At 68.2% G+C, this 48,430-nt stretch carries 49 protein-coding genes, 1 tRNA gene and 1 pseudogene; 23 read left to right on the forward strand and 28 right to left on the reverse strand.

The genetic code is table 11. From position 1 onward, the window contains the following. Window positions 1-128 precede the first annotated feature (128 nt). The 6 genes and pseudogenes from E1261_RS10085 to E1261_RS10110 all read right to left on the reverse strand — a co-directional run. A pseudogene (locus E1261_RS10085) lies at window positions 129-272 on the reverse strand (ATP-binding cassette domain-containing protein); the annotation flags it as partial. A gap of 57 nt (window positions 273-329) precedes the next feature. Next, window positions 330-992, reverse strand: a complete 663-nt coding sequence (locus E1261_RS10090; protein WP_132405131.1) for an SGNH/GDSL hydrolase family protein — start codon at window positions 990-992, stop codon at window positions 330-332. Further along, window positions 989-2,464, reverse strand: a complete 1,476-nt coding sequence (locus E1261_RS10095; protein ID WP_132405133.1) for an FAD-dependent monooxygenase — start codon at window positions 2,462-2,464, stop codon at window positions 989-991. The genes E1261_RS10090 and E1261_RS10095 overlap by 4 nt, the downstream gene beginning before the upstream one ends. A gap of 81 nt (window positions 2,465-2,545) precedes the next feature. Next, entirely contained in the window at window positions 2,546-3,655 is a 1,110-nt protein-coding gene (locus tag E1261_RS10100; protein ID WP_132405135.1) for a serine hydrolase domain-containing protein, read from the reverse strand. A gap of 91 nt (window positions 3,656-3,746) precedes the next feature. Continuing rightward, window positions 3,747-4,100: a DUF2200 domain-containing protein gene (locus E1261_RS10105; protein WP_132405137.1), complete on the reverse strand. Its 354-nt coding sequence runs from the start codon at window positions 4,098-4,100 to the stop codon at window positions 3,747-3,749. A gap of 25 nt (window positions 4,101-4,125) precedes the next feature. After that, a complete protein-coding gene (locus E1261_RS10110) occupies window positions 4,126-4,494 on the reverse strand; it encodes a YciI family protein (protein WP_132405139.1) in 369 nt (122 codons plus the stop codon). Window positions 4,495-4,873: 379 nt separating this feature from the next. On the opposite strand from E1261_RS10110, the gene E1261_RS10115 reads away from it, so the two are divergent. Next, the gene (locus E1261_RS10115) at window positions 4,874-5,611 is read left to right on the forward strand and encodes a phosphotransferase family protein (RefSeq protein ID WP_238176107.1); all 738 of its coding nucleotides are present in this window, start codon (window positions 4,874-4,876) and stop codon (window positions 5,609-5,611) included. Between the two features lie 92 nt (window positions 5,612-5,703). Continuing rightward, the gene (locus E1261_RS10120; protein WP_132405143.1) at window positions 5,704-6,489 is read left to right on the forward strand and encodes a hypothetical protein; all 786 of its coding nucleotides are present in this window, start codon (window positions 5,704-5,706) and stop codon (window positions 6,487-6,489) included. Between the two features lie 69 nt (window positions 6,490-6,558). On the opposite strand, the gene E1261_RS10125 is transcribed toward E1261_RS10120, so the two are convergent. Both E1261_RS10125 and E1261_RS10130 read right to left on the reverse strand, forming a co-directional pair. Further along, a complete protein-coding gene (locus E1261_RS10125; protein WP_132405145.1) occupies window positions 6,559-7,104 on the reverse strand; it encodes a P-loop nucleotide/nucleoside kinase family protein in 546 nt (181 codons plus the stop codon). A 4-nt stretch (window positions 7,105-7,108) separates the two neighbouring features. Next, window positions 7,109-7,753, reverse strand: a complete 645-nt coding sequence (locus E1261_RS10130) for a TetR/AcrR family transcriptional regulator (RefSeq protein WP_132405147.1) — start codon at window positions 7,751-7,753, stop codon at window positions 7,109-7,111. 75 nt (window positions 7,754-7,828) lie between these two features. Between E1261_RS10130 and E1261_RS10135 the strand changes: the two genes are divergently transcribed. Then, window positions 7,829-8,725, forward strand: coding sequence for an alpha/beta hydrolase (locus E1261_RS10135; RefSeq protein ID WP_132405149.1), 897 nt, complete (start codon window positions 7,829-7,831; stop codon window positions 8,723-8,725). Here E1261_RS10135 and E1261_RS10140 read toward each other — a convergent pair. From E1261_RS10140 to E1261_RS10150, 3 genes are all read right to left on the reverse strand, one after another. Beyond that, the gene (locus E1261_RS10140) at window positions 8,716-9,171 is read right to left on the reverse strand and encodes a hypothetical protein (RefSeq protein WP_238176108.1); all 456 of its coding nucleotides are present in this window, start codon (window positions 9,169-9,171) and stop codon (window positions 8,716-8,718) included. The two genes, E1261_RS10135 and E1261_RS10140, sit on opposite strands and share 10 nt — an antisense overlap. 116 nt (window positions 9,172-9,287) lie before the next feature. Next, entirely contained in the window at window positions 9,288-9,887 is a 600-nt protein-coding gene (locus E1261_RS10145) for a GNAT family N-acetyltransferase (protein ID WP_132405153.1), read from the reverse strand. A 94-nt stretch (window positions 9,888-9,981) separates the two neighbouring features. After that, window positions 9,982-11,475: a cellulase family glycosylhydrolase gene (locus E1261_RS10150; RefSeq protein ID WP_132405155.1), complete on the reverse strand. Its 1,494-nt coding sequence runs from the start codon at window positions 11,473-11,475 to the stop codon at window positions 9,982-9,984. A gap of 11 nt (window positions 11,476-11,486) precedes the next feature. Here E1261_RS10150 and E1261_RS10155 point away from each other — a divergent pair, with 11 nt between their 5' ends. Then, complete coding sequence (locus E1261_RS10155; protein ID WP_132405157.1) at window positions 11,487-11,930, forward strand: hypothetical protein; 444 nt, start codon at window positions 11,487-11,489, stop codon at window positions 11,928-11,930. Here the strand turns inward: E1261_RS10155 and E1261_RS10160 are convergent. The 6 genes from E1261_RS10160 to E1261_RS46825 form a co-directional block, all read right to left on the reverse strand. After that, window positions 11,904-11,976: transfer RNA gene (locus tag E1261_RS10160), tRNA-Ala, on the reverse strand. The genes E1261_RS10155 and E1261_RS10160 overlap by 27 nt on opposite strands. 1,031 nt (window positions 11,977-13,007) lie before the next feature. Then, a complete protein-coding gene (locus tag E1261_RS10165) occupies window positions 13,008-13,655 on the reverse strand; it encodes a histidine phosphatase family protein (protein WP_132405159.1) in 648 nt (215 codons plus the stop codon). Further along, the gene (rsfS, locus tag E1261_RS10170; protein WP_132405161.1) at window positions 13,652-14,086 is read right to left on the reverse strand and encodes a ribosome silencing factor; all 435 of its coding nucleotides are present in this window, start codon (window positions 14,084-14,086) and stop codon (window positions 13,652-13,654) included. Before rsfS ends, E1261_RS10165 begins: the two co-directional genes overlap by 4 nt. A 28-nt stretch (window positions 14,087-14,114) precedes the next feature. Continuing rightward, on the reverse strand, window positions 14,115-14,690 hold the full coding sequence (gene nadD / locus E1261_RS10175) for a nicotinate-nucleotide adenylyltransferase (RefSeq protein WP_238176112.1): 576 nt from the start codon (window positions 14,688-14,690) through the stop codon (window positions 14,115-14,117). Between the two features lie 37 nt (window positions 14,691-14,727). Continuing rightward, window positions 14,728-14,883 (reverse strand): hypothetical protein, encoded by a 156-nt coding sequence (locus tag E1261_RS45205; RefSeq protein WP_165952440.1) that lies wholly within the window; start codon window positions 14,881-14,883, stop codon window positions 14,728-14,730. A 79-nt stretch (window positions 14,884-14,962) separates the two neighbouring features. Continuing rightward, a complete protein-coding gene (locus E1261_RS46825; protein ID WP_272948569.1) occupies window positions 14,963-15,091 on the reverse strand; it encodes a hypothetical protein in 129 nt (42 codons plus the stop codon). Window positions 15,092-15,238: 147 nt separating this feature from the next. Here E1261_RS46825 and E1261_RS10180 point away from each other — a divergent pair, with 147 nt between their 5' ends. Then, window positions 15,239-15,691 (forward strand): Lrp/AsnC family transcriptional regulator, encoded by a 453-nt coding sequence (locus E1261_RS10180; RefSeq protein ID WP_132405165.1) that lies wholly within the window; start codon window positions 15,239-15,241, stop codon window positions 15,689-15,691. On the opposite strand, the gene E1261_RS10185 is transcribed toward E1261_RS10180, so the two are convergent. Next, window positions 15,621-16,811 carry an MFS transporter gene (locus tag E1261_RS10185; RefSeq protein WP_132405167.1) on the reverse strand — a complete coding sequence of 397 codons (1,191 nt, stop codon included), beginning with the start codon at window positions 16,809-16,811 and terminating at the stop codon, window positions 15,621-15,623. The two genes, E1261_RS10180 and E1261_RS10185, sit on opposite strands and share 71 nt — an antisense overlap. 83 nt (window positions 16,812-16,894) lie before the next feature. Here E1261_RS10185 and E1261_RS10190 point away from each other — a divergent pair, with 83 nt between their 5' ends. Both E1261_RS10190 and E1261_RS10195 read left to right on the forward strand, forming a co-directional pair. Beyond that, window positions 16,895-17,758 (forward strand): winged helix-turn-helix transcriptional regulator, encoded by an 864-nt coding sequence (locus E1261_RS10190; RefSeq protein WP_132405169.1) that lies wholly within the window; start codon window positions 16,895-16,897, stop codon window positions 17,756-17,758. Next, the gene (locus E1261_RS10195; protein ID WP_238176109.1) at window positions 17,755-18,423 is read left to right on the forward strand and encodes a 4'-phosphopantetheinyl transferase family protein; all 669 of its coding nucleotides are present in this window, start codon (window positions 17,755-17,757) and stop codon (window positions 18,421-18,423) included. The genes E1261_RS10190 and E1261_RS10195 overlap by 4 nt, the downstream gene beginning before the upstream one ends. On the opposite strand, the gene E1261_RS10200 is transcribed toward E1261_RS10195, so the two are convergent. Further along, a complete protein-coding gene (locus E1261_RS10200; protein WP_132405173.1) occupies window positions 18,408-19,652 on the reverse strand; it encodes a glutamate-5-semialdehyde dehydrogenase in 1,245 nt (414 codons plus the stop codon). The two genes, E1261_RS10195 and E1261_RS10200, sit on opposite strands and share 16 nt — an antisense overlap. A 90-nt stretch (window positions 19,653-19,742) precedes the next feature. Here E1261_RS10200 and E1261_RS10205 point away from each other — a divergent pair, with 90 nt between their 5' ends. Both E1261_RS10205 and E1261_RS10210 read left to right on the forward strand, forming a co-directional pair. After that, a complete protein-coding gene (locus E1261_RS10205; RefSeq protein ID WP_202874571.1) occupies window positions 19,743-21,374 on the forward strand; it encodes an alpha/beta hydrolase in 1,632 nt (543 codons plus the stop codon). 43 nt (window positions 21,375-21,417) lie between these two features. Next, the gene (locus E1261_RS10210) at window positions 21,418-22,146 is read left to right on the forward strand and encodes a helix-turn-helix domain-containing protein (RefSeq protein ID WP_132405175.1); all 729 of its coding nucleotides are present in this window, start codon (window positions 21,418-21,420) and stop codon (window positions 22,144-22,146) included. A 12-nt stretch (window positions 22,147-22,158) separates the two neighbouring features. Here the strand turns inward: E1261_RS10210 and proB are convergent, their stop codons facing one another. From proB to E1261_RS10250, 8 genes are all read right to left on the reverse strand, one after another. Further along, window positions 22,159-23,271: a glutamate 5-kinase gene (gene proB / locus E1261_RS10215; RefSeq protein WP_132405177.1), complete on the reverse strand. Its 1,113-nt coding sequence runs from the start codon at window positions 23,269-23,271 to the stop codon at window positions 22,159-22,161. A 6-nt stretch (window positions 23,272-23,277) separates the two neighbouring features. Then, on the reverse strand, window positions 23,278-24,861 hold the full coding sequence (gene obgE, locus E1261_RS10220) for a GTPase ObgE (protein ID WP_132405179.1): 1,584 nt from the start codon (window positions 24,859-24,861) through the stop codon (window positions 23,278-23,280). A gap of 143 nt (window positions 24,862-25,004) precedes the next feature. Then, entirely contained in the window at window positions 25,005-25,265 is a 261-nt protein-coding gene (rpmA, locus tag E1261_RS10225; RefSeq protein ID WP_132405181.1) for a 50S ribosomal protein L27, read from the reverse strand. Window positions 25,266-25,277: 12 nt separating this feature from the next. Then, entirely contained in the window at window positions 25,278-25,592 is a 315-nt protein-coding gene (gene rplU, locus E1261_RS10230) for a 50S ribosomal protein L21 (protein ID WP_132405183.1), read from the reverse strand. A gap of 169 nt (window positions 25,593-25,761) precedes the next feature. Then, window positions 25,762-29,214, reverse strand: coding sequence for an Rne/Rng family ribonuclease (locus tag E1261_RS10235; protein WP_132405185.1), 3,453 nt, complete (start codon window positions 29,212-29,214; stop codon window positions 25,762-25,764). 142 nt (window positions 29,215-29,356) lie between these two features. Continuing rightward, a complete protein-coding gene (locus E1261_RS10240) occupies window positions 29,357-30,184 on the reverse strand; it encodes a TIGR03936 family radical SAM-associated protein (RefSeq protein WP_132405187.1) in 828 nt (275 codons plus the stop codon). Between the two features lie 143 nt (window positions 30,185-30,327). Then, window positions 30,328-30,831 carry an anthrone oxygenase family protein gene (locus tag E1261_RS10245; RefSeq protein ID WP_132405189.1) on the reverse strand — a complete coding sequence of 168 codons (504 nt, stop codon included), beginning with the start codon at window positions 30,829-30,831 and terminating at the stop codon, window positions 30,328-30,330. Window positions 30,832-30,937: 106 nt separating this feature from the next. Beyond that, window positions 30,938-33,199, reverse strand: a complete 2,262-nt coding sequence (locus E1261_RS10250; protein WP_202874573.1) for a M64 family metallopeptidase — start codon at window positions 33,197-33,199, stop codon at window positions 30,938-30,940. Window positions 33,200-33,348: 149 nt separating this feature from the next. Here E1261_RS10250 and E1261_RS10255 point away from each other — a divergent pair, with 149 nt between their 5' ends. From E1261_RS10255 to E1261_RS10280, 7 genes are all read left to right on the forward strand, one after another. Further along, the gene (locus E1261_RS10255; protein WP_132405191.1) at window positions 33,349-34,152 is read left to right on the forward strand and encodes a lysophospholipid acyltransferase family protein; all 804 of its coding nucleotides are present in this window, start codon (window positions 33,349-33,351) and stop codon (window positions 34,150-34,152) included. Window positions 34,153-34,190: 38 nt separating this feature from the next. After that, window positions 34,191-35,069 (forward strand): prephenate dehydratase, encoded by an 879-nt coding sequence (locus E1261_RS10260; protein WP_132405193.1) that lies wholly within the window; start codon window positions 34,191-34,193, stop codon window positions 35,067-35,069. Between the two features lie 43 nt (window positions 35,070-35,112). Beyond that, window positions 35,113-36,030 carry an aminoglycoside phosphotransferase family protein gene (locus E1261_RS10265; protein ID WP_132405195.1) on the forward strand — a complete coding sequence of 306 codons (918 nt, stop codon included), beginning with the start codon at window positions 35,113-35,115 and terminating at the stop codon, window positions 36,028-36,030. Beyond that, complete coding sequence (locus E1261_RS10270; RefSeq protein ID WP_165952441.1) at window positions 36,030-37,007, forward strand: GNAT family N-acetyltransferase; 978 nt, start codon at window positions 36,030-36,032, stop codon at window positions 37,005-37,007. Before E1261_RS10265 ends, E1261_RS10270 begins: the two co-directional genes overlap by 1 nt. A gap of 181 nt (window positions 37,008-37,188) precedes the next feature. Beyond that, window positions 37,189-39,330, forward strand: a complete 2,142-nt coding sequence (locus E1261_RS10275; RefSeq protein WP_238176110.1) for a DUF8189 domain-containing protein — start codon at window positions 37,189-37,191, stop codon at window positions 39,328-39,330. A 110-nt stretch (window positions 39,331-39,440) separates the two neighbouring features. Then, window positions 39,441-39,602 (forward strand): hypothetical protein, encoded by a 162-nt coding sequence (locus E1261_RS45210; protein ID WP_165952442.1) that lies wholly within the window; start codon window positions 39,441-39,443, stop codon window positions 39,600-39,602. 2 nt (window positions 39,603-39,604) lie between these two features. Continuing rightward, window positions 39,605-40,834: a M28 family metallopeptidase gene (locus E1261_RS10280; protein WP_202874575.1), complete on the forward strand. Its 1,230-nt coding sequence runs from the start codon at window positions 39,605-39,607 to the stop codon at window positions 40,832-40,834. Here the strand turns inward: E1261_RS10280 and E1261_RS10285 are convergent. Continuing rightward, the gene (locus E1261_RS10285) at window positions 40,827-41,369 is read right to left on the reverse strand and encodes a hypothetical protein (protein WP_132405197.1); all 543 of its coding nucleotides are present in this window, start codon (window positions 41,367-41,369) and stop codon (window positions 40,827-40,829) included. The genes E1261_RS10280 and E1261_RS10285 overlap by 8 nt on opposite strands. Before the next feature lie 22 nt (window positions 41,370-41,391). Between E1261_RS10285 and E1261_RS10290 the strand changes: the two genes are divergently transcribed. From E1261_RS10290 to E1261_RS10320, 7 genes are all read left to right on the forward strand, one after another. Beyond that, the gene (locus E1261_RS10290; RefSeq protein WP_238176111.1) at window positions 41,392-41,841 is read left to right on the forward strand and encodes an HAD family hydrolase; all 450 of its coding nucleotides are present in this window, start codon (window positions 41,392-41,394) and stop codon (window positions 41,839-41,841) included. A 144-nt stretch (window positions 41,842-41,985) separates the two neighbouring features. Further along, window positions 41,986-42,357: a hypothetical protein gene (locus E1261_RS10295; protein ID WP_132405199.1), complete on the forward strand. Its 372-nt coding sequence runs from the start codon at window positions 41,986-41,988 to the stop codon at window positions 42,355-42,357. A 95-nt stretch (window positions 42,358-42,452) separates the two neighbouring features. Beyond that, window positions 42,453-43,574, forward strand: coding sequence for a hypothetical protein (locus E1261_RS10300; RefSeq protein WP_132405201.1), 1,122 nt, complete (start codon window positions 42,453-42,455; stop codon window positions 43,572-43,574). Continuing rightward, on the forward strand, window positions 43,571-44,596 hold the full coding sequence (locus E1261_RS10305; RefSeq protein WP_202874577.1) for a serine/threonine-protein kinase: 1,026 nt from the start codon (window positions 43,571-43,573) through the stop codon (window positions 44,594-44,596). The genes E1261_RS10300 and E1261_RS10305 overlap by 4 nt, the downstream gene beginning before the upstream one ends. Beyond that, entirely contained in the window at window positions 44,593-45,108 is a 516-nt protein-coding gene (locus E1261_RS10310; RefSeq protein WP_132405203.1) for a hypothetical protein, read from the forward strand. Before E1261_RS10305 ends, E1261_RS10310 begins: the two co-directional genes overlap by 4 nt. After that, window positions 45,101-47,584 carry an Hsp70 family protein gene (locus tag E1261_RS10315; protein ID WP_132405205.1) on the forward strand — a complete coding sequence of 828 codons (2,484 nt, stop codon included), beginning with the start codon at window positions 45,101-45,103 and terminating at the stop codon, window positions 47,582-47,584. Before E1261_RS10310 ends, E1261_RS10315 begins: the two co-directional genes overlap by 8 nt. After that, window positions 47,581-48,430 (forward strand): hypothetical protein (locus tag E1261_RS10320; RefSeq protein ID WP_202874579.1); only part of this gene is annotated, 850 nt, incomplete at its 3' end. The genes E1261_RS10315 and E1261_RS10320, both read left to right, overlap by 4 nt.

Here is a 48,430-nt window from a genome sequence, read left to right on the forward strand (position 1 = left end):
CCGAGCATCAAAGAAACCTTGTCGTCCCACGGCGAAAAACCCAAAACGAGACGAGTGCTCTTAGCCTTACCCATAACAACCTCCCCAGAGACTCAACGATGTCACGTAGGGAGTCTGTTCGGCTAGCGGACCGTCGTCGTCTTGCCGGCGCCGTTCGGGCCGAGCAGCGAGAAGACCGTGCCCGCGGGAACGTCCAGGTCGATGCCGTCCAGGACGATCTTGTCCTTGAATGCCTTGCGCAGTCCCGAGACTGCAATCGCCGTTTCTCTCATGCATTGAGCATCGACGGGTGGTCAGACACCGCCCTGACACGGCGCTGACACTGCTCTTCAGTCCACCAATTGGAGCCAGGCTTCAGCCAGGGCAGCGTGACCTGCCGGAGTGGGATGGACGCCGTCCTCGGCCCAGTGCTCGGGCTCGGCGACTGCGCAGAGCTCGGTGAAGATCCGATCGGCGGGCAGCAGCTCAGCGCCGTACTGGCGGGCCAGGTCGTTGACGACCTCGATCTTCGGATCCAGGTCTGCACGCCACTGCTTGCGGAGCGTCTCGTCGATCCGCAGGTCCCCGTGCTCGAGCGTGCCGCGGACCGGCAGCATGAACGATTCGATCAGGATCAACTGCGTGCCGGCCTCGGCGAGTGGGGTCAGCAGTCGCTCATAGCCCGCGCGGTACTCCGCGGCCGGGATCACTCGACCGTTCTCGGGATCGAACGACCACCAGGCGGCGTCATTGCCTCCGATCATGATCGATACGACATCGGGCTCAGCGGCCAGTACGTCGTCCTGCCAGCGAGCCTCGAGGTCCATCACCTTGTCGCCGCGCCAGCCGGTGTTCAGCCAGGTCACCGGGCGGTCCGGGTGCCGCAGTCCCCACTCCCCCGCGACGCGCAGCGGATAGCCCGTGCCGAGGCCGTCCGGATCTTCGAGACGGTTGGAGTCGGTGACCGAGTCGCCGGTGAACATCACGGTGCTGCCCGGCTTGAGCGTGATCATGCGAACCACCGCTTCGCGGCCTGCTCGAACGCGTCCCGATCGGCATCCCCGGCGCACGCGACCACGCCATCCGGCCGGACCAGTGCGGCGGCCAGTCCGAGATCGTCGGTCGCCCGGCCGGCGGCGTACCGGAAGTTGCTGTTCAGCTCGAGGCCTGCGAGTTCGCCGGTGAAGTCGAGAAGTACGCCGTGTCCGTCCTGCATCAGGTCGGCGAGGCGGGTGCCGTCTTCGAGGCGGAACTCGGGTGCGATCCGGCCGACCAAGGGGTGGTCGCTGCCTTCGCTGCCGAGGTCATAGCGGTTCACCATGCCGGAGATCTTGCTGTAGATGTACTTGGCGCCGTCGGGGGTGTCGAGCAGATCGCGCATCACCCCTTGCATGGCCTGGCCATGCGGACCGGGCTTCAGGACCGTCACCTGCGCGCGGGTCCAGTCGAGGACCCACTCGCCGATCGGGTGGCGCTCGGTGGTGTAGGTGTCGAGCAGACCGTCTGCGGCGTCGCCCTGGATGGTCGCGGCAAGCTTCCAGCCCAGGTTCATCGCGTCACCGAGCCCGCTGTTGAGCCCTTGCCCGCCCAACGGTGAGTGGATGTGGGCGGCATCGCCGGCCAGCAGAACACGACCCTTCCGGTACGTCGTCGTCTGCATCGCGCGGTCCGTGTACGTCGACGCCATCCGGACCTCGGTGAGCGTCACATCGGTCCCCGACACCCGGCGCAGTACCTCCTGCAGGTGGTCCTTCGTCAGCTCCTGCGTTCGGTCGTAGGCACCGCCGTCGAAATCCATCATCCCGATGTGGCCGGGTTTCTGCGACATCATCACGTACAGGCCGTTCGGAGTGGGGTTGAAGCCGGGATTGAGCTTCCCTGGATCGTCGAAGTCGGCCTGGAAGGTGTAGCCGGTGAAGAGCGGTTCGGTTCCGACGAACTCGAACCCGGCCAGCTTCCGGACCGTGCTGCGGCCGCCATCGGCACCGACGACCCAGCGCGCGGCGTAGTCGTCATTGCCGGTCCGGACGGTGACATGGTCGTCGTACTGGGTGAGGTCGGTGACGGCCTGGCCGCGACGGACCTCCACGCCGTACTTGATCGCGCGGTCCTCGAGGACCTGCTCGACGTGGGCTAGGTCCGTCATCATGGCTTCGGGTGCCGGGGTCGGGAGCCGGTACGGCATTGTCGTGACGTCGATCTTGGCCGGGTCGATCATGATGCCTGCGAAGTGGCCAACGCCTTGCAGGGTTGCGGGCTGGTCTACGAGTTCGTCGACGCCGAGCAGCTCCCCCAGCATCCCGCGTCGGTAGAAGCCGGCCAGCGACGCCGCCATCAATCCGCGCATGCCCAGCGGCGCCGCGCGCCAGACCGACCCTGCCTCGGGCTCGCGCTCGAGTACCACCACTGACATTCCGCGGAGGCCGAGTTCACACGCCAGGTACAGCCCGACCGGTCCGGCACCGGCTATCGCTACGTCGTACATGAGATCTCCCTGTCCTTGAGTCACAGGGAGACCTTCACATCGGCGGCTTGTAGGGCCCTGGCGTGCTGCTGGCTCCCGATCTCAGCTGCTGGCATCGCAGAGCGCGTTGCCGATCAGCTGGTCGGCGAGGTGCTGCTGGCGGAGGGCGTCGGCCCACTCGCGGCCGAGGACGCTCGACATCGAGACGACCGCGCTGCGGCGTCCGTCAGTCGTGACACCGGTCTCCGTGATGAAGCCACCGTCGCCACCACCGTGCCCCCAGTACTCACCGCCACACGGCAGCGGTCGCTTGAAGATGCCGAGACCGTACTGGCTGTCGGGCATGAGCTCTGCGATCTGAGGATCCAGGTCGCGGAGGTTGGTGGTCATCTCGGTCAGCTGAGCGGGCTTGAGGAGCCGGCCGTCGAACAGGGCCCGGAAGAACGTGTTGAGGTCCGCGGTCGTCGACACGAGCGAGCCATCTTGGTCGTTGAGGACTTGTTCGGTGACGTCGACCAGTCTCTCGAATGGCTGATACGACCGGGCGTGCGGATGCGGCAGCGTCGGGCTGTGGTCTGGTCGCGTGTGGTGCAGGCCGAGCGGGCGGATCACGCGCTGCTGGAGTTCGTCGTACCAGCTGTGGCCGGTCGCCTTTTTGATGATCATGCCGAGCAGGACGTAGCCGATGTTGGAGTAACGCCATTCCGTGCCGGGCCATGGTTTGTGTTGCAAGGTGCGGGCGACCAGGTCGGCCGAGGTGTAGCGGTCGAAGCGGTGGCGGTAGAAGTCCGCCTCGGTGGCGAAGTCGGGGAAGTCGTCGCGGAGGCCGTGCGTGTGCTGGAGGAGCTGGCGGATGGTGATCCGGCGGCCGTCGTTGCCGTTGGCCCGGATCAGCCCGGGCAACCATCGGTCGACCGTGTCGTCCAGCGACAGGCGTCCGTCCCCGACCAGCTGCAGGACGACGACTGCCTTGAATGTCTTGCCAGTGCTCGCGATTCGGAAGTATCCGTTGGACGGGACCGGACGGCTGGTTTGGAGGCTCGCCACTCCGGCGGTCGCGACTTCGGTTTTTACGCCGACCGCTCGGGCCTGCACTCCGGTGACACCGGCTGCATGGATCGCGGCGGTGTTCTTTGTCAGTTGGGGTGCGGGGGCTGCGATCGCGGTTCCCGCCGTACCGATTGTTGCCATCACTGCCGCAAGGATTCTCATAGTTCGAACGCTAGATCTGCGGGCGGACGGCTCCCAGGGTCTTATCCCCCGGAAGAAATCGCGCGGAAGGTATTGACGCGGCAGAACTTAACTAGGCAGTGCGGAGGATCTTGGCCATCGCCTTGCCGCGGGCGAGCTCGTCGACGAGCTTGTCGAGGTACCGGATCTCTCGCATCGTCGGCTCCTCGATCTCCTCCACCCGGACCCCGCAGACCACGCCCTTGACCAGGGCGCGGTCGGGGTTGGGCCGCGGCGCCTCCGCGATGAAGGTCTCGAAGTCGACCTCCTTCTGCAGCTGCGCCGCCAGCTCGTCCGAGCTGTACCCCGTCAGCCAGCAGATGACCTCGTCCACCTCCGCCTTGGTCCGCCCCTTGCGCTCCGCCTTGGCGACGTACAAGGGGTAGACACTCGCAAAGCTCGTCGCGTAGATCCGAGGTTTCGCCATACCGACAGGGTGCCAGGTCGGTACGTCAGACCGCCTCAGGGTCGTCCATGAACATGCGGACGTCCTGCGCGCAACGGCAGGCCGCCGCGACCTTGGCGGCCCACTGCAGGGCCTCCTCGCGAGTCGGTACGTCAACCACGAAGACGCCGCCGATGAGTTCCTTGCTCTCCGGATAAGGGCCGTCGGTGATCAGCCCGTCGGTCCCCACCACCGCGGGATTCGCGGCGAGCAGCGGGTCCTCGGTGTCGTAGCTGATCCCTCCGGTGAAGATCAGCACCCCGGCATCCTTGGCCTCCCGGCACACCGCATGCGCATCCTTCCCCACCTGCGGAAAGTCCTCCGCGGGGATGTGGTCCATCGCGCCCTTCTCGAACGAGATCAAGTACTTCGGCATCTCAGCACTCCCATTCCGGCAGCCGCCCGGCCACCACTCACCCCTGCAACGAACCACAACCACCCAATCCGACACCCTAGTGACCTGTCTCGCTCATCCGCTGTCGGTCGGAACTTCGCCCCGAGCGTCGGTAAGGACACGTAGTGGTGTCTGCGCCGGCCCCATCGGTGGAGCTCCTGAGCCTGCGCATGGAAGCCGTCGCCGACTACTACGTGTCCTTCCCGACGCCAGGCCCTCCTACGGACAGGACGTATATGGGTGCTGCACGCGGAACGCACGCTCGGCACCGCTCTCGCGGGAGCGCAGTGGAGGTATACGTCCTGTCGGTCGGAGGAAAATGCGCTGCGCTGGGGTAGTCGTTCCCGCGATACTCGCTGGTGTGGATGAGGTGCAGATCGTCGTTGCGCACAGCGAGCGCGCGACCCTCCGAGTCGGTGACATTTTCCTGAAGGTCGACTCCAACCAGGCCAACCTGGAGGTCGAGGTTGAAGCGATGGCCTTGGCTCCGGTCCCGACTCCGAGGATCCTCTGGCACAACCCACCCGCGCTCGCCCTGGCCGCCGTCCCCGGTACCGCGCTCGGTGTCCTCGGCAAACCCTCCCCCGCCTCGCCGGCCGCCTGGGCTGCCGCGGGCGCCGCGATCCGCCAGCTCCACGAGGCCCCGCTTCCGCCGTGGCCCGGCCGCCGTGTTGACGACGTCAGAACCCGCCTCGATACCGAATGCGAGTGGCTGATCACGAACGCCGTACTGCCCGAAGCCCTGGTCATCCGCAATCGCGAGATCGCCGAAACCGCCCTCCGCCCGTACACCCCGGCCTTCACCCACGGCGACCTGCAGATCACCCACGTCTTCACCGAGAACGAGGCCCTCACCGCCATCATCGACTGGTCCGAAGCCGGCCAGGACGACCCGCTCTGGGACCTGGCCACCCTCACCCTCGGCCACGAAGACCGCCTCCCCCACCTCCTCGCCGGGTACGGCCAAGACGTGGACCACGAAGTTATCCGCGCCTGGTGGTCCCTCCGCAGTCTCTCCGCCGCCCGCTGGCTCCTCGAACACGGCTTCGACCCCAACACCCCCGGCTGCGAGTTCGACGTACTGAGAGCCCGGATGTAGCGCAACGTAACAATCTGCCCCGGACACCCCCCAGATCTGGACGGCAAGCGGCACCGAGGATCACTCTCCGGACAAGGGGAGAGGTGGGGGCCATGGGGTTTTCGCTGGTGGTTGCCGTCGTACTGGTCGTGCTGCCGCTGCAGGCGTGCGTCAAGCCCAACGCAGCCGAGGTGACCGTCGTGAAGGGCTGGATCGGCAAGGCCGGCCAACTGGACGATCCGCTCAAAGGCACCTTCAAGGGCGGCGACGACGTCTTCCGGAACCAGAACAAGTCACTGACCCAGACGATCAACGAGCTGCCGACACCCGAGCAGATCAAAAAGGTGCCGCCAGAGCTCCAAACCGAGATCAACGCCGCCGCAGCCCGGCTCCGGAAGCAGATCACGTTCTACGACAAGATCACCCCGGTCGCGACTTCCATGGCAGCGAAACGCACGGCTGCCGCCCAGGAGATCGCAGCCCTCATCAACTACACCCGACGCGAAGTGCTGTCCGAAGACGCCAGGAACGATCTTTGGGACTTCGGCAAGGACGTCCTCCAGGAAACAGCCTGCGAACTCGCCTGGCGGTACTACATGCCAGAGAACGAGCGAAAGGTCGTCGAAGCCAAACTCGACACCGGCGCGGTCGCACTCTCCTACACCGATCAGATCCACAACCCCGCCGACATGACCACAGGCATCCTCCTCAACGCGATCACCTCCACCGCCAAAGGCCGCTCCTCCGCCGCCATGGCCTGGCAGGACTACGCCACCGGCCTCAGAGACAAGGCCTACGCCCTCACCCGCGACGGCGCCAGCGTCATCAAGCACCCCGACGGCGGCGACATCACCTTCGCGCTCATCTACTTCATCGGAGGCTGCCTCAAAACCCCCTGAGCTGATCGAACACCCAGCTCCCCCTCGAGCCACGGAAGGGCGGCGCGCCACAGACGACGTACAGGATCCTCATCGGCGCGCGAGGTAGGCCAGTGCTGTGGGCAGATACTCCGAGACTGGAGTGGCGGTGTCCACGACAAGGTAGTCAGAGTCTGGCCGCTGCATGCCGTCCGCCCACCGCGCGAACCTCTCAGCCTCGCCCGGCGTCGACTGGTGATCAACCGGCGGGGTGTCGATACTCAGCCGCTGACTGCGTAGACGCTTCCTCGTACGGAGCCTGGAGTCGACGAGCGACAAGTCAGCCGTCTTGCATTCGATGTACTTGTACGCCGCCCCGTGTTCCTTCGCCATCGCCTGACCCTCCGCAAGAATTCTGGGCCAGAAGCAAGGACTGTCGATGATCACGCAACTGCCACCACCAAGAGCATCCCGAGCCAACGCATAAAGCACCTCGTACGACGCCCGCCCGCTCTGCTCCACGGTGATCCCGGCCTCCAGCAGCCCGCTCTTCACCACATCATGATCAAGCCGAACCGCACCAACCACCCGAGCAAGCTCCTTCGCCAACGTCGTCTTCCCCGCCCCCGGAACCCCCGACATCTGCAACAGAAACACCTGATCAACCAACCTTGGGTGTGGAGTGAAGTCCGGTGAGGATGATGCTCAGACCGGCGCGGAACTCGGTCTCAGGATCGCTGCCGGTGGCGGCTTCAGCGATCGCGATCAGGCGTGGGAACCGATCGGCGGGCAGGGATCGGATGTGATCGGTCGCCGTCGACGAGTCGTCGCCGTGATCAGGCGCGAGCGGGCTGGCCAGCTCCGATTGGCTGAAACCGGAGACGAAACCGGTGACCACCCGGAAGGCGATCAGCAAGTCGGCGCCTGATCTGCCACCGCGGGCAAGTGCGTCCAGGAGGGCTTCGGCGGCGAGGAGGGTCGCCGGGTCCAGACTCCGGCGGGTGAGGATCAGCGGGATTGCCTGGGGATGGGCGCGGACAGCCCGCCACATACCGACGGCGACGGCGGCCACTGCCTCGGTCCAGTCTCCGGCCGGGTCGTCCCAGCGTGCCTCGGCCATGACCGCTTCGGTGACCAACTGTTCGAGTCCTTCGCGGCCGTCGACGTAGTTGTAGATCGTCATCGCGCCGGTGCCGAGTGCGGACGCGAGACTGCGCATGGTCAGCGCTGCGAGGCCTTCCTCGTCGACCATCGCCAGGGCGACCGTTCGCAGCTGCTCGCGGGTGAACTTTCTGGGAGCAGGCATGCCTCTCCTTGATTAAGTACAAGGTACGTGATCAACTGGCAATCGTTCACATACAACGTACCTAATCGAGGCGTCATGACCATCCAGACCACCTTCCCCTCCGGCCGCGACCACTGCGCCGCCTGGGTGACCCTGCCCGTCGGCGCCGGCCCGCACCCGGCCGTCGTCCTCGTTCACGGCGGCGGCGCCACCCACGAGATGATGCTCGCCCAGTACGAGCGGTGGTTCTCCGAGGCCGGGATCGCCGTGGTGGCGTTCGACTTCCGCCACCTCGGCGAGTCCGGCGGCCAGCCCCGTCAGCTCGTGAGCCAGCGCCGCTACGCCGCCGACGTGGACGCCGCCCTCGCCTTCGCCCGCTCGCGGCCCGACATCGACCCCGCCCGCATCGCGATCTGGGGCACGTCGTTCGGTGCCAGCCACGCACTCACCGCGGCCGCCCGCCATCCCGACCTGGCTGCCGCGGTGATCCAGTGCCCTGTGTTGAGCGGCCGGGGCGTTGTCTCCCGCGCGGGCGTCAGACATCTGGCGCGCATGACCCCGCCGATCCTCTCCGACATGGTCCGGGCCCTTCTCGGCCTGCCACGCCTTTACGTCCCGCTGGTCGCCCGCCCCGGCGAGCAAGCCTTCGTCAATCAGCCCGGTGCACTCGAAGGCTGGCTGTCGGTCACCCCACCCGGGGCTGTCTTCGACAACCGCATCACTGCCGCCTCCGGACTCGACATGCTCTTCTACAACGCCGCCGCCAAAGCATCCAAAGTGCAGTGCCCGCTACTGATCTGCGCCTGCGACCGAGAGAACCTCATCGCACCCACCATCGTCGAACGCGTCGCCGCCAAGGCACCCCGGGCCGAACTCAAGCACTACGACGCCGACCACTTCACCGTCTACCACCCACCCGCCGTCGACCAGATAGTCGCCGACCAGATCCGCTTCCTCACCACCCACCTAAACCAAGACTCAGGTCATGAATAGAGATTCGAATCCCTGGGCTGTGTTTGCCGCTGGTGACGTCTGACCATGCGGATCAGCAACACCGGCATCGTCAGGCCGGCCAGCACCAGGAAAAGCACGCCGCCGACGAGCGACGTTCCCCAGCTGTGGTCTTTGGTGTAGGCAACGGATCCGCCGGCGTCGTCACGCAGGCCCACATCGGCGATCTCGGCGGGCATCGGCTCAGTGCGGGAGACGTCCACCCCATCGAGCAACTTGGTGCCTGTGCGGGTGATTGTGCCGTCGTGGCTCACGAAATCACCGATCCAGGTGCAGTCGTACTTGCCGCAGCCGCGGTCGGTTGGGGCGAACGTGCCGAACGGACCATTCGCCAGGGCAGACCGGCCATCCAGGCCGGCATTGATCGCGAAGCCGCCGACGAGAAGGCCCACGAGGGCAAGGAATACGATCATGAACCAGATGAGCACCCTCCCAACCGGTGTCAACGGCTTCGATCGCCTCGATGCAGTCATGGCGCACAGCCTGCCACGAGCCCACGGTCAGGACTCCCGTGCCGTCATCCGCGCCACGCCGTACTGCGCCATCAACGCGTCCTCACTTCGCGCCTGCCTGGGGCGACCTCGCGGACCATCACGCAGTTGCCCAGGCCCTTGGGGCGGTCGTAGGTGAAGCCCTCGCGCTCGTACATCGTGCGGGTTCCGTTGTAGAGGAACGAGGAGTTCTTCTTCCGCACCCCGCCAGTGTCGTGCGGGTAGCCCTCGACCAGGCCGCCGCCGGCCTGCGCGATCAACTCGACCGCTCCGCGCAGCGCCACCGCCGCGAGACCGCGACCGCGAAGGCCGCGCTCGACCAGGATGCAGGTGACCCGGTAGTCGGGCAGTCGCTCGGCAGTGGCGACGTATTCCTTGCGGTGCTGGATGTTGGGCAGCTCCTCGGGTGATCCGAACTCCGCCCAGGCGACAGCCCGGTCGCCGTCGTAGACCAGCGCCGCGTGCGCGATCCCGTCGGCCACCAGCCGTTGCTTGAGCGCCCGGTTCCCCTCAGCGGTCTGACCCTTCTCCGCACAGTCAGGATGGAAATGCGTACACCAGCAACTGGCGAACATCCCCTTGTTCCGCTCAACAAGCGCAGCGAAGTCCGCGAACGTCTCCGGCGTGAGCGCCTTGATCGTGAAGTCACTCATGCCGCCAACGTACGCCCGATTCCGGACGATCGGCGTCCGTAGCCCAAAGCCACGGCGGGCCCGTCATCCCTCCTACCTTGGCGCTCGGGAGCAATCATCGGACACTGTCGTAGGGTTCTTGGCTGAGCAGATGGGCCTTGAAGCCCTCGCCGACGCCGGGCTCGGGTGTGCCGTTCCAGTCCTTGATCAGCACGGCACCCGTGCTGCACCCCCACGGGTTCCAGGTCCACGCGAGGTAACCCATGTCGTGCGCGTCGGCCCAGTCCACCAACCGCTGCATGTAGTCGAAGCCGCAGTTGTCCTGGCCGAACTCACCGATGACGACCGGGACCTGCTGTGCGAGTGGAGCGATCTGGCTGTCCCAGCAGGATTCGGTGGCGCAGGCGTTGAAGCTGTAGGCGTGCCAGGACGCCGCAATGTTGTTCAGCGGGTCGACCGGCTTGTGGGCCAGCCACTCCCGCATGTCGTTGGCCCACTCCAGACCGCCGAGCATGAGCATGTTGGTCGCTCCGGTGGCTCGCACCGCGTCGACCAGGTCCTGCATGCCGGCGGTTTCGTACGACAGACCAGTGCAGGTGCCCCCATCCCGCCAGCACTGCCAGCCGAGGGTCTTGTTCCAGTCGCTGGCGATCTCCGGGTACGGCTCGTTGAACAGGTCGAAGACGGCGGCGTTGTTGCCCTTGAACGCGGTGGCGACGCCGGTCCAGAACTGCGGGGCATATCGGGCGTCCGGCATCGGTTTCTGGCACACCGCATGCTCGTCCTTGCAGTGCCACTCCGGCCCGTTCGCGTAGGCGCCCCACGTCCAGTGCAGGTCGAGGATCACGTTGATGCCGTTCTTCACCAGCAGGTCCACGTAGTCCTTGACGGCCTGCTGGTAGGTAGCGCCGCCGGGTGAGCCGTTGACGCCCAGCCAGCACTCCTCGTTCAACGGGACCCGCACCGCATGGATGTTCCAGGTCTTCATCGCGTCCACCGACGCCTGGTCCACCGGACCGCCGTCCCACATGCCCTTGCCTTGTACGCAGGCGAACTCTCCACTGGAGCGACTCACCCCGAGCAGCCGGTACGGCGTTTCGTTCGCGGTGACGATCTTGTTGCCGGACACGCGCAGCGCCGGTGCGGGACCGTCGACCGGCGGAACGGTGCCGGTACACGCGGCGCCGTTGACGGCGAAGTCCGTTGGCTTGAGATTGCTGCCGCTGTAGGAGAAGTTCGCCCCCGCCTTGACAAGGCCACCCGCCGGGATGGTTCCGTTCCAGCTGGCGTTGGTGACGGTGACCTTGTTGCCCGACTGGGACCAGTTGCCGTTCCAGCCGTGTTGAAGGGTCTGATTGCCGGTGTAGGTATAGGTCAGCGTCCAACCCTTGACCGCCGACGAACCGAGGTTGGTGACTGCCACCTCGGCGCCGAACCCACTGCCCCAGTCGTTGGTCGTGTAGTCGACCCGACATGCGAACGCGGCCGCCGCACTCGCGTCACCCGCCCACGCCGTCCCCACCGATGCCGTCAGGACAGGGCACGCGACAAGCCCCACGGCAGCCAGTACGGCGAGCGTGGTGCGGCGCTTTGCGACTCTTCTCGACATAGCACTCCTCGATGCAGGTGACGGTAGGCCCGCCGCCGTGTCTTTCGGGAGCGTTCACAGGCAGACAGGGCCGCTGGGCGGAGAAGGGACGCTCCACAGCTGGATCGATTGCCTGGGAGCGCTCCCAAATTCACGGTAGCGAAGATGTCGCGAAACGTGAAGACCTCGGCCCGGAAAGCCCCTCGGCGTTTATCAGCTGCGTCGTACAGGCCCACATCAGCGATCTCGGCAAGCATCGGGTCAGTGCGGGAGACGTGTACCTCGTCGTCGAGCAGCTCGATTCCCGTGCGGGTGATTGTGCCGTCGCGGCTAGCGAATTCACCGATCGCTGCTCCCCAGGCCCTCATGCCCGGGAGCCACTGAGGGATCTGCCGCAGAACAAGCAAATGGCCGGTCACCCTGAGATGACCAGCCATTCATTTTCCTTGTGGAGCTTAGGGGATTCGAACCCCTGACCTCTTCCATGCCATGGAAGCGCGCTACCAACTGCGCCAAAGCCCCGCGGTGTAGTTCCTTGCGACTCCGGAAGTTTAGCGGATGGGGGGCGGAGAAGAAAAATCGGATACCGGAGCAGTGGCGGTGAGGTAGATGACACGCTCTCCAAGGGTGTCGAGCTTGCGTTGCCGGCACGAGAGTTGATGCCGTACGGCGGTCCCCGGCGAGCCAGCTGTTCGCGGAGGCGGCAGGAGTTGGATCACGCGGCGTGAGGCGGTGATCAACGGAGTGCTGCTACGGAAGCGGTCACCCTCGCCCATTCCACCGCGAAGCCTGGAATGTGGGGCGCATGTTGAGCCAGTCCGGGCAGTCAGGTGCCCCAACCTCCCGCCACGGGCCACACCTCTCCGAGAGCAACCGAAGCCGCCTGTCGGTGACTCATCGCGATCACCTTGAGCACCATCCAGTCGAGCCCACAGGCGAGGCACGACTGATGGGCGCTCAAGGTGGTTCGGGGCCGCACGGGCTGAACCTCGTACACCTACTGGGGACCCCGGACACCCGACCAGATGTCCCAGGTCCCCACTACCTGACCGCAGTACACCCGGCTCACCTGCACGCGAGCCAGCAAAGCGCCGTACCCACAACCTCCGAAGGAACCGCACGCCTGGTCTCCGGATCGTCGGACGTTGTGGCGGGCGTGATGGCGAATCACCCGCACATCGGGCAGGAGAACCGGATATCCGTTCAATGTGCTGGTTCTCCGCTCAAATAACGAGGGGAGAACCAGCAATCTGAGCGGAGATCCCCTCATTTTCCGCGTGACCGCCACAGCGCGGAGGGCCAGCCGAGGGGATATCCATCGAGTTGGGGGGGAAGCGTCGCGCACCGTCGCCGGGAGGGTTGGGGAGTCCTACCCGGTGCTTTAGGTGGGGTAACGCTCCCCAACTCCGCCGTACACGACAGCTCTTGGCGCCACCCCAAACTGAACTAACCGACCTCCGCGCCGGACTGGCTCGGGGGGCCGGGCCGGCACTCCCCAAGCCGGTCGGGGCCGTCGCCGGAGGCGACCAGGCTGTCGCCGCGGGGGCGGGTCTTCAGCGTTGGGGGTCGTCGGACATTACTGGTTCGGGGAGGGAGCCGGCGTTCCACTCTTCGATGCGCCAGCCGGAGGTGCGGTTGGGGAGGAGGGAGACCCAGTTGCAGTTGGAGAGGCCGCCGAAGGCTGGGAAGTGGGCGGTGGGGATGCCTAGGAAGTGGCAGATGCCTACGCGGGCGGCCATGCCGTGGGTGGCGATGACGATGGTGTCTTCGGCGGTGCCTTGGGTGGAGATGCGGTGCAGGGCGGCGGCGAAGCGGGTGGCTACCTCGTCGACGGTTTCGCCGGCGGTGCCGCGGCGTTGGGGCTCGTTGGCCTTGATGCGGGCGGCGGCTTCGGGGAACTGGGCGCGGAACTCGGCCTGGGTGAGGCCGGCCCAGTCGTCGACGTTGATTTCGCGGAGGGCCTCGTCGTACTCGATCTTCAGGCCGGTCAGGAGGGCGAGCTCGCCGGCGGTGGCGGCGGCGCGCTGGAGGTCGCTGGAGAACAGGCGGGTGGGGGCCAGGGCGGCCAGCCGGGCGGCGGCGGCGCGGGCCTGGCCGATGCCCACCTCGTCGAGGGGGATGTCGGCCTGGCCCTGCATCTTGTCCTGCAGGTTCCACTCGGTCCGGCCGTGCCGCCAGACGATCAGTCGTCCAGCCGTCATTCGGCCGAGCCCGAAGCCGAGCCCGAAGCCGAGCCCGAGGCCGAGTCTGAGGCCGGATCCGAGCCCGGTACGGCGGACGGGAGCTTGATCACGGGGCAGTCGCGCCACAGCCGCTCGAGGGAGTAGAAGCTGCGCTCCTCGTCGTGCTGGACGTGGATCACGATCTCCAGGTAGTCGAGCAGCACCCAGCGGCCTTCGCGGGCGCCCTCGCGGCGTACCGGCTTGGCGTCGAAGTCGGCTCGGAGCTTCTCCTCGACGGCGTCGACGATGGCTCGCACCTGCCGGTCGTTGGAGGCGGAGGCGACCAGGAAGGCGTCGGTGATGGCGAGCTGCTCGGAGACGTCGAAGGCGAGGACGTTCTCGGCCTTCTTGTCGTGGGCCGCTTCGGCGGCCGCGGTGAGCAGCTCGATGGCGCGTTCGCTGGCTGGCATCTCAATGTCCTTTGAAAAATTGCAGAGTCTAACGGTTGATGTAGAGCTCGCGCTTGGCGATGTACTGGACGATGCCGTCCGGGACGAGGTACCAGGTCGGGTTGCCCTTGGCGACCCGGGCCCGGCATTCGGTGGACGAGATCGCCAGCGCCGGGACTTCCAGCAAGGTGATCCGGTCCATCGGCAGCTTGTCCAGCGGCAGCTCGAGACTCTCGGTCCCCGGCCGCGTACAGCCGACGAACTGCGCGAGTTTGAACATCTCGTCGACGTCGCGCCAGGTGAGGATCTGGGCCAGCGCGTCGGCACCGGTGATGAAGAACAGTTCGGCGTCCGGGTAGAGCGCCGACAGGTCGCGCAGGGTGTCGATCGTGTACGTCGGTCCCGGCCGGTCGATGTCGACCCGGCTGACCGAGAACCGTGGGTTCGACGCGGTGGCGATCACCGTCATCAGATACCGGTCCTCGGCGGCGGAGACGTCGCGGTCGAGCTTCTGCCAGGGCTGGCCGGTCGGGACGAAGATGACCTCGTCCAGATCGAAGTACGCCTGGACCTCGCTGGCGGCGACCAGGTGGCCGTGATGGATCGGGTCGAACGTCCCACCCATCACACCCAGCCGGCGGACCCGCTCGACGGCAGTCATATCAGCTGTGCGGCCGGCCCTTGCCCATGATCACCGTGACGAGCAGCAACAGGACCAGGACGAAAAGCGCGAACCCGCCGTACCACCACGGCGAGATGTGGGCGGCCTCAGCGGCCTCCTCGAGGGCCGCGAGCTGCGGCACGACAAGCTTGAGCATGGACAGAGCCTATCTCGTGGCCGGACACACGAGCGCGACCGGTGGCACTGGTTGGCCATCCGGTCGCGCGAGGGGTCGATCAGCTGTGGCGGATGTGACGGGTCAGCAGCCGGCGCCAGAGCGACGGCACGGCGGCTGCGCGCTGGTACTGCGCGGCGACACGGTGCATCTCGTCGATGTGGGCACGGGCGACGTCGGGGGTGATCATGTTTCCTTCACTGGTTGTCAGGCAAAGATCGGGCGGACCGGCCCGACACCTCAAATTGTACGACAATCTGACGGACGACACAAACGAATTGAAGGCAGATCAGGTCACATGCCTACGAATCTGCGGCAAACAGGAGGTTCACCCCATATGGACGTGATCGATCGGCAACTGATCGAGGCCCTGCGGCTGAACGGCCGCTCCAGCTGGGCCGAGCTCGGCCGGGTGGTCGGGCTGTCCGGTCCGAGCGTCCAGGAGCGGGTACGGCGCCTCGAGGAGCGCGGCGTACTGCTCGGCTACCGCGCGATCGTGGCGCCGAGCGAGGTCGGGCTCGGCACCAGCGCCCTGATCGGCCTGTTCCAGCGTGACGACGTGGAGACCGACGACATCGTCGACCAGGTCCGCGAGATCGCCGCGGTCGAGGACTGCTGGTTCGTGGCGGGTGACCAGGAGCTGGTGGTGAAGATCCGCGTCGCGGACGTCAGCCAACTGGAGGCCGTGGTCGGCTCCCTGCGCCGTGTGAACGGCGTGGTCAGGACCCGGACGACCGTTGTGCTGTCGACGCGCTGGGAAGGGCGTCCCGCGCCGCTGCCTGACGAGTAAGCGCCAGTACGACGCCCGCCGCGACTGCGAGCCCGCCCGCGATCGGGAACAGCAGCCGCGGCACGTGCTCATACGCGACGCCACCCAGAGCCGGGGCGAGGAACATCCCGCTGACCGAGGCAGCGGCGTACAGACTGGAGTAGCGCCCGACCATGCCCTCGGGCGCGAGGTCCGCGACATGCGCGGTCGCGGTCGGCTTGTAGAGCATCTCCCCCGCGGTGATGACGACGATCGCGACCACCGCGCCCATCAGCGCCGGCCAGATGCCGAGGACCGCGAGACCCACGCCGACGAGCGCGCTCCCGGCCGCGATCACGCGGAGGGCCTGATGACTGCGCAGCCGAATCGCGAGCGGTGCCTCGAGGCAGACGATCAGGACCGAGTTCACCGCGATCAGTACGCCGTACGCGACCGGAGGCGAACCGGCGTCGCGGAGCAGCAGCGGCATGGTCACGTAGATCTGCCGGCAGGCGGTGTCGAGCACGACGATCATCGCGAGCAGGATCAGCAAAGACCGGTCCACCGAACCGCGCAGCCGCACGACCTGGCGCACCCGCCGCGCCGGCGGCGCCCAGCGCCAGATGACGAACGCGAGCACCAGGCTGGTCACGGCATCGAACACGAAGACCAACGAGAAGTCGTACGCCGCGACCAGTCCACCCAACGGCGGTCCGATCATGAACCCGGCATTGCTCGCGGTCCGGGACAGCGCGATTCCCTCCCGCCGACGTTCGGCGGGCAGCGAGATCGCGACCAGCGCGGACAGGTTCGGCCGGGTCGCTCCCCCGCACAGACCGGCCAGCGCACCGAGCGCAGCCAGCCATCCATTCGGGGCCAGCGGCATCGCGGCGCAGGTGATCGCCCAGGTCAGCTGGCTGGCCACGGCTGCGGTCCGCAGCCCGAAGCGGTCGCCGATCCACCCGCCACCGAGATTGCCGCCGACCAGACCAACGCCGTACGCCGCGGCTGCGAAGCCTGCCTGCTGCGCGGACATCCCGCGGTCCTGGACGAGGTAGAGGGTCAGGTACAGCCAGGCGAGCGCTCCCGCGGCGCTGACCAGCTGGCCGAGCATCACGGCACGCATCCAGCTGGGCAGTTCGGCGATCCGGCGCCAGTACATGCTTCCCCCGCGAGCTAGAGTGAGTTCCTCAGAGGAACTTACGGTGCCCGCTAGCGTGGTGGCAACCGGATTGGGGGTGGACGATGCGACGGAGCACCTTCTCGCCCGAGGCGGACTGTGCGATCGCGCAGTCCCTCGGCGTGATCGGCGACGGCTGGGAGCTGCTGATCGTTCGCGACCTCGCGCGCGGGCTCGATCGGTTCGACCAACTGGCGGAGTCGCTGCGGATCTCCCGGAAGGTGCTGACCGAGCGGCTCGGTGGGCTGCTCGACTCGGGCGTGATCGAGCGAACGGCGTACCAGGAGCGGCCGACGCGGTACGCGTATGGACTCACTCCGCGCGGGCGCGCGCTGCTGCCGGTGCTGGTCGCGCTACAGGACTGGGGCGACCGCTGGGTGCTCGGCGACGGTGAGCTGACCGGGACGAACACAGCCGATCAGGCACCGGCCCAACGCGTGCACGAGCTTGTTGGCCGACGGGTCCCTCGGGTTGCCTTGCCGTCAACAGCCGGTACGACGCTCGACGTGGTAGACGCGGATGCGCGGTCGACCGTGCTGTTCGGCTACCCGGCGACCGGCCGGCCGACGCCGTTGCCGGAGGGGTGGCTGGATATCGCGGGGACCGCGGGCTGCACGCTGGAGAACCGGTTGTTCGCGGCGAAGTACGACGAGTTCACAGCGCAGCGGATCGCGGTCCGTGGCGTCAGTACGCAGCGCACCGACGAGCAGCAGGCGTTTGCTGCAGCCGAGGAGATCCCGCAGGTCCTGCTGTCGGATGTGGAGCTGGAGCTGGCGGCGGCGCTGCGGTTGCCGACGTTCCGCGCGGGTGGGTATGAGCGGCTCAAGCGCGTCGTCCTGGTGGTCGGCGCAGATCGGGTGGTCAACGCGGTGAAGTACCCGGTGACGGATATTGCGGAGGCAGTCGAGTGGGCGCTGGCGACCGCGTGAACGAGGTCGAGGTGTGGTGGGCGGGGATCGGGCAGGCGCGGCCGGAGTTCGTGGCTGATCTGAACGCGGTCGAGCAGGAGCGGTACGCGCGGTACCTGCGGGATGCGGACAAGGCGCGGTTCCTGCTCGGGGTGACGATGGTACGACGGTTGCTCGGGGCCCGGATGTCGTTGCCTCCGGCAAACGTCGTACTGGATCGGGCCTGCCGGGACTGCGGGAAGCCGCACGGGAAGGTGCAGGCCGAGGGGGTCGAGCTGTCGGTGTCGCATTCGGGCGACTGGGTCGGGCTGGCGATCGGTACGGCGCCGGTCGGACTCGATGTGGAGCAGATCGGCTCGCTGGTGGACGTGGACGGAGTCGCGGGCATGAGTCTCGCGCCGGAAGAACTGCAGGAGCTCAAGCGGTACGACGGGATCGAGAAGGCGCGGGCGTTCACGCGGTACTGGACGCGCAAGGAGGCGCTGCTCAAGGCGACCGGCGACGGGATCGGGGCCGGCCTGTCGACGGTGGTGGTGAGCCCGCCCGATCAGCCGGCCGCCGTAGTTCGCTGGAACAGCGGGCCGGCGCAACTGAGCGATCTGGAGATCGACACCAACCACCTGGCGGCTCTGGCGGTGTTGAGTGCCGAGCCGCCCGTCGTACGGGTGGATCAGTTCCGGGTTTGACCTTCGCCGGTGACGACGTACTTGGTGGACGTCATCTCCGGCAGGCCCATCGGGCCGCGGGCGTGCAGCTTCTGGGTCGAGATGCCGATCTCGGCGCCGAAGCCGAACTCGCCACCGTCGGTGAACCGCGTGCTCGCGTTGACCACGACCGCCGCCGAGTCGACCGCCTGGACGAAGCGGCGCGCGGCCGCCTGCGAGCGGGTGATGATCGCGTCAGTGTGCCCCGAGCTGTAGCGACGAATGTGCTGTACGGCGCTCTCCAGCGACTCGACCACCGCGGCCGACAGGTCGAGTGAGTTGTACTCGGTCTCGTAGTCCTCGTCCGTCGCCGCGACAATGTCCTTGCCCGCAGCAACCACCGTCGGGTCGCCGTGCACCGTCACACCGGCATCCGCCAACGCCGGCAGGGCCAGCGCGAGAAAGTCGTCAGCCACCGATGCGTGCACCAGCAGGGATTCGGCCGCATTGCACACGCTCGGCCGCTGGGTCTTCGAGTTCAGCAGGATCTCCAGCGCGAGGCCGAGATCCGCGTCGGCATCGACGTACACATGGCAGTTGCCGACGCCCGTCTCGATCACCGGCACGGTCGATTCGCTGACCACGGTCTGGATCAGCCCGGCACCACCGCGCGGAATCAGTACGTCGACCAGCCCGCGCGCCTGCATGAGCTCCTTGACCGCAGCCCGATCCGTCGGCACCCCCTGCACCACATCAGCCGGCAGCCCCACCGATGCCGCGGCATCCCGCAGTACATCGATGATCGCGACGTTCGACGCAGCCGCAGACGAGGAACCGCGCAGCAGCACCGCGTTACCCGACTTGAGGCAGATGCCGGCCGCATCGGCCGTGACGTTCGGACGGGCCTCGTAGATGATCCCGACAACCCCGAAGGGGACACGGACCTGGCGCAGCTCCAGACCGTTCGGGAGCGTGTACCCGCGCACCACCTCACCGACCGGATCGGTCAGACCGGCCAACTGTTCCAGCCCCGCCGCCATCCCGTCGACCCGGCCCGCGTCCAGCGCAAGCCGGTCGACCGTGGACTCCGGCGTACCGGCCTCTCGTGCTGCCGCCACATCCGTGGCATTGGCTGCAACGATCGCGTCCGTGTTGGCCCGCAGCGCCGCCGCCATCGCGTGCAACGCCGCGTCCTTGGTCGCCCGCGAGGCTTCCGCCAACGCATACGACGCCTCGCGCGCCCGCCGGGCCAGTTCGATGATCTCGCTCACGTGGTCATTCTAGGCGGCCGCCGGCCATTTGACTGTGCCCCAAGGGCACGGTCTGGAGTGGGTCCCAGGACACGACAGAGAGGACCAAGGATGCAGCATCGACGAATCGCACGCAGTGGTCTGGCCCTGGTGGTGACGGCTGGTCTCGCCGGGACGTTGCTGGCCGCCGCGCCGGCCACCGCTGAAGAGGTCAAGACCGCTCCTGCCGCGACCAAGCCGGTCTGGGGTAAATGTCCGACGGGGGTGGCACCTGGATCACCGCAATTGCAGTGCGCGAAAATCCCGGTGCCGCTGGACTACGCCAAGCCCGACGGCCGGAAGATCGAGATCATGATCTCCCGGCTCGCCAGCGCGAAGCCGGCCAAGCGGCGAGGTGTTCTGCTGCTCAACCCGGGCGGCCCGGGCGGATCAGGTTTGTCACAGCCCGCTGACCTGGTCGCGTTGGGACTACCGGCGACCGTCTCCGCGGCGTACGACCTGATCGGTATGGATCCGCGCGGCGTCGGCCACTCGTCACCCGTGAGCTGCGGTTTCCTGGCCGACGACATGTATCAGGCCAACATCCCGCCGTACGCCAAGAACTCGGCCGATGTCGCCAAGCAGGCCAAGATCGTCCAGCGGGTGGCCGCTCAGTGCGCGGCCAACGACAAGGCCGGGCTGCTCCCGCACATCTCGACAGCCAACACCGCCCGCGACATGGACCAGATCCGGATCGCACTCGGCGAGCAGAAGATCAACTTCTTCGGAGCCTCCTACGGTTCGGCGCTGGGCGCGGCCTATGCCTCGATGTTCCGCGAGCGGACCGACCGGATCGTGCTGGACAGCAACCCCGGCACCACGTCCTTGGATCGTGCCGCCGTCCGGCGGTTCGGGCTGGGCCTGGAGCTACGGTTCCCGGACTTCGCCAAGTTCGCCGCCGAGCGCCACGCCGCCTATGGGCTCGGCCGGACCCCGGCCGAGGTGCGAAGGAACTTCTTCGCCCTGGCCGACCAGTTGGATCGCAAGCCCGTCGACGGAATCGACGGCAAAACCTTCCGGTTCGGCATGTTCGCCTCGGCGTACAAAGAATCGCAGTTCCCGGTGATGGCCCAGATGTGGCAGTCGCTGGCCGGCTCCGATGACGCCGCCGTCCGCCGCCAGCGGACGGACAGCCGGATGCCAGAGGTCCGCGCCCTGCCCGGGTTGAGCGCCGGCTCGGTCGCTCGAGGCGCGGCACCGTCGCCGCATGACAATGCCTTCTCCGCGTTTCTCGCGGTCACCTGCAACGACACGGCCTGGCCGACGGACGTCGCGACGTACCAGCGGGATGTCGCCGAGGCTCGCAAGCGCTTCCCGATGTTCGGTGCCGCCGGCGCGAACATCGCTCCCTGCGCGTACTGGCCGCGGCCGGCCGAACCGCCCGTGCAGATCACGAAGGACGGACCGGCCAACATCCTGATCCTGCAGAACCTGCGTGACCCCGCCACCCCGCATGTCGGCGGAGTGCTGCTGCGCAAGACTTTCGGGGACCGGGCCCGGCTGGTGAGCGTCGACGCGGGTCGACACGGCGTCTACGTGTACGACGACAACCCGTGCGCACTCAACCTCACCACCACCTACCTGGTCGACGGGACACTGCCCGGGCGGGATCAGTTCTGCTCGGCGTCGACGCAGTCCGGGTTGAAGCTCGACGCCGCTGCCCAGCGGAACCGGGCCGCCGTACTCGATCGCCTGGGTCGGTGACCCAGTAGCGTCGAGGACGAACGACGTACGGAAGGGGTGAGCCGTGGCGTGGAGTACGCGTCAGGTCGCGGAGCTGGCCGGGACGACCGTGAAGGCCGTGCGGCACTACCACAAGGTCGGCCTGCTCGATGAGCCCGAGCGCGACACCAACGGGTACAAGCGCTACGGCGTCCCCCACCTCGTGCGGCTGCTGCGGATCCGGCGCCTGTCCGACCTCGGAGTCTCCTTGCCGCAGATCGCGGCGATGGGCGATGCCGACGAACACCCACAGGAAGCGTTGCGCCTACTGGACGCCGAACTCGCCGCCGCGGTCGACCGAATCCAGCGCGTCCGGGCCGAACTGGCCCTGATCCTGCGCGAGAGCCTGCCGACCGACCTGCCGGCTGACCTCGCAGCCACCGTGGGCAACTTCTCCGAGGCCGACCGCCAGATGATGGTGGTGTACAGCCGGGTGGCCGGCCCGGCCGGACTCGATGCCTACCGGCGGATGCTGACCGAGTACGAACACACTCGCGCCGACATCGAGTTCGACCAGTTGCCCGCCGACGCAGACGAAGACACCCGGCGCGAGCTGACGGCACGGCTTCTCCCCCACGCCATCGACATCCTCGGCAAGCATCCCGACCTACGCAGCGCCCAGGACCAAGCGCCCGGAGGGACGCGGCGCATCGCCCACACCCTCGGCACCGCCATGACCGAGATCTACAACGAGGCGCAAGTGGACATCCTCACCCGGATCGGGAAGGAGCTACGTCAACGAGACCAGAAGTAACCGGGTGGGTGTTTACAGCAGGACCAGGTCGTCTCGGTGGACGACCTCTCGTTCGTAGGCCGGGCCTAGTTCGCGGGCCAGGTCGCGGGTGGAGCGACCGAGCAGCCCGGGGAGCTCGAGGGCGTCGTAGTTGACCAGGCCGCGGGCGACGACGACACCGGACGGCGAGACCAGGTCTACGGGGTCGCCGGCCACGAAGGTGCCTTCGACGGCGGTGATGCCGGCGGGGAGTAGCGACGTACGGCGCTCTGTCACGGCCCGGACTGCGCCTTCGTCGAGCCGGAGGATGCCGACACCGGAGGTTGCGTGCGCGAGCCAGAGCATGCGCGTCTTCTGCCGGCGGCCGGTCGGATGGAAGAGCGTGCCAACTCGCTTGCCCTGCAAGGCGTCCGCCACCAGCGCTGCCGAGGTGAGGACGACCGGGATCCCGGCCTCGGTGGCGATCGCGGCGGCCTCGACCTTGGTCTGCATGCCGCCGGTACCGACGCCGGACGAACCGGTCTTGCCGATCGCGAGCGGCTCCAGGTCGGCGGCGCCACGCACCTCGGTGACCATCGTCGTGCCCGGTTTGCGCGGATCGCCGTCGTACAGGCCGTCGACGTCGGACAGCAGCAGCAACAGATCGGCGTGCACGAGGTGGCTGGTCAGCGCGGCCAGGCGATCGTTGTCGCCGAAGCGGATCTCGGTGGTCGCGACCGTGTCGTTCTCGTTCACGATCGGTACGACGCCCAGCTCCAGCAGGCGGGCAAACGTCCGGAACGCGTTGCGGTAGTGGCTGCGCCGGGTCACGTCGTCGACGGTCAGCAGCACCTGGCCGACCCGCAGGTTGTGCGCAGCGAACGCATCGCTGTAGCGAGCCATCAGCTCGCCTTGCCCGACCGAGGCCGCCGCCTGCTGCGTCGCCAGGTCACGCGGTCGCGAACGCAGTCCCATCGGCGCCAGCCCGGCCGCGATCGCCCCGGACGAGACGAGCACGATCTCGGTCCCGGTCGCCCGGCGCGCCGCAATGGCGTCGACGAGCGGCCGGAGCCGGTCCAGGTCGATCCGGCCGCGCTGGGTCAGCGACGACGAACCGACCTTGACGACAATTCGCGTGGCCGCAACAGCCTCCGCGCGTTGGTCCATCAGGTATCAACCGTTCTGGTCGAGTTCCTTTTGCAGAGCGAGCTCGCGTGCTTCCTTGCGCGCCAGCTTCTCTGCCTTCTCCGCAGCTCGCTTGGCCTCGGCCGGGGACAGGTCGACCTCGTCCTCGACCCAGCCCTGCCCGTACTCCGACAGGTCGGTCTTGGCCTCCCCGGACCGGAGCGCGTGGTACTCCTCGTCCTTGCGCCGGCGCCGCTGCAGCGCGGGCCGGTCCTCCTCCAGCCGCTGGTCCTCGCCACGCCGCGACAGCAGCTCGGCGCCGGCCTGGACCTCGGGCGCGAAGTCGAACATGACCGCGTTCGGGCCGTCGCCGATGACGACCCCGTCGCCCTCCATCGCGCCGAGCTCCAGCAGCTTCTTCTCGACACCGAGCCGGTTCAGCCGGTCGGCCAGGTAGCCGACGGCCTCCGCGTTCGTGAAGTCGGTCTGCTTGACCCAGCGCTCGGGCTTCTCGCCCTGCACCAGCCAGCCGCCGTCCTCCGGCAGCTTCTTGACCTTGAACTCGGGCCCGCCCTGGACCTGCGGCCGGATGATAATCCGCGTGTTGTCGGGCTTCTCCTGCTCCGCACGACGCTTGACCACGATCTCGGCCATCGCGAACTTGAGCGCGTCCAGGCCCTCGTGGCTCGCGGTCGAGATCGGGAAGACGCGCAACCCGCGGCCCTCCAGCTCGGCCTGCACCATCTCCGCGATCTCGCGCGCGTCCGGTACGTCGATCTTGTTCAGGGCAACGAGTCGCGGCCGGTCCTCGAGCCCGCCGTGGGCCGTCAGCTCGGCCTCGATCGTGTCGAGGTCGCTGAGCGGGTCACGGCCTGGCTCGTACGTCGCGCAGTCGATGACGTGCACGAGTGCCGCACACCGCTCCACGTGGCGCAGGAAGTCGTGCCCGAGCCCGCGGCCCAGGCTGGCGCCCTCGATCAGACCCGGTACGTCGGCCACCGTGAAGGTGGTCTCGCCCGCGACCACGACCCCGAGGTTCGGAATCAGGGTGGTGAAGGGGTAGTCGGCGATCTTCGGCCGGGCGCGGCTGATCGACGCGATCAGCGACGACTTGCCCGCACTCGGGAAGCCGACCAGACCGATGTCCGCGACAACCTTCAGCTCGAGGACGAGCGTGCGCTCCTCCCCGTCCTCACCGAGCAGCGCGAAACCAGGCGCCTTGCGGGCGCTGCTGGCCAGCGCCGCGTTGCCGAGACCGCCCTTGCCGCCTTGTGCAGCAACGAATTCGGCACCGGGGCCAACGAGGTCGGCGAGCACTTCGCCGTCCGAGGTGCTGATGACCGTGCCGTCCGGGACGGGCAGTACGACGCTGTCGCCGTTGCTGCCGGCCTGGTTGTCACCCTTGCCCTGGGCACCGTTCGTCGCGGTGCGGTGGCTGGAGCGGTGGTAGTCGACGAGCGTGGTGGTGTCCGGGTCGACGCGCAGGATCACACTGCCGCCGTCACCACCGTTGCCGCCGTCGGGACCGCCGAGGGGCCGGAACTTCTCCCGGTGCACCGAGGCACATCCGTGTCCGCCGCGGCCCGCGGTGACGTGCACCGTCACGCGGTCGACAAAACTGGGGATTGCCATCGGTGCTTCTCAACTTCCTGTAGGTAGTGCAACTTGCTTGGTGCTTAAGACAGCAGCTGTGCTTTACACAGCAAAAGGGCGGGTCCGCGGTATTCCGCGACCCGCCCTCCTGGAAGAGCTGTGACAAAACCCGGGTGGCGGTACTACTCCGCCGGGGCCGGGACGATGTTGACGACGCGGCGACCGCGCCGGGTGCCGAACTCCACCTTGCCCTCGGCGAGCGCGAACAGCGTGTCGTCGCCGCCACGGCCCACCAGGTTGCCCGGGTGGAAGTGGGTGCCGCGCTGGCGAACGATGATCTCGCCGGCGTTGACCAGCTGGCCGCCGTACCGCTTCACGCCGAGCCGCTGCGCGTTGGAGTCACGACCGTTGCGGGTCGAGGCCGCTCCCTTTTTGTGTGCCATGAGTTAATCAGCTCACTTCTTCGCGTCGATCGCGGTGACCTTGACCTGGGTGTAGTGCTGACGGTGCCCCTGGCGCTTCCGGTAACCGGTCTTGTTCTTGTACTTCAGGATGTGGATCTTGGGGCCCTTGGTGCGGCCGAGAACCTCAGCCGACACGGCAACCTTGGCCAGCGCCGCCGCATCGGTCGTCACGGTGTCGCCATCGACAACCAGGACTGCCGGCAGGACGACGGTGTCGCCCGCCTTGTCCGTGAGGCTGTCGATCTCGATGACATCGCCGACGGCGACCTTCTGCTGGGTGCCGCCACTGCGCACGATCGCGTACACCGTGGATCTCACTCTCTGCTGGAATGGAAAACTTACTGGGGGCCTGCACAGACCATGCGGCCCACACAAACATGGCACGCGGAACGCGCGCCGAAGCTCAAGTTTACGGGTCCCCTCACAGACGGGTCAAACTGGCTCACCCGGCCCCGAGGGGACGCCGCTCACATTGTCAGCTGCTGGTGCTCACGAGCTCCGGGGCATCGCTGGCTGCGGTGGACCCGTTACTGCTCGATTCGGCCTCAGCGGCCGCCTTACCGCGGCCCCGGCTGCTGCGCCGACGTCGCGTGCTCTTGGTGCCGTTCTGCGCCGATTCCGGCTCGTCCGCCGGTACGTCGGCCGTCGGGAACCCGGTGGCTTCCGGGCTCACGGACTCGTCCGCCTGGGCGGAAACGGGGTAGCCGGTCGGCTCCGGTGCGTCGTTGGCGGCCGACTCCTCGGCGTCCTTCTTCGCGGAAGCTGCGGCGATCTGGGCCAGTCGCTGGGCGGCGTCCGCGTGCTGCTGAGCGGTCTCCGCCTCGGCGCCCTCCTCGTCGGAGCGGCCCTTGCCGCGGCGACGACGTGAGCTCTTCCGGCCGGTCTCCTCGGCCTGGGCAGCCGGCTTGCTCTGCTCCGGGCCGTTGTTGCCACCGTTGCCGTTAGCGCCGTTGCCGCCGCCAGTGTTGCCACCCGCGTTGCCCCGGCCACCGTCCCGGCGACGGGACTCCTTCGGCTCGTCGTGCAGGATCAGGCCGCGGCCACCGCAGTGGTCGCAGTTCTCACTGAAGGCCTCGAGCAGACCGGTACCGATCCGCTTCCGGGTCATCTGGACCAGGCCGAGCGAGGTGACCTCCGCTACCTGGTGCTTGGTCCGGTCGCGGCCCAGGCACTCGACCAGGCGACGCAGGACGAGATCCCGGTTCGACTCCAGGACCATGTCGATGAAGTCGATCACGATGATGCCGCCGATGTCGCGCACCCGGAGCTGGCGGACGATCTCCTCCGCCGCTTCCAGGTTGTTCTTGGTGACGGTCTCCTCGAGGTTTCCGCCGGACCCGGTGAACTTGCCGGTGTTGACGTCGACGACCGTCATCGCCTCGGTGCGGTCGATGATCAGCGAACCACCCGACGGCAGCCAGACCTTGCGGTCCAGCGCCTTCTTGATCTGCTCGTCGATCCGGAAGTTGGCGAAGACATCGCTGTCCCCGGTCCACTTCTCGACCCGGTCGGCCAGGTGCGGTGCCACGCCGGCGACGTACTCGCGCACCTCGTCGACTGCATCGCTGCCGGAGATGACCAGCTTGGTGAAGTCCTCGGTGAACAGGTCGCGGACGACGCGGATCAGCAGGTCGGGCTCGGCCGACAGCATCTGCGGGGCCTGGCCGTTCTTCGACTTCTTGTCGATCTCGGCCCAGACCTCCTGCAGGCGGCTGACATCCGCGGTCAGCTCCTCCTCGGACGCACCCTCGGCCGCGGTCCGGACGATCACGCCGGCCTCGTCGGGGACGATGTCCTTCAGGATCGTCTTGAGCCGGTTCCGCTCGGTGTCGGGGAGCTTGCGGCTGATGCCGCCGTTCCCGCCGCGCGGGACGTAGACGACGTACCGGCCCGGGAGGCTGATCTGGTTGGTGAGCCGGGCGCCCTTGTGACCGATCGGGTCCTTGGTCACCTGGACCAGGACCGCCTGACCGGACTTCAGCACCTGCTCGATCTTGCGCGGGCCGTTGGCCCCGCCGAGCGTGGCCCAGTCGACCTCACCGGCGTACAGGACCGCGTTGCGGCCCTTGCCGATGTCGATGAAGGCCGCCTCCATGCTGGGCAGCACGTTCTGCACGCGACCGAGGTAGACGTTGCCGATCAGCGAGGTGTGCTCGGCCTGGGCGACGTAGTGCTCGACCAGGACGTTGTCCTCGGAGACCGCGATCTGGGTCAGGTCCTCACGGGACCGGATCACCATCGTCCGCTCGACCGACTCACGCCGGGCCAGGAACTCGGCCTCGGACACGATCGGCGCCCGGCGGCGACCGGCGGCGCGACCCTCGCGGCGACGCTGCTTCTTCGCCTCCAGCCGGGTCGAGCCCTCGATCGCGGTGACCTCGTTGGACGTGTTCTTGCTGCGCGGCTCACGCACCCGGACGACGATCTCGTCGGGGTCGTCGGCGGCGCTGGTGCCCTCTTCGCCCTTGCGGCGACGGCGACGCCGGCGGCGACGCGACGAGCTGCCACCGTCCTCACCGTCGTCGGCAGAGTCCTGCTCGTCGTCGGCCGAGGCTTCGGCGTCGTCGGAATCCTCGCCGTTCTCGTCCTGCTCGTCGGCGCTGTCCTCGGCGTCACCGGTCTTGCGGCGGCGACGGCCGCCACGACGGCGACGGCGGCGACGGGTGCCCTCGGCGGACTCGTCCTCGTCGCCGTCCTCAGCCTGTACGTCGTCGGTCTGCTCGTCGGTGTCCTCGTCGGCCTCGTCGGTCTCTTCCTCGTCCTCAAGCTCCTCGACGGGCTCGACGACCTCTTCGCGCGCCTGGCCGCGACGGCTCCGGCGGCGACGCGAGGTCGTCGGCTGCTCGTCGTCGCCGGACTCTGCGATCGGCTCAGCCTCGACCGCAACCTCTGCGGCCTGGTCGGTCTGGGTGTTCTTGGCGCCGCGACGGCTCCGCGAACGGCTCGTCGGGGCCGGGTCGGTCGCCTCGACCGGGCTGGTCGCCGCGGCCTGCGCCGGAGTCTCGGTCTGTGCCTGCCCCGCCGGAGCGGTGCTCGGCACGGTGGGCGCCTGGAACAGCACGGCAGCTGCGGCCGGAGCCCGCCGACGCGTGCGTCGGGTGGTGGTCTCGTCAGCAGCCGGTACGTCGGCAGCGGCCGTCGTCTCGTCTGCCGTCGGGAAGAGCGGGGTGGCCTCGGATGCGGCGGGCGCGTCGGCGGCGGACTGGCCGCCGCGGCGCCGCGAAGTGCGCTTGCCGGCGGTGCGGCCGGAGCCGGCTCCCGCTGCGGTGTCGGCGGCAGCGCTGGAGTCGGCTCCAGTAGCGCTGGCCGGGGCGGCGGGGCTGCCCACGACGTGGGAGCTGCCGGTGAACGTGGTCGGACGGGTGGCGACGGCGCCAGTGGACGCGGTCGCGTCGGTGGCTTCGCTCGCGGTGTCAGCGGCCGCGCCACGGCGGGAGCGCGTACGGCGGGCAGGCGCGGAGTCCGGCGTACCGGTCTGCTCGGCGTCGGCTACCGGGCCGTCGGTGACGGGGGTGTCGGTCGCGACCAGGGTGGCGGCGGCCTTCTTGGTGGTGGTGCGCTTGCGCGCGGTCGTCTTCTTGGCCGGGGCCGGGGTCTCCTCGACGACCGGCTCGGCGGTCGTCTTGGCGGCGCGCTTGGTGGCGGCGCGCTTGACCGGGGTCTCGGCGGCGGCCTTCTTGGCCGGTGCCTTCTTCGCGGCGGCCTTCTTGGCCACGGCCTTCTTCGCCGTCCGCGGCGCCGGGTCGGCGGCCACGTCGTCCGACTGGGTCGGGACGTCGGCGGACTTGGCGACCCGCTTGCGGGCGGTCGTGGTGGCCTTCTTCGCCGCGGTCTTCTTCACCGTCGTCTTGGCGGTGACTGTCTTCTTCGCGCTGGAAGCGGCGGAGACAGCCTTGGCTGCCTCGGTGGTCGGCTCGTTGTCGAGCATGTGGTGCGGTCTCCTCAAGCCCGGCGGCGCTGCCTGCGACCCCTGTCACGGGTCCGGCGCTGCCACCTGGCGGTCACGGTTCGCCGCTCCTGGCCGTTGAGCCCGGGCGACGGAAGCCTGCTGGATCCGCTCCGCCCGCACTTCAGGGCACAGAGGGAGCGGCGGCGTCGCCCTCCGCTGTATGCGTCTGGTGGGGACCTGCCTGGCCGGTCGCGGTCGCCTGGTTGGCGTCGCGGTCACGAGCGAGCGGGTCGTCCACTGTGCCGGTTGCCGCGATCAGCGGGCCCTGGGCGAGCCTGGTCAGAAGAGCCGGGCCCGTCACCGGGAGCGTCGCTACTTCGAGCAAGCCGGCGAGAACGTCGTCGGGTCTCACGGCCGGGGTTCCGTGCCGTAACACCACTTGCAGTATCGCACATGTCTCAACCGACCCCGGTTCACTGCCGACGGTGAGTCGGAGAACGGCGTCCCGACAGTCGAACGAGCGAATGCCCCGTTTGGTCATGCGCTCGACCGTGATTTCGGTCCGGGCCAGGAACGCCTCGACCGCCGCGGCGGCCGGCTCGGGATCCACCCCCGGTAACGCGATCCGCCACTCACTGACCTCCAGCCGCTCGGCCAGCGCACCCGGCCCGGCGACGACCACCTCGAGCACATCCAGCCCGGGCGGCAGCGCCTCGTCCAGCGCGGCCCGGACCTGCTCGGCGTCCCGCTCATGTGTGAGCGAGATCTCCAAGTACTCCGCCTCGGAGGCAGCCCCGGTGGGCGCGGCCCCGGCGTACGAGATCTTCGGGTGCGGACTGAAACCGTGCGAGAAGGCCACCGGGAGCTCGGCGCGCCGGACGGCACGCTCGAACGCCCGCTGGAAGTCGCGGTGTGAGGTGAATCGCAGCCGCCCACGCTTGGCGAACCGGATCCGCAGTTTCTGGACCGCGGGGAGCTGCTGCGACGGCGGAGCTTGAACAGGTGCCACCCCCACATTGTGTCAGCCATCCTCCGAAGGACAGGACGTATAGCCCCACTGGGCGCCGGCGCCGCGCTCGGCGCGGCCGGTTTCGGCGCCGGATCGGCATATACGTCCTGTCCGTCGGGCGATCCCACCACCTCGGGAAGCGCTTACCCGGGTTGGGTGGCGGATTTGCCGGTGAGGTAGAGGGCCCAGGCGAGGAGGGCGAAGGCGGTCAGGTCGAGGACGGTGCGGATGTTGTTGAAGGTGCGCCAGCGGGCCTCGTCGAAGGCGGCGCGGGCGGCGGTGACGTCGATCGTGTTCGGATCGCCGGCCGCCTTGAGCGCATCGTTCAGGGGGACGTTGACCGCGATCGTCAGGATCATCGTGATCAGGTAGAGGACGAAGGCCGCCGCAATCCACGGCAGCGCCTTCTCCTTGAGGCTGAGCACCCCGGCCAGCGCCGTGAGCAGCAGGCTGCCGAGGAAGCCGAGCCCGAGGAACGCCGGGTTCATGATCGCCCGGTCGGCCGCCTGGAAGGCCCCGACGAAGGTTTTGTCGTCGACCTTCGCGAGCCCGGGCATGAAGGCCATCCCGTACGCCCAGTAGACCCCGGCCATCAGCCCGGTCGTGATCGTGGCCGCCATCAGCGCCGCCACCCGCAGTCCGTTCATGTCGCTCCTCCCAGTACGGCGGGCGTCGTCCCGCCGTACTGAGAAAGTTAGGGCAGCGGACCTGTCACCGACATGTCGCGAAAACTCACGTTGATGTCTGGGCAGCTCAGAGCTTGGCGCACTGCCCCGATCGGGGTCCGGCCACCTGGTTCGGGGCTTCCAGGTTGGTCGGGGCGGCGGTGTTGCCGGAGCAGGACAGCGGCCCGCTGATCGTGTTGCCGGCCAGCGCGACCGGATCGCTGGTGGTCGCCGTACCGACCCAGACGGGGCCGCTGATCGTGCTGCCGATGAGGGCCGCGCTGCGGGTGGTTCCGGACAGCGAGACCGGTCCGCGGATCGACGTACGGAGCAGGTGTACGTCGGCCGCCTTGGACGCGTTGACCGGGCCGGAGATCCGGGCATCCGTGGCGACCAGCGAGGCGCCGGCAGCGATCTGGATCGGGCCGTTGACCGTTGCTCCGGTCAAGCAGGTAACGCCGGATCGCAAGGCCAGCGGGCCGTTGTGGGTCCCGGTGATCGTCGTCGTGCAGGTCGGGGCCGGGCGCAACAACGTGACCGCGAACCGCTCCGCCGTACCGATGTTGCCGGAGGCATCGATGGCCCGGTACTCGACCTGGTGCCGGCCGTAGCCCGGCGGAACGTCGTCCCACGGGACCACCCGCGGTACGCCGAGTTTGCCGTAGACGAGCTGGTCGATCGCGGTCCCCTCCGCGGTGAACTTGAACGGTGCGGAGGCATCCGTCGGCCAGCCGAAGTAGTTGAACCAGCCGTCCTTGTCGACGCGGAACTCCGGTACGACGTACCCGGTGCTGTCGTCGGTCGCAGCCAGCTTCATCGTGAAGGCGTCGTTGTAGATGTACTCCGGTCCGGTCGGCTTCTGAACCATGACGAGCGGCTTGGACATCGTCGAGGTGACCTTCGGTTCGACGCCGTCGACCTCCCAGGTCAGGGTCTCGCTACCGGCGGTCGCGGTGAGGGTATGGCGGCCGGTCAGCTTGAGCGCGCCGAGGTCGAAGTCGCGGTCGTTGCCGGGGTTCTCGACCGGCTGACCGTCCAGTTTCCAGGCGATCGCGGGCTGGTCGGTGTCCGATTGCGTGGTCTCGGCATACACGACCTCCGCCGCGTTGACCGGGTGGTCGGTGGCGGTGGATCCGGTGAAAGCGACCGGGGTGGCGCTGGGCTGGGCCGTCAGGGTGGTGTTGACCGTCCAGGTCCGGGACGCGGTCGGCCGTACGGCGGGATCGCGGATGAAGCCGGTGGGGTCGACGATCTTGGCGGTGAGCGTGTGCAGACCGGGCGCGAGGTCGAGCGTGGCGAGGTCGATCGCGCGCTGGTTGCCGGTCGGGAGGGTCCGGCCGTCGAGGGTCCAGGTGACGTCGAGTTCGTGGCTGCTCGGGTGCAGGGTCTGCAGCCAGACGACCTGGTCCGGGGCCACCTGACCGGTCGGCGTACTCGCCTGGAACAGGTTGGCGCGGGACGAGATCCGCTGCGTCATCCGCTCCCGCGAGATCTGGTCGAAGTAGTAGCCGAGGGTCTTCATCATCGAGTGCCGGCTCGGCCGCCAGACGCCGGAGCCGGCGTACATGCCGCCCTCGTGACGCCCGATCGTGCCGCCGGACTCGGACGGCTCCCCCAGCCAGCGGAACCATTTCTGCTGCTGGTCCCGCATCTGCTGCTCGGTCAGCAGCGAATGGTGGATCGACGACGGCTCCGAACCCTGGTACGGCGCTCCGCGGTCGCCGCGAGCGTAATAGTCGTACTCGTCCTGGAGGCCGCCGAGCGAATGACCGAGCTCGTGCGGGGTGATCAGGGCGGACAGGGCGTTCCCGCCGGAGGCCGTGGCGTAGGTGCCGCCGGCCCCGCCGTACGTGTCGCTGTTGCCGATAGCAAGGATCTGCCGGTTGGCCGCGGCGGTGCCCGGGACGAGGTCGGCGTACGAGATCGCGGCCGTGGAACTGACGGTCAGCAGGCGCTGGACGCTGTTCGGGTTGCAGCCGCCCCAGAAGCCCATGTTGAGCGGGGTGTCGACCTTGGGCGAGGTGAGGTTCGGGTCACAGTCGACGCCACTTTGGGGTGAGGCGATCTCGACGGCGTACACGTTGATGTAGTTCCGGTACGACTTGAACGGCTCGATGCTCCAGAGGACGTTCAGGTGTTTGTCGAGCTGCTCGCGGAATTTCGGCAGATCGGTGGCGGTGTAGCCGTCACCCATCACGATCAGGTTGAACCGGGAGGCGGCCGGGCCGGTCACCTGGAGCGGGACCACCTTCGCTTCCGGAGCCACCTCGTCGGCCTGCGCCGCCGTACCGGTCCCTAGCAGCGCGGCGGCAAGAAGGCCGACTACCGCCGTCAAACGTCTGGTCCTCACGAGCACTCCCCTACCACGGCGACACTGCCGTCAGCAGCTTACGAACGCCGGGCCGAGCCTGTCAGGACCTTCCGCGTGGCGACTTTGCCCCCAACCGGGCCCGCGTGCGGCATCATGTGGGTTCGGGGAACAGTGAGGAGAGGACATCGATGACGGAACCGGCGCAGTCGCCACGGCCAGACCGCAGGGTGGATCCGGTGGTGGACGCGGCGGCGGACGGTGACGGCAAGGGCATCTACTGGGTGCTCCGGAACGTCCTGGTCGGCCCGCCGGTCAAGCGGCTCTTCCGGCCGATCGTGGTCGGCGCCGAGAACGTCCCGGCCAAGGGTGCGGCGATCATCGCCAGCAACCACCTCTCGTACGCCGACTGGATCTTCATGCCGCTGGCCCTGCGCCGGCGCGTGACGTTCGTCGCAAAATCGGACTACTTCACCGGGGCCGGGATCAAGGGCCGGTTCCAGCGCGGGTTCTTCAAGGGCACCGGCCAGGTCCCGATCGACCGCTCCGGCGGTTCGGCGTCCGAGGGCGCGATGCGGGCCGGGATGAAGGTGCTCGAGCGCGGCGACCTGTTCGGCATCTACCCCGAAGGCACCCGCTCACACGACGGCCGCCTGTACAAGGGGCGGACCGGTGTCGCCCGGCTGGCGCTCGAGGCGAAGGTTCCGGTGATCCCGTGCGGGGTGATCGGCACCGACGTGGTCGCGCCGCCCGGCAAGGTGGTGGCGTCGTTCGCCTCCCCGACGGTCAAGTTCGGCGAGCCGCTGGACTTCTCCCGGTACGAGGGGATGGAGAGCGACCGGCTCATCCTGCGCGCGGTCACCGACGAGATCATGTACAAGATCATGGAGCTGTCGGGGCAGGAGTACCTCGACATGTACGCCACCAAGGCCAAGGCACTCGAGGGCCGGGCGACCACCGGAGCCCCGAAGAAGGTCCGCAAGTCGGACACCTGATCCGCGGGGTGAGATGACGCGGGTCTAGTCTGGGTGCTGTGGACGGACCGATCGCGTACCAGGGTGAGCCCGGAGCCAACTCGGCGATGGCGTGCACCGAGATGTTTCCGGACCGCGAGCAGCTGCCCTGTACGACGTTCGAGGACGCTCTCGAGGCGGTGAGCAGCGGCCGCGCCGGGCTGGCGATGATCCCGATCGACAACTCGATCGCCGGCCGGGTCGCCGACATCCACCACCTGCTGCCGGAGTCCGGGCTGCACATCATCGGCGAGTACTTCCTGCCGATCCACTTCCAGCTGATGGCCGTGCCGGGTACGTCGATCGACCAGATCCAGACGGTCCGCAGCCATGTGCACGCGCTCGGGCAGTGCCGCAAGATCATCCGCGAGCACGGGTGGTCGACTGTGGTTGCCGATGACACGGCCGGTGCGGCTCGTGAGGTGGCCGAGCTTGCTGATCCGGCGGTGGCCGCGTTGTCACCACGGGCCGCGGCGTCGCTCTACGGGCTGGAGACCCTGGCCGAGGACGTCGAGGACGAGCACCACAACACGACCCGATTCCTCGTGCTGGCCCGCGAACCCGTCGTACCGCCGGTCGGTTCCGGTCCCATCGTCACGAGCTTCGTCTACCGCGTCCGGAACGTGTCGGCTGCCCTCTACAAGGCACTCGGCGGGTTCGCGACCAACAGCGTGAACATGACCAAGCTGGAGTCCTACCAGCTGGGCGGCATGTTCTTCGCAACCCAGTTCTACGCCGACATCGAAGGCCACCCCGAAGACCCGAACGTCGCCCTCGCGATGGAAGAACTGGCCTTCTTCTCCGTCGAGGTCCGCCTCCTGGGCGTCTACCCCGCCCACCCCTTCCGCGCCCAAATCGCCGAACCAGCCGCCAACCGAGCCCTCCGGCCGCACCACTAAAGTCGATTGACGGGTGTCAGGTTGCCTGTGAGGCTCCCTGGCTATGTCGACGGTCGCGAAGCTGCACGATGACGAAGTAGAGATCGACGCGCAGCTCGTGGCGCGTCTGCTGGCGGAGCAGTTCCCGCAGTGGGCCGGTGCGCCGATCGAGGTGGTGACCGCCTCGGGGACCGACAACGTGACGTTCCGGGTCGGTGAGGAGCTGGCCGTGCGGCTCCCCCGGACTGTCGGTTCGCAGGGTCAGGTCGAGAAGGACCTCGCCTGGCTGCCCAAGCTCGCCCCGCACCTTCCCCTCGCCGTACCCGAACCGCTCGCCCTCGGCGAACCAGGCGCGGGCTACCCCTTCACCTGGGGCGTCTACCGCTGGCTCGACGGCGAACCCTTCGAACTCGACCAGCTCGCCGACCCGAACGCGACCGCCCGCGACCTCGCCGAGTTCATCCGCTGCCTGCAGACCGTCGACATCACCGGCGCCCCTGTCCCGCCGGACAACCCCTTCAGCCGCGGTACGCCGCTCGCCCCGCGGGACGCGATGTTCCGCGAGGCCCTCGACCAACTGCGTGACGAGTTCGACGTCCCGCTGGTCCTCGCCGCCTGGGAGGCGTCGCTGGCCGCCGACACCTACACCGGTCCACCTCGCTGGGTCCACGGTGACCTGATGTCCGGCAACATTCTCGTTGCCAACGGCAAGCTCTCGGCCGTGATCGACTTCGCCACGGCCTGGGCCGCCGACCCGGCCGCCGACGTACTGACCGCCTGGTGGATCTTCGAAGGCGATTCCCGGCGAGCGTTCCGCGAAGCCCTGGAGGTCGACCCGATCACCTGGACCCGCGCCCGCGGCTGGGCGCTCTCCCTGTCGATGATCGCCATCCCCTACTACCGAACCCGCATCCCCGGCCCGGTCGACACCACCCATCCCTTCATCACCGACCTCCTCGAAGACTTCAAGGCGGACAACTGATGGAGATCGTGGCGGTGGACGGGCGAGACGTCGAGGCGTTCGACAAGTTCTACGAGGTGAAGTACGGGGTTCGGCGGGAGCTGGAGTTTCCGGTGGGGATGGGGCTCGAGGAGGCCCGGGTGTTCATGGCTCGGGAGCATGCCGAGGTGCGGGCCGACGGGGTTGGCGTCGTGGTCGACGGGACGTGGGTCGGGGTCGCGTGGTTCGACTGGTGGCTGGTGGGCAACATCGACGCGGTCGACGTGGAGATCGCGGTCGCGGCCGAGCACCGGCGGCGCGGGGTGGGTTCGCGGTTGCTGGAGGTTGCGATCGAGCGGGCACAACAAGCCGGCCGGAAGGTACTGAGCGGGTCGGATCTCACCGGGGATCCGGTGACGGGTGAGAGCGCCGGTACGGCGTTCGCCCGCGCCCGCGGGTTCGTGCGCAAGCATGCCGAGCTGCATCAAGTGCTCGAACTTCCGATCGTCATTGCGGAGAAACCCGTTGCTGGGTACGAGATTGTGCAGTGGCGGGAGCACACGCCGGACGAATGGATCGAGCAGTTCGCCGATCTGCAGACCGGGATGAGTGCAGATGTGCCGGCTGGTGACCGGACGACCGAGACCGTGCACTGGACTCCGGAGCTGATTCGCGATGCGGAAGCTCGGCGGATTGCTCAAGGACGGTTCACGTATGCCACGGCCGCAGTGCACACCGCGAGCGGCGAACTGGCGGCGTACACGCAAATGGGCGGTACGCCGGAGACGCCGGACCGGCTGAGCCAGTACGACACGTATGTCCGGCGATCCCATCGTGGTAACGGACTTGGGCTCGCCGTGAAGGCGCCGAACCTTCGCGCACTGCAAGAAGGTGTCGCTCGAGCCGCCGTACTGCACACCTGGAACGCACCGGAGAACACCCCGATGATCGCTGTCAACAACAAGCTCGGCTTCCGTCCGGTGGCGCAGCGGACGAACTGGGAATTCCTAGTCTCGTAAGGGGTTGTGCGCTCGGCGTGATCGGAGGATGGTGAAGGCAGAGCAGTGACTTGGGGGCCGACTGTTCGGCGGGAGAGGGCGGGACGATCCGTCCTCGGCCGTGGGGTGTGCTGGGGGTGATGGCTCGACGGTCCGGCGTGTGCCGGCCTGCTTCACGTGCCCCTGCGTTAGGGGGAAAGACATGCCGCGCAAGGCCAATGGGAGAGCATCGGCGAACGGCACGCCGGTCACGGGGATGAGCAGCGCGACCGGGGGCGCTGCGGGGATGAACGCGGCGCCGGGTGGTGGCGCCATGAGTAGCGCGGCGGGTGGCAACCCGAAGATGAGTGGCGGTGGTGCGTCGAGCAGCACGGAGTATCCGGCGCGGCGGCAGTGCGGTGTGATGGACGTGCACCGCCGGCTGCTGTCGACCTCACCCGAGTACGCCGCCGCCCGGTCGGCACTGGAGAACGCGACAACGCAGTACGTGGCCCGCCAGCAACGGTTCAGCGGTGTCGTGCGGATCCCGTGTGTGGTGCATGTGGTGTGGAAGACGGCCGCGCAGAACGTCTCGCAGGCCCAGATCGACAGTCAGATCGAGGTCCTGAACCACGACTTCCGCGCGACCAACGGCGACATCGGATTCGTGCCGGCACCATTCACGAGCCTGGTCGCGGATTCGCGGATCGAGTTCTTCCTGGCGACCGAGGACCCGGCCGGCAACCCGACGACCGGCGTCACCCGGACGCAGACGACAGCCGCGTCGTTCAGCTCGGACGACCGGATCAAGTCGTCGGCGACCGGCGGTATCGATCCCTGGCCGACCGACCGCTACCTGAACATCTGGGTCGGCCAGCTCGGCGGCGGGCTGCTCGGGTACGCACAGTTCCCGGGTGGGCCGGCGGAGACCGACGGTGTGGTCATCCTGCACTCCGGGTTCGGCACCAACGGTACGGCGGCCGCGCCGTTCGATCTCGGCCGGACGACGACCCACGAGGTCGGCCACTACCTCAACCTGTTCCACATCTGGGGAGACGACGGCACCGGCTGCAGCGGCACCGACGAGTGCGCCGACACCCCGAACGCCGGTGGCCCGAACTTCGGCGTACCGACGTTCCCGAAGCTGTCCTGCAGCAACGGGCCGAACGGCGACCTGTTCGTCAACTACATGGACTACACCGACGACCGCGGCATGGTGATGTTCACCCACGACCAGGCCGCGCGGATGGAGGCCTGCCTGGACACAGTCCGGACGGGGTTACCCGCGCCAAGCATCAGCTCCGGTACGCCGGAACCGGCCGGCTCGGTGGTGTCGTGGGGCTCGGACCGGCTCGACACGTTCGTGCTCGGGACGGACCTGGCGACGTACCACAAATGGTGGGACGGATCGGCCTGGGGACCATCGGTCACGGGGTACGAGAGCCTCGGCGGGATCTGTCTGAGCGCTCCCGAGGTGGCGTCGTGGGCGCCGAACCGGCTGGACGCCTTCGTGCTGGGGACCGATCACGCGGTCTATCACCAGGCCTATGCCGGTGCCGGCTGGTCCGGCTGGGAGAACCTCGGCGGCGTCTGCATGAGCCCGCCGCGACTGGCGACCTGGGGACCGAATCGGCTGGATGCGTTCGTGCTCGGGACGGACCGCGCGCTCTACCACAAGTGGTGGGACGGGACCGCCTGGGGACCATCGGTCGACGGCTACGAGTACCTCGGCGGGATCTGCATGAGCCCACCCGAAGTAGTTGCCTGGGGCCCCGATCGGCTGGACGTGTTCGTGCTCGGCACCGACAACGCGACGTACCACCAATGGTGGGACGGCACGGCGTGGTCGGGCTGGCAGTCCCTCGGCGGCGTCTGCGCTTCGCCACCGCGGGCTGTTGCCTGGGGCCCGAACCGGCTCGACCTGTTCGTGATCGGGACCGATTCCGCCTTGTACCACAAGTGGTTCGACGGTACGGCATGGTCCGATTGGGAATCGCTCGGCGGCATCTGCACATCGGCGCCGACTGTCGTCTCGTGGGATGCGAACCGACTGGATGTCTTCGTGTTGGGAACCGATTCGGCGCTGTACCACCAGTGGTGGGACGGGTCGACCTGGTCCGGCTGGGAGTACCAGGGCGGCGTCTGCACCGACGAGCCGCGCGTGGTCTCGTGGGGACCGAACCGGCTGGACGTCTTCGTCACCGGAACGGACAGCCAGCTCTACCACAAGTGGTGGGACGGATCCGCCTGGGGACCGTCGCTCACGGGGTACGAAGCACTCGGCGGCACGATCTCGGACTTCAAGGTCACCATCCCGACTGAGATCCCGACCGAGCCCGCGCTTGGAGAGGTGGTGCTCAGCTGACCACCCACCTGCCCGGCCGGTGGACGCACTCCTTCGAGGAGGACCACGACGGAGTCACCGTCTACCGCCGCGACGACTACGCCTTCCCGCCGGCCCGCGGCCGGCGGGGGGTGCAGTTCCGCCCTGATGGCAGCCTGCTCGAGTACGCGATCGGCCGCGGTGACGCCCCGGAGGAACGCCCGGCCGGCCGCTGGACGCCCGACGGCCGCCTCACGAACGGCCGCATCATCACGGCAACCCCTGACCGTCTGGAAATTCGCTGGGAGGAATAGCTATGCCCGCCTCACCCGTCCGGTACCGCGTCATCCCCACCCCTGACCTGGCACCGGCACGGGCTGGGGTGAAGGCCGCCCATTTCGGCGAGCAGACAGTGGTCTGGGGTGAACACGTCGGCCGTGGCGCACGGATGGCGCCTGGGTTGTTGCTGGTGACGCAGGTGGGGCGGAGTTTTCAGGACGAGTTCCCCGACGTGAAGCCGGTGCTCGATCGCGGGCGGCATCTGGTGATCTCGGCAGCCGACAAGCCCCGGAAGCGCTCGAACCATTGCTGGCGGGTCGAGGCACTGCACGCCGGCACAGTAGTGGCGTTGCCCGAGCAGGTTGCCACGCGGGTGGACCCGACGATCGCCGGACTACTCGCGGAACTGGACCCAGCGTCGTACCAGACTGATGTGACGTGGTTCGCGAGCTTGCCGACACGGCACTCGCACAGTACGTCGTTCGTCACGGCAGTGGAGTATGCCGAGCAGCGAATGGTTGCCCTCGGCTACCAAACGCGGCGGCAGCCGATCACCGTCGGCACGAAACCGTCGCAGAACCTGATCGGCGAACGCGCGGGTTCCGGGGACGGCGTCGTACTGGTCACGGCGCATCTCGACTCGATCAACCTGGCCGGTGGTGCGAGTGCCCCCGCGCCCGGTGCAGATGACAACGCGAGCGGTTCAGCCGGCGTACTCGAGCTCGGCCGCGTGCTGGCAACCAAGAACTGGCAGCACGACCTCCGGTTGATTCTCTTCGGCGGTGAGGAGGAGGGGCTCTACGGCAGCAAGCAGTACGTCGCCGCGCTGCCACCGGCCGAGCGGGCACGGATCCGCGCGGTCCTCAATCTCGACATGATCGCCAGCAAGAACAGCACCACCCCGACTGTTCTTCTGGAAGGAGCTCCACTGTCCTCGGGCCTGGTCGACGACCTGGCGACCGCGGCCGCGACGTACACCGGTCTTGCTGTGGAAACCTCGTTGAACCCGTTCGCGAGCGATCACGTCCCGTTCATCACCGCCGGGATCCCCGCGGTCCTGGCGATCGAAGGCAGCGACAGCGCGAACAGTCACATCCACTCCGCGACCGACACCCTCAACTTCCTCAACTGGCCGCTCGCCGCGGAGATCCTCCGGATGAACACGGCCGCCCTCGCCGGCTGGCTGCAGCCCGTCACCGCGCGCCCGCGCCCGGCCGGCTCGATCGTGTCGTGGGGGCCGAACCGCATCGACATCTTCGTCACCTGAACGTCCAGGCCGGATGCGCGGCCGCCAGCAGCGACCGATGGCCGGCCCAGTCCTGCGCTGCCAATGAGGTCGGGTCGAGCAGCTCGGGCCGACCCGAGTAGAGCTCATACCCCCAGGTGAACGCTGCGACCGGCTCCACGATGCGGGAGCGGATGACATCCGGTACGACGACCAGGAAGGTCTCGGCGCGCCAGGTCCCGTCGGGGTCCGCGGGGTGGACCGGGGCGTCGAAGAAGGTCGGCAGGTAGCCGTAGCTGGAGAAGGGATCGACCCTCGACAGGTTCGGGACCAGGTCGACCGTGGCGGACCCGCCGTGGGTGACCACCTGGATCCAGCCCATGATGGCCTCGATCCCCTGCCCGTGATACCGCAGAGCCGCCGTACAGACGGGGAAGCCGCGGAGGCTCTCCGCGTCCAGGTCAGGGACGATCAGTGGGTGACCGGACGCCCACGGATCGTCGTTCGGGATCACGCGCACGGAGATCAGCCCGCGGTGCCCCCGGGTCTCGAACGGAATCGACATCTCACGTCGCATACCCCAACCGTATGCTGCAGGTGTGTGGAGTCGATGCCTGAACGCTCGTGACCTTGATATCCGGGCGGTGGTGTTCGACTTCGACGGGTTGCTGACGGACACCGAGACGACCATGGTCGAGAGCTGGCAGGACGAGTGGAGGTTCCACGGGCTGGAGCTGGATCTCGAGCGGTTCTGGCCGGGGCACGGCGGCGACGTGACCGAGGACCGGTACGACGTACTGGCGGCTGCCGTCGGCGCCGAGTTCGACCGGGCGGCGAGCCACGCGCGACGGACTGCGCATCGGGAGCGGCTGCATGCGGAGCTCGACTTCCGGCCGGGGATCCGCGCGTGGCTGGAGTCGGCACGGGAGCTCGGGCTGCGAGTTGCCATTGCCAGCAGCTCGCCGAGCGGCACGGCGTGGCCGCGGCCCAGGCGGCCGGGATGTTCGCGGTCGCGATCCCGAATCCGTACGTCGAGCCCGCGCTCGTGAAGGCGGCCGACCTGGTTCTGGGCAGCGCTGACGATCTGCTGCTCGGCGAACTGCTTCTCTCAGCAGCGTCGAAAGGCTCGACCTCGGTTACCAAGTGACCTAATCTGCTGCTCTTCTGTTAATTGATAACCGAAGGGACTGGGGATGAGGAAACTTCTGGTCACGGCCACCGCGCTGGCGGCGGCTGTTGTAGGTATGTCGGCACCCGCACAAGCGAGCACGGCCGGCACGCAGGCCTGCGACCTGGGCATCGCGAAGGGTGTGTACACCAGTGCCAACATGCTGTACGTCGGTGTGCGGCTGGACGGCTGTTCGACCAGCGTCACCGAGGTCAGGGTCGAGCTGTGGCGGTCGGACAGCGCGAGCGGGCCGTTCACCAAGTTCGACGAGGCCAACGCGTACTCCGGTGGGGCCGCGTGGTTCGGGCCGGGCACCGACTGTGGCTACTGGAAGGGCGTCGCGCTCTGGCAGGACCAGAGCGAGACGACTCCGAATGTGAACTTCGCCTGCAGCTGACGAACGAGTGATCCGGGGCCCGTTGTCCCGCGGGCCCCGTGTCCTCTTGAGGTCAACCAGCACCACCGGCGGTCGACGGCCGCGACGATTTTCGGGTGACCGATGCCGTTGTGACCGCGCTGCGCGAGATCGCCAACCGCGATCTCTACCAGCGCAATGCCTTTCACATCACTGGTCTGTCGACTGGAGTGGACCGCCGTACGACGCGGCGTCGGCAGCAGCACGTGACCGCCGTACTGGAGGCCGGGGCGGATCTGGAAACCAGCGGGTCGACTGATCCGGACGAACTGCGGATCGCGTTCGACCGGTTGCTCGGTGATCCGCGGCGGCGGCTGGTCGACGAGGTGTTCGGCGAGTGGGGCCGGCCGACCGGTGAGTGCGGCTGCGATGTGCCTGTGCACCAAGCGCATGACGAGGCGGTCTACGCACACGCCAGTGCGATCGAGTTACTCCTCGCACCGCCTGGCCAGCAGCAGTACCTGGCCATGTGGCGCCGAGCGGGTGAGCGCTGGACGACGGCGATGGAAGACCCACAGTTCTGGCAGCACCTGCGCAACCGCGTGCTGTCCCTGGACGACTGGCAGCTGGCTGCGAGTGCGATCGACCAGATCCGCAGCGAGCTGTCTGCCGCTCTGACTGGTCCCCTGCTCGACCTGGCGACCACTGGTGACTACCCGGCCCGTGTGGCGAAGGTACTCGAGGACTGGCCGATCGGCGGTGCGGCGACGCAGCGCTGGGTGCTGGACGCCATGCGACCGCAGTACGAGCGGGCTGAGGACGCCACCGTCGCACTACTGCGCAGACTGCAGCAGGGGCATCACGAGGTCGACCCGGTGATCAGTGAGCTGGACCGTAGCGTGCTGCCGGTCTACCGGCGGCTACAGGTGATGCTGCCGTCTGAGCAGCACCAACGGACCCTGACACTGCGGGACGACATCGCGCTGGTCTATCACAACGGCGCAGTCGGAATCGCGAACGAGGGCTCGGTCCATGACGAGCGGATCACCCAGCTACTCGACCAGGCCGACGGGTACGCAGGTACTCCGGCGATGAAGGCCAAGATCATGGAGAACCGGGTCACCGCGCAGTTCCTCGCGCGGAACACGCCGCACTACTCACTGGACGATCCGCCCGAGCCCATGAGCACCGGCTGCATTGTCGCCCTGGTCGTGTTCATTGCCGTCGTCTTCTTCATCCTCGTGGCGGTGTTCTCGTGAACGCGTTGCTGGCGCCCGGGGACCGCGTCGGGGAAGCGTTGGTGGTGGACCGGCGGCTCGGGGCGGGCGCGTTCGGCGAGGTGTACCGGGTGCGGCACGAGCACCTCGGGCTGCAGGCGATGAAGGTGTTCCGCGAGGTGACTTCGCTCGAAGGGACCGACGAGCTGCTGGAGGAGGCCCGGCTGCTGTCGACACTCGGTCATCCCAACATCGTTCGGCTCTTCGACGCCGGCGTCGTGCCGACCTGCGAGGGTCAGCGCGGGTACTTCACCATGGAATACGTCTCCGGCGGCACACTGCAGCAGCTGGCCGATGCGTACCGCCCGGCGCTTCCGACCGAGCTCGCCGTACAGGTGATCGAGCAGCTCGCCTCCGGCCTGGCCGCGGCGCACGACCGCACACCGCCGATCCTGCATCGCGATCTGACGCTCGCGAACGTCATGTACGGCTACGACAACGAGCGGTTGCGGGTCCGGATCTCCGACTTCGGGCTGGCCAAGAGCGCCAACCCGGTCACCATGCTGGCCAGCGCGCAAGGCACCTACGTGTTCATGGCACCCGAAGTACTGCGGGACTTCGGCTACTCGGCCGCGTCCGATGTGTGGTCGATCGGGGTGATCGGCTATCTGCTGCTGACCGGCCTGCTCCCGTACGACGACGGCACGGATCCGACCACCTGGTCGAGCACCCGGTACACGCGCCGGTTGCACCCGCCAAGCGCGTTCGATCCGCGGATCGACCTCGAGCTGGACCGCATCCTGCTCGCGACCCTCGCACCGCTCCCCCGCGATCGGACCGCGTCCGCGGTGGAGTTGTCGGAGCAGTTGACCGCATGGCGCCGTACGACGAAGTCACCGTCCGAACGCGCGCAGGAGCTGGCCGCGGGCGCAGCGGACGCAGCGGGAGCCGGGGCGCTGGAGCGAGCGGTGGAGTTGATGGAAGAGGCGTTCGTGCTGTCGCCGGAGCTGCGCCTGCAGTACTGGCTGGACGTGGCGCGGTGGAAAAGAGGAGTGATCTGGTGAGGACCTGGTTCCGGCAGTGGCGGCAGCATCGCGAGATCCGGATCGCGGAACCGACGTTCAGCGAGGAGCAGTGCCGGGAGCTGGCCGAGCTACTCACGCTGCTCGAACGCACGCCCTCAGAACCAGCCCTCTCGGTGCCAGCCTCGGAAGCGGCAGAGGACACGAGAGCCTTGGCCGAGGCCGCGACGAGCCTGTGGCGGGCGCAGCGGAAGCTGACTCAGGCCGGACGCTCGGCCGAGAACCGGCAGACCGGCCGCTACCTGCGCGCCTGCGGGGAGGCGCTGGCCGCGGCCGGACTCGTCGTACAGGAACACGACGGTACGACGTTCAACGCGGGCCGGGCGCTCGATGTCCTTGTGTACCAAGACGATCCGGCCGTGACCGAGGAGACGATCGTCGAGACCGTGCGTCCGTCGGTCTACTACCACGACCGGCAGATTCAGCGCGGCGAGGTCATCGTCGCCCGGCCAACCGCAGACGAATCCACGAAGGTGGGCGATGGATATGCGTGACACGATCGATTTCGGGATCGACCTGGGCACCACGAACAGTGCGCTGGCAGTGGCCGGTGACGACGACGTCCGGATCCTGAAGAACAACGACGACCAGTCCGACATCACGCCGTCCGCGGTCTGGCTGCCGAAGGCGGACACGGTCTGGGTCGGCCGCCGCGCGCGGCACCGGGCCGAGACGGATCCGGAGAACGTGGCGATCGAGTTCAAACTCGAGATGGGGCTGGCGGACGCGAGCCGGACGTTCGGGAAGGCCGGGGTGACGCTGAGCGCGCCGCAGTTGTCGGCCGAGGTACTGAAGACGCTGCGCGCCGATGCCGCCCGGTACGCCGGTGCTGCGCCGGACTCGGTGGTGATCACGGTTCCGGCGGCGTTTGCGCTGAACCAGAACAAGGCGACGCTGGAGGCCGCGCGACTGGCCGGGTTCACGGGGTCGGTGCCGCTGCTGCAGGAGCCGACCGCGGCCGCGTTCGCGTACGGCTTCGAGGATGCGGACGAACGCGCGTACTGGATGGTGTTCGACTTCGGCGGCGGCACGTTCGACGCGGCCGTGGTGAGTAAGCGGGACGGCGATCTGCGCGTGCTGAATCACGCCGGCGATCCGTACCTGGGCGGCAAGCTGATCGACTGGGCGGTCGTCGAGCGGCTGCTCGCGCCGGCCGCTGCGCGTGATCTCGGGCTGAAGGACTTCCGTCGGGACAACGCGATCTGGCGCGGGAACTTCGGCCGGCTCAAGCAGGCTGCAGAGCAGGCGAAGATCCAGCTGTCCGGGCGCGATCGGGCCGAGCTGCTGCTTGAGCTGGTGGTCGACGGGTCGGAGGAGACGTTCGAGTTCACGCTGACTGCAGAGGCGCTGGACGCCGTCGCGATGCCGTACTGGGCGCGCGCGGTCAACCTGTGTCGGGAGGCGTTGGCCGATAGTGGTTTGGGTTCCGAGAAGATCGATCGGCTCCTGCTGGTCGGCGGGGCGACGCTGGCGCCCGGACTGCGCGAGCTGCTGAGCGATCCGACGCATGGGCTGCAGATCGAGCTGGATACGCGGATCGATCCGACCACCGTCGTGGCGCGTGGTGCGGCGATTTTCGCCGGGACGATGCGGCGGCCGGCGTCGGAATCGGTAGTGCGGGCGGTCGGTGAGTACGGCGTGGAGCTCGCCTACGAGCCATCGTCGACAACGACCCGGCCGACCGTGGCCGGGCGGCTGAGCGGGCCGTCCGGCGAGGTCGACTGGTCGGGGCACAGCGTGGTGATCGCGAACCCGGAGGGTCGGCCGCCGTTCCGGACCGGGCGTGTCACCGTGAACCGGGTCGGCGCGTTTGCCACCGAGGTCGAGCTCGACGAGCACCGCACGTCGCGCTTCACCATCGAGCTGTATGACGGGAACGGCGCGCCGCTGCCGTTGGCCGGAGGGACCTTCGGGATCACGCATCGGGACGTGGAGTTCGGGGGTGCGCGGTTGACGCATTCGCTGGGGATCGCGTTGGCGGATCAGAAGTTCTCGCCGCTGGTCCGGAAGGGGACCGCCGTACCGACGCGGGTGCGGGAGATCTTCCGTACGTCGCATGCGTTCAACCGCTCCGACCCCGAGGCGATGGTCCGGATCCCTGTGGTGCAAGGGGAACGGGCTCGTGCCGATCGGAACCGGCAGGTCGGGATGCTGCAGATCCGGCCGGTCGACATCCGGATCGACCTGCCCGCCGGTACCGAGGTCGAGGTCACCTTCGAGGTGGACGAATCGAACCTGGTGACGGTGGTGGCCGACGTACCGCTGATCCAGGCGCAGTTCGAGGCGGAGATCGATCTCGACGACGTGCTGACGCCGGATTCCGACGTACTCGCTGATGAGTTGGCCGACGTTGAGCGGCGGATCGCCGATGCTGGACGGACTGCGGCGACGAGTCCGGAGGTCGAGCAGCGGCTGGCGCGGCTGCAGGAGGAGGGCACGCTGGCGACGGCACGCGAGCAGGTACGCGCGGCCTCCTCGGATGCCGGAGCAGCCGTGACGGCCGAGGACCGGTTGCGGGAGGTGCAGGCGCAGCTGGACGACATCGACGAGGCCGCGCAACGCCCGGCCAAGGAGCGCGAGCTGCGTGATGTCCTCGCCGAGGCGGAGGAGTTGGTGGAACAGGTCGGCCGAGCCGCAGACCGCGCCGAGCTCGCCGACCTGCGGACGCGGGCCCAGGATGCGATCGACCGCAAGGACATCCGTTCCATCGAACGCGAGACCGAGCAGGTCGTGTCGTTCCTGATCGGGCTCGAACGGCGGCAGCCGGGCTTCGTGATCCGCCTCTTCAACCAGCTCGCCCTCGACACCTCATCGATGCGGCCGGCCTCCGAGGCCCGACGCCTGGTCGCAGCCGGTCGTTCGGCGGCAGCCCGCGGCGACGAGGCCGGCCTGATGGTCATCTGCCAGCAACTCGTCCGCCTCCTCCCCCAGTCCCAGCAGAGCACAGTCGTCGGTCTGGTCCGCTCATGAATTTGGAACAGCTGGCCGTCGCCACCGCCGCCCACACCGCCCGCCGAGGCTCGCTCACCGAGGCCCTGCACTTACTGGACGGCCTGGACTCCCCCGAGGCCCTCGACCTGCGCGCCCGGGTGCTAGCCCAGCTCGGCCGCTGGCAAGAAGCCGACGACACCTGGGCCGGGTTCCAGCCTCCCCACCTTCACCCCGGGACGGGGGTGGAGGTGGGGGCCTCGGTCGAGCGTGCTCTGGCGCAACAGGCGCTGGCGGGGCGGGCGCTGGCGCGGAAGGTGCTGGCCGGCCGGGCGCGGCAGCGACCCGTCGTACGGCCGGTGGCGGTGGCCGCCGTCGCGATGCTTGCCGTCGGCGGGATCACGGTGGGAACCACAGCGGCCGTGAACCGGCCCGAAGTAGCAGCTGCGGAACCCCAGCCTTCCGTGGCACCGCAGACAGTCACCGTGACGCCAACCGGACAACTGGACGAGCTGAACCGGCGGATCGCCGCCGAGAAGGCTGCAGCAGCCCGCCTGGACGCGATCGCCGCGTCGGTGGCCATGCCCGGCGTGACAGTACGACAGGAGCCCGGCGCCGTACGCGTGGTGTTCAACCGCGGCCTGTTCAGCTCCGGCACCACATTCGCCACCGGCAGTGCAGAGCTGCTAACCCAGCTGGCCCCGAAGCTCAAACAGGTCCCCGGAATCACAGTCGTAGGCCAATCGGTCGCCATACCAGGCAGTGAAGCCACCGGCGGCTCCAGTACGGCGCTCGCCCGCGCCCGCGTCGCCGCCCAGCACCTCGCCCAGGCCGGCGACCTCCCGCTGACCCGCCTCGCCCTCGCCTCCGGCGACCAGTCCCACCCCC

Origin of the sequence: Kribbella albertanoniae, from assembly GCF_004348455.1 — a bacterium.
GTDB classification, from domain to species: Bacteria; Actinomycetota; Actinomycetes; order Propionibacteriales; family Kribbellaceae; genus Kribbella; species Kribbella albertanoniae.

Coding starts and splice junctions, on each gene's coding strand:
- E1261_RS10315 (WP_132405205.1), top strand. CDS start 45,101: ATGCGTGACACGATCGATTTCGGGATCGACCTGGGCACCACGAACAGT.
- E1261_RS10155 (WP_132405157.1), top strand. CDS start 11,487: ATGCAGGTGACGGTAGGCCCGCCGCCGTGTCTTTCGGGAGCGTTCACA.
- E1261_RS45205 (WP_165952440.1), bottom strand. CDS start 14,883: ATGCTCAAGCTTGTCGTGCCGCAGCTCGCGGCCCTCGAGGAGGCCGCT.
- E1261_RS10185 (WP_132405167.1), bottom strand. CDS start 16,811: ATGTACTGGCGCCGGATCGCCGAACTGCCCAGCTGGATGCGTGCCGTG.
- nadD (WP_238176112.1), bottom strand. CDS start 14,690: ATGGGTGGGACGTTCGACCCGATCCATCACGGCCACCTGGTCGCCGCC.
- E1261_RS10280 (WP_202874575.1), top strand. CDS start 39,605: ATGCCCGCCTCACCCGTCCGGTACCGCGTCATCCCCACCCCTGACCTG.
- E1261_RS10105 (WP_132405137.1), bottom strand. CDS start 4,100: ATGGCGAAACCTCGGATCTACGCGACGAGCTTTGCGAGTGTCTACCCC.
- E1261_RS10090 (WP_132405131.1), bottom strand. CDS start 992: ATGATCACGCTCAAGCCGGGCAGCACCGTGATGTTCACCGGCGACTCG.
- E1261_RS46825 (WP_272948569.1), bottom strand. CDS start 15,091: ATGATCACCCCCGACGTCGCCCGTGCCCACATCGACGAGATGCACCGT.
- E1261_RS10295 (WP_132405199.1), top strand. CDS start 41,986: ATGAGGAAACTTCTGGTCACGGCCACCGCGCTGGCGGCGGCTGTTGTA.
- E1261_RS10145 (WP_132405153.1), bottom strand. CDS start 9,887: ATGAGTGACTTCACGATCAAGGCGCTCACGCCGGAGACGTTCGCGGAC.
- E1261_RS10245 (WP_132405189.1), bottom strand. CDS start 30,831: ATGAACGGACTGCGGGTGGCGGCGCTGATGGCGGCCACGATCACGACC.
- E1261_RS10120 (WP_132405143.1), top strand. CDS start 5,704: ATGGGGTTTTCGCTGGTGGTTGCCGTCGTACTGGTCGTGCTGCCGCTG.
- E1261_RS10275 (WP_238176110.1), top strand. CDS start 37,189: ATGCCGCGCAAGGCCAATGGGAGAGCATCGGCGAACGGCACGCCGGTC.
- proB (WP_132405177.1), bottom strand. CDS start 23,271: ATGGACCAACGCGCGGAGGCTGTTGCGGCCACGCGAATTGTCGTCAAG.
- E1261_RS10270 (WP_165952441.1), top strand. CDS start 36,030: ATGGAGATCGTGGCGGTGGACGGGCGAGACGTCGAGGCGTTCGACAAG.
- E1261_RS10165 (WP_132405159.1), bottom strand. CDS start 13,655: ATGACGGCTGGACGACTGATCGTCTGGCGGCACGGCCGGACCGAGTGG.
- E1261_RS10100 (WP_132405135.1), bottom strand. CDS start 3,655: ATGAGAATCCTTGCGGCAGTGATGGCAACAATCGGTACGGCGGGAACC.
- rpmA (WP_132405181.1), bottom strand. CDS start 25,265: ATGGCACACAAAAAGGGAGCGGCCTCGACCCGCAACGGTCGTGACTCC.
- E1261_RS10150 (WP_132405155.1), bottom strand. CDS start 11,475: ATGTCGAGAAGAGTCGCAAAGCGCCGCACCACGCTCGCCGTACTGGCT.
- E1261_RS10130 (WP_132405147.1), bottom strand. CDS start 7,753: ATGCCTGCTCCCAGAAAGTTCACCCGCGAGCAGCTGCGAACGGTCGCC.
- E1261_RS10110 (WP_132405139.1), bottom strand. CDS start 4,494: ATGCCGAAGTACTTGATCTCGTTCGAGAAGGGCGCGATGGACCACATC.
- E1261_RS10180 (WP_132405165.1), top strand. CDS start 15,239: ATGGACGTGATCGATCGGCAACTGATCGAGGCCCTGCGGCTGAACGGC.
- E1261_RS10205 (WP_202874571.1), top strand. CDS start 19,743: ATGCAGCATCGACGAATCGCACGCAGTGGTCTGGCCCTGGTGGTGACG.
- E1261_RS10135 (WP_132405149.1), top strand. CDS start 7,829: ATGACCATCCAGACCACCTTCCCCTCCGGCCGCGACCACTGCGCCGCC.
- E1261_RS10255 (WP_132405191.1), top strand. CDS start 33,349: ATGACGGAACCGGCGCAGTCGCCACGGCCAGACCGCAGGGTGGATCCG.
- E1261_RS10095 (WP_132405133.1), bottom strand. CDS start 2,464: ATGTACGACGTAGCGATAGCCGGTGCCGGACCGGTCGGGCTGTACCTG.
- E1261_RS10190 (WP_132405169.1), top strand. CDS start 16,895: ATGCGACGGAGCACCTTCTCGCCCGAGGCGGACTGTGCGATCGCGCAG.
- obgE (WP_132405179.1), bottom strand. CDS start 24,861: ATGGCAATCCCCAGTTTTGTCGACCGCGTGACGGTGCACGTCACCGCG.
- rsfS (WP_132405161.1), bottom strand. CDS start 14,086: ATGCCAGCCAGCGAACGCGCCATCGAGCTGCTCACCGCGGCCGCCGAA.
- E1261_RS10235 (WP_132405185.1), bottom strand. CDS start 29,214: ATGCTCGACAACGAGCCGACCACCGAGGCAGCCAAGGCTGTCTCCGCC.
- E1261_RS10265 (WP_132405195.1), top strand. CDS start 35,113: ATGTCGACGGTCGCGAAGCTGCACGATGACGAAGTAGAGATCGACGCG.
- E1261_RS10285 (WP_132405197.1), bottom strand. CDS start 41,369: ATGCGACGTGAGATGTCGATTCCGTTCGAGACCCGGGGGCACCGCGGG.